This is a genomic window from Nocardia brasiliensis, from assembly GCF_042691675.1.
Lineage (GTDB): Bacteria > Actinomycetota > Actinomycetes > Mycobacteriales > Mycobacteriaceae > Nocardia > Nocardia brasiliensis_D.
On record NZ_CP170507.1, the window covers coordinates 1,536,295 to 1,593,965 of the forward strand.

42 protein-coding genes, 1 tRNA gene and 3 rRNA genes (2 of these 46 only partly in view) are annotated in these 57,671 nt (G+C 65.6%); 33 read left to right on the forward strand and 13 right to left on the reverse strand.

The annotated features are described in order from the left end of the window. From ACFK0J_RS07125 to ACFK0J_RS07140, 4 genes are all read right to left on the reverse strand, one after another. Positions 1 to 1,437 carry the 5' portion of an ABC transporter permease gene (locus ACFK0J_RS07125; RefSeq protein ID WP_378737664.1) on the reverse strand. It extends 117 nt beyond the left edge of the window, so only the first 1,437 of its 1,554 coding nucleotides appear in the window; the start codon lies at positions 1,435 to 1,437; its stop codon lies off the left edge, out of view. 2 nt (positions 1,438 to 1,439) lie between these two features. Further along, positions 1,440 to 2,462 (reverse strand): iron ABC transporter substrate-binding protein, encoded by a 1,023-nt coding sequence (locus tag ACFK0J_RS07130; RefSeq protein WP_378737666.1) that lies wholly within the window; start codon positions 2,460 to 2,462, stop codon positions 1,440 to 1,442. A gap of 124 nt (positions 2,463 to 2,586) precedes the next feature. Further along, a complete protein-coding gene (locus tag ACFK0J_RS07135) occupies positions 2,587 to 4,008 on the reverse strand; it encodes a metallophosphoesterase (protein ID WP_378737668.1) in 1,422 nt (473 codons plus the stop codon). A gap of 31 nt (positions 4,009 to 4,039) precedes the next feature. After that, positions 4,040 to 4,645 carry a hypothetical protein gene (locus tag ACFK0J_RS07140; RefSeq protein WP_378737670.1) on the reverse strand — a complete coding sequence of 202 codons (606 nt, stop codon included), beginning with the start codon at positions 4,643 to 4,645 and terminating at the stop codon, positions 4,040 to 4,042. A 153-nt stretch (positions 4,646 to 4,798) separates the two neighbouring features. Here ACFK0J_RS07140 and ACFK0J_RS07145 point away from each other — a divergent pair, with 153 nt between their 5' ends. Continuing rightward, a complete protein-coding gene (locus ACFK0J_RS07145) occupies positions 4,799 to 5,611 on the forward strand; it encodes a CPBP family intramembrane glutamic endopeptidase (protein ID WP_378737672.1) in 813 nt (270 codons plus the stop codon). Between the two features lie 4 nt (positions 5,612 to 5,615). Here the strand turns inward: ACFK0J_RS07145 and ACFK0J_RS07150 are convergent, their stop codons facing one another. After that, complete coding sequence (locus ACFK0J_RS07150; RefSeq protein WP_378737675.1) at positions 5,616 to 6,167, reverse strand: TIGR03086 family metal-binding protein; 552 nt, start codon at positions 6,165 to 6,167, stop codon at positions 5,616 to 5,618. A gap of 512 nt (positions 6,168 to 6,679) precedes the next feature. Between ACFK0J_RS07150 and ACFK0J_RS07155 the strand changes: the two genes are divergently transcribed. The 3 genes from ACFK0J_RS07155 (at position 6,680) to ACFK0J_RS07165 (ending at position 16,128) form a co-directional block, all read left to right on the forward strand. Next, positions 6,680 to 14,095 carry an SDR family NAD(P)-dependent oxidoreductase gene (locus ACFK0J_RS07155; protein WP_378737677.1) on the forward strand — a complete coding sequence of 2,472 codons (7,416 nt, stop codon included), beginning with the start codon at positions 6,680 to 6,682 and terminating at the stop codon, positions 14,093 to 14,095. Between the two features lie 5 nt (positions 14,096 to 14,100). After that, entirely contained in the window at positions 14,101 to 15,189 is a 1,089-nt protein-coding gene (locus ACFK0J_RS07160; protein WP_378737679.1) for an SDR family oxidoreductase, read from the forward strand. 366 nt (positions 15,190 to 15,555) lie between these two features. Further along, complete coding sequence (locus ACFK0J_RS07165) at positions 15,556 to 16,128, forward strand: hypothetical protein (RefSeq protein ID WP_378737681.1); 573 nt, start codon at positions 15,556 to 15,558, stop codon at positions 16,126 to 16,128. A gap of 66 nt (positions 16,129 to 16,194) precedes the next feature. On the opposite strand, the gene ACFK0J_RS07170 is transcribed toward ACFK0J_RS07165, so the two are convergent. The 8 genes from ACFK0J_RS07170 to ACFK0J_RS07205 form a co-directional block, all read right to left on the reverse strand. After that, positions 16,195 to 17,136 carry a hypothetical protein gene (locus ACFK0J_RS07170; protein ID WP_378737683.1) on the reverse strand — a complete coding sequence of 314 codons (942 nt, stop codon included), beginning with the start codon at positions 17,134 to 17,136 and terminating at the stop codon, positions 16,195 to 16,197. A gap of 2 nt (positions 17,137 to 17,138) precedes the next feature. Continuing rightward, positions 17,139 to 18,185 (reverse strand): 3-oxoacyl-ACP synthase III family protein, encoded by a 1,047-nt coding sequence (locus ACFK0J_RS07175; RefSeq protein WP_378737685.1) that lies wholly within the window; start codon positions 18,183 to 18,185, stop codon positions 17,139 to 17,141. 26 nt (positions 18,186 to 18,211) lie between these two features. Beyond that, positions 18,212 to 19,546 (reverse strand): wax ester/triacylglycerol synthase domain-containing protein, encoded by a 1,335-nt coding sequence (locus tag ACFK0J_RS07180; protein ID WP_378737687.1) that lies wholly within the window; start codon positions 19,544 to 19,546, stop codon positions 18,212 to 18,214. 25 nt (positions 19,547 to 19,571) lie between these two features. Continuing rightward, positions 19,572 to 21,851: an MMPL family transporter gene (locus ACFK0J_RS07185; RefSeq protein ID WP_378737689.1), complete on the reverse strand. Its 2,280-nt coding sequence runs from the start codon at positions 21,849 to 21,851 to the stop codon at positions 19,572 to 19,574. Positions 21,852 to 22,068: 217 nt separating this feature from the next. Further along, positions 22,069 to 22,335, reverse strand: a complete 267-nt coding sequence (locus ACFK0J_RS07190) for a hypothetical protein (RefSeq protein WP_378737691.1) — start codon at positions 22,333 to 22,335, stop codon at positions 22,069 to 22,071. A gap of 160 nt (positions 22,336 to 22,495) precedes the next feature. Next, positions 22,496 to 22,568: transfer RNA gene (locus ACFK0J_RS07195), tRNA-Arg, on the reverse strand. Positions 22,569 to 22,671: 103 nt separating this feature from the next. Then, entirely contained in the window at positions 22,672 to 23,382 is a 711-nt protein-coding gene (locus ACFK0J_RS07200; RefSeq protein ID WP_378737693.1) for a DUF305 domain-containing protein, read from the reverse strand. Continuing rightward, positions 23,382 to 24,335 (reverse strand): DUF3105 domain-containing protein, encoded by a 954-nt coding sequence (locus ACFK0J_RS07205; RefSeq protein WP_378737695.1) that lies wholly within the window; start codon positions 24,333 to 24,335, stop codon positions 23,382 to 23,384. The genes ACFK0J_RS07200 and ACFK0J_RS07205 overlap by 1 nt, the downstream gene beginning before the upstream one ends. A 115-nt stretch (positions 24,336 to 24,450) precedes the next feature. Here ACFK0J_RS07205 and argS point away from each other — a divergent pair, with 115 nt between their 5' ends. The 29 genes from argS to ACFK0J_RS07350 form a co-directional block, all read left to right on the forward strand. After that, a complete protein-coding gene (gene argS / locus ACFK0J_RS07210) occupies positions 24,451 to 26,109 on the forward strand; it encodes an arginine--tRNA ligase (RefSeq protein WP_378737697.1) in 1,659 nt (552 codons plus the stop codon). 128 nt (positions 26,110 to 26,237) lie between these two features. Next, entirely contained in the window at positions 26,238 to 27,656 is a 1,419-nt protein-coding gene (gene lysA / locus ACFK0J_RS07215) for a diaminopimelate decarboxylase (RefSeq protein ID WP_378737699.1), read from the forward strand. Next, the gene (locus ACFK0J_RS07220) at positions 27,653 to 29,062 is read left to right on the forward strand and encodes a homoserine dehydrogenase (protein WP_378737701.1); all 1,410 of its coding nucleotides are present in this window, start codon (positions 27,653 to 27,655) and stop codon (positions 29,060 to 29,062) included. The genes lysA and ACFK0J_RS07220 overlap by 4 nt, the downstream gene beginning before the upstream one ends. Before the next feature lie 41 nt (positions 29,063 to 29,103). Continuing rightward, positions 29,104 to 30,195, forward strand: coding sequence for a threonine synthase (thrC, locus tag ACFK0J_RS07225; RefSeq protein ID WP_378737703.1), 1,092 nt, complete (start codon positions 29,104 to 29,106; stop codon positions 30,193 to 30,195). A 76-nt stretch (positions 30,196 to 30,271) separates the two neighbouring features. Next, complete coding sequence (thrB, locus tag ACFK0J_RS07230) at positions 30,272 to 31,237, forward strand: homoserine kinase (protein ID WP_378742689.1); 966 nt, start codon at positions 30,272 to 30,274, stop codon at positions 31,235 to 31,237. A 287-nt stretch (positions 31,238 to 31,524) separates the two neighbouring features. After that, positions 31,525 to 33,669 (forward strand): transcription termination factor Rho, encoded by a 2,145-nt coding sequence (gene rho, locus ACFK0J_RS07235; RefSeq protein ID WP_378737705.1) that lies wholly within the window; start codon positions 31,525 to 31,527, stop codon positions 33,667 to 33,669. 661 nt (positions 33,670 to 34,330) lie between these two features. After that, positions 34,331 to 34,576, forward strand: a complete 246-nt coding sequence (gene rpmE, locus ACFK0J_RS07240) for a 50S ribosomal protein L31 (protein WP_218474387.1) — start codon at positions 34,331 to 34,333, stop codon at positions 34,574 to 34,576. Positions 34,577 to 34,669: 93 nt separating this feature from the next. After that, positions 34,670 to 35,740, forward strand: coding sequence for a peptide chain release factor 1 (prfA, locus tag ACFK0J_RS07245; RefSeq protein WP_378737707.1), 1,071 nt, complete (start codon positions 34,670 to 34,672; stop codon positions 35,738 to 35,740). A 31-nt stretch (positions 35,741 to 35,771) separates the two neighbouring features. Beyond that, complete coding sequence (gene prmC / locus ACFK0J_RS07250) at positions 35,772 to 36,674, forward strand: peptide chain release factor N(5)-glutamine methyltransferase (protein WP_378742691.1); 903 nt, start codon at positions 35,772 to 35,774, stop codon at positions 36,672 to 36,674. 169 nt (positions 36,675 to 36,843) lie between these two features. Continuing rightward, complete coding sequence (locus ACFK0J_RS07255) at positions 36,844 to 37,509, forward strand: L-threonylcarbamoyladenylate synthase (RefSeq protein ID WP_218474391.1); 666 nt, start codon at positions 36,844 to 36,846, stop codon at positions 37,507 to 37,509. Between the two features lie 16 nt (positions 37,510 to 37,525). After that, the gene (locus ACFK0J_RS07260) at positions 37,526 to 38,683 is read left to right on the forward strand and encodes an MraY family glycosyltransferase (RefSeq protein ID WP_378737709.1); all 1,158 of its coding nucleotides are present in this window, start codon (positions 37,526 to 37,528) and stop codon (positions 38,681 to 38,683) included. An 11-nt stretch (positions 38,684 to 38,694) separates the two neighbouring features. Next, a complete protein-coding gene (locus tag ACFK0J_RS07265) occupies positions 38,695 to 39,153 on the forward strand; it encodes a hypothetical protein (RefSeq protein ID WP_378737711.1) in 459 nt (152 codons plus the stop codon). A gap of 248 nt (positions 39,154 to 39,401) precedes the next feature. After that, positions 39,402 to 40,250, forward strand: a complete 849-nt coding sequence (gene atpB, locus ACFK0J_RS07270; protein ID WP_378737713.1) for a F0F1 ATP synthase subunit A — start codon at positions 39,402 to 39,404, stop codon at positions 40,248 to 40,250. Between the two features lie 78 nt (positions 40,251 to 40,328). After that, positions 40,329 to 40,577 (forward strand): ATP synthase F0 subunit C, encoded by a 249-nt coding sequence (locus ACFK0J_RS07275; protein ID WP_107654446.1) that lies wholly within the window; start codon positions 40,329 to 40,331, stop codon positions 40,575 to 40,577. Between the two features lie 5 nt (positions 40,578 to 40,582). Further along, entirely contained in the window at positions 40,583 to 41,146 is a 564-nt protein-coding gene (locus ACFK0J_RS07280) for a F0F1 ATP synthase subunit B (protein WP_107654447.1), read from the forward strand. Between the two features lie 86 nt (positions 41,147 to 41,232). After that, positions 41,233 to 42,042 carry a F0F1 ATP synthase subunit delta gene (locus tag ACFK0J_RS07285; RefSeq protein ID WP_218474398.1) on the forward strand — a complete coding sequence of 270 codons (810 nt, stop codon included), beginning with the start codon at positions 41,233 to 41,235 and terminating at the stop codon, positions 42,040 to 42,042. Positions 42,043 to 42,087: 45 nt separating this feature from the next. Next, positions 42,088 to 43,725, forward strand: a complete 1,638-nt coding sequence (gene atpA / locus ACFK0J_RS07290) for a F0F1 ATP synthase subunit alpha (RefSeq protein ID WP_378737716.1) — start codon at positions 42,088 to 42,090, stop codon at positions 43,723 to 43,725. Positions 43,726 to 43,832: 107 nt separating this feature from the next. Then, complete coding sequence (locus ACFK0J_RS07295; protein ID WP_378737718.1) at positions 43,833 to 44,804, forward strand: F0F1 ATP synthase subunit gamma; 972 nt, start codon at positions 43,833 to 43,835, stop codon at positions 44,802 to 44,804. A 90-nt stretch (positions 44,805 to 44,894) separates the two neighbouring features. Further along, a complete protein-coding gene (gene atpD / locus ACFK0J_RS07300; protein ID WP_218474403.1) occupies positions 44,895 to 46,343 on the forward strand; it encodes a F0F1 ATP synthase subunit beta in 1,449 nt (482 codons plus the stop codon). Between the two features lie 6 nt (positions 46,344 to 46,349). Further along, positions 46,350 to 46,727 carry a F0F1 ATP synthase subunit epsilon gene (locus ACFK0J_RS07305; RefSeq protein ID WP_218474404.1) on the forward strand — a complete coding sequence of 126 codons (378 nt, stop codon included), beginning with the start codon at positions 46,350 to 46,352 and terminating at the stop codon, positions 46,725 to 46,727. A gap of 193 nt (positions 46,728 to 46,920) precedes the next feature. Further along, positions 46,921 to 47,337, forward strand: coding sequence for a DUF2550 domain-containing protein (locus ACFK0J_RS07310; RefSeq protein ID WP_378737720.1), 417 nt, complete (start codon positions 46,921 to 46,923; stop codon positions 47,335 to 47,337). Positions 47,338 to 47,502: 165 nt separating this feature from the next. After that, entirely contained in the window at positions 47,503 to 48,084 is a 582-nt protein-coding gene (locus tag ACFK0J_RS07315) for a cob(I)yrinic acid a,c-diamide adenosyltransferase (RefSeq protein ID WP_378742693.1), read from the forward strand. A gap of 199 nt (positions 48,085 to 48,283) precedes the next feature. Beyond that, complete coding sequence (murA, locus tag ACFK0J_RS07320) at positions 48,284 to 49,543, forward strand: UDP-N-acetylglucosamine 1-carboxyvinyltransferase (protein ID WP_378737722.1); 1,260 nt, start codon at positions 48,284 to 48,286, stop codon at positions 49,541 to 49,543. Positions 49,544 to 50,018: 475 nt separating this feature from the next. Further along, positions 50,019 to 51,537: ribosomal RNA gene (locus tag ACFK0J_RS07325) — 16S ribosomal RNA — on the forward strand. Between the two features lie 331 nt (positions 51,538 to 51,868). After that, positions 51,869 to 55,005, forward strand: a 23S ribosomal RNA gene (locus ACFK0J_RS07330). 112 nt (positions 55,006 to 55,117) lie between these two features. After that, positions 55,118 to 55,234, forward strand: a 5S ribosomal RNA gene (gene rrf / locus ACFK0J_RS07335). Together the 16S, 23S and 5S rRNA genes form the textbook arrangement of a ribosomal RNA operon. 288 nt (positions 55,235 to 55,522) lie before the next feature. Further along, positions 55,523 to 55,999, forward strand: a complete 477-nt coding sequence (locus ACFK0J_RS07340) for a hypothetical protein (RefSeq protein WP_378737724.1) — start codon at positions 55,523 to 55,525, stop codon at positions 55,997 to 55,999. A gap of 255 nt (positions 56,000 to 56,254) precedes the next feature. After that, on the forward strand, positions 56,255 to 56,893 hold the full coding sequence (locus ACFK0J_RS07345; RefSeq protein ID WP_378737726.1) for a hypothetical protein: 639 nt from the start codon (positions 56,255 to 56,257) through the stop codon (positions 56,891 to 56,893). 95 nt (positions 56,894 to 56,988) lie between these two features. Beyond that, positions 56,989 to 57,671 carry the beginning of an MMPL family transporter gene (locus ACFK0J_RS07350; RefSeq protein WP_378737728.1) on the forward strand. It continues 1,594 nt past the right edge of the window, so 683 of the gene's 2,277 nt are visible here — the first part of the coding sequence; its start codon is at positions 56,989 to 56,991; the stop codon falls past the right edge of the window.

Here is a 57,671-nt window from a genome sequence, read left to right on the forward strand (position 1 = left end):
CGACCAGAACCGCATGGCCAGCGTGCGAGTCCCATTGGGCGCCAACAGCAGTGTCGCGGTCAGTTCGGTCGCGACGGCGACGAACACCAGCGCGGCGGCCGAGGCGGCGGCGGGGGCGGTGAGCCGCAGGGTGACTCGCACGAAGGTGACCGGGCCGGACTTACCGAGCGAGCGCGACACCTCTTCCAGTCCGATCGGCACCTGCGCGAGCCCGGCCCGCACGCTGACCAGCGCGCGGGGCAGAAACAGCAGCACGTAGGCGGCGACCACCATGGTCGCCGTCTGATAGAGCGGCGGCGCCCATCGGATGGTCACCGTCACCATCGCCAGCGCGATGACGATGCCGGGCAGCGAACTGGTGATGTAGTTGGCGCCCTCCACCATTCGGGCGAACACCGAGGTGGACCGGACCGCGATCCAGGCGACCGGGAACGCGCACAGTGTGGTGAGCAACGCCGCCACCGAAGCGAGCCCGACGGTCTGCCCGAGCGCCTCGCCGATCTCGGTGAAATCCCACACCTGCGCGCCGCCGATGCGCAGCCAGCGGCCGATGGTCCACAGCGGAACACCGAGTGCGCCGATGGTCACCACGGCGAGCGCGGCCAGCACCGGAATCGTGCCGGGGCCCAACCGGATCCGCGCGGCGGCGCGCGGCGCACCGCTGCCGATCCTGGCGTAGCGAGCCCGGCCGCGCAGCCCCGCCTCACCCGCGAGCAGCACCAGACAACACAGCACGAGAACACCGGCCAGCATGCTGCCCGCGGGACCGGCGAAACTGGACTGGTACTGCTCGAAGATCGCGGTGGTGAAGGTGTCGAAGCGAACCATCACGAACGCGCCGTACTCGGCGAGCAGGTGCAGCGCGATGAGCAGTCCGCCACCGAGAATGGCCAACCGCAACTGCGGCAACACGATTCGCGCGAACACCGCCACCGGCCCGGACCCGAGAGCCCGCGCGGACTCCTCCACCGCGGGGTCGAGGCGGCGCAGCGTGGCCGCCGCGGGCAGATAGACCAGCGGGAAGTACGACATGCTGGCGATGACCACCCCGGCGGACAGGCCGTGCATGGTCGGGAACGCGCTGACCCAGGCGTAGCTGTTCACGAACGCCGGTACCGCCAGCGGCGCCGCGAATATCGGCCCCCACCAAGCCTTTCCGGGCACATCGCTACGCTCGACTACCCACGCGAGGCCGACCCCGAGCACTATGCAGATCGGCACCGTGCACACCACCAGGCCGACCGTATTGGCCAGCAGCTGACCGACTCTGGGCCGGAACACCAGCTCGGCCGCCTGACTCGGCCCGGTCGAGAAGATCTCGGACACGATGTAGCCCAGCGGCACGAACGTCGCCGCCACCAGCAGCAGGGCGACGGTCGTGACGAGGGGCCCCGGTCGGCCGACCCGGGGCGCGGCGACAACGGTCCGAAGGGCCACGGCTAGAGCAGGCCCGCCTCGGTCATCAGCGCGGTGACCTTCTTCGCGTCCAGCTCGGACGGATCGACAATGGGCGCCTGCAGGTCGGCCAGCGGCGGCAGGGCCGGGTTGGCGGCGACATCACTGGCGACCGGGTACTCCATCGAGTCGCCGTCGCGCAGCACCTGCTGGCCCGCCTTGCCGACGATGAACGCCAGGAACTTCTGCGCCGACTCCTGCTTCTTGCTCGACTTCAGCACGCCGCCGCCGGAGACGCTGACGAACGCGCCGGGATCCTGGTTCTTGAAGTAGTGCAGCGCGGTGTGGCTGCTGCTCTCCTTGGTCTTGGCCTGGTCGCGGTACCAGTAGTAGTGGTAGATCACGCCGCCGTCCGGGTTGCCCGAATCGACCGCCTTCATGGTGGCCACGTTGTTCGGGAAGGCGGTCGCGTTCTCCTTCATGCCCTTCAGCCAGGCGCGGGTGGCGTCCTCGCCCTTCAGCGCGAGCAGGGCGGCCACGATGGCCTGGAAATCGGCGCCCGAGACGCCCGCGCCCCAGCGACCTTTCCACTGCGGCTGCGCGAGGTCGAGCAGTGAGGCGGGCAACTGGTCGGCCGCCACCTTGTCCTTGTTGTAGACGAAAACCGTTGAGCGAGCGGCCACTCCGGTCCACTTGCCGGTGGACGGACGGAACTGCGCGGGCACCTGGTCCAGCGTCTGCTTGGCCACGTCGGCGAATAGACCGGCGTTTTCCACCAGTGCCATGGCGGGGGAATTCTCGGTGAGGAAGACGTCGGCGGGCGATGCGACGCCCTCGGCGACGAGCTGGTTGCCCAGCGCGGTATCGCCGCCCTGCCGCAACGTGACCTTGATGCCGGTCTCCTTGGTGAACGCGGCCACCCACTCCTTGGTGAGCGATTCGTGTTGCGCGTTGTAGACCGTGATGTCTTCAGTGTCGTCGTCGGAGGAATTCGAGCATGCCTGGATGCTCAGCGTCGCTACCGTGACTGCCAGTACTACGGAGATCTTTTTCCAACCGACGGGCATCAGCTCGGTCCTTCCGCGTTGAATTCCCCATACATGTTGATGAGGCTTACCTAAGGAACATACCGCGTCCGACGTGCGCGGATGATATCGGTCCGACAGCGGCGCGGCCGAAATTCCCGTTCGGTTATTCGAGTCCCGAGAAATCGCGTAGCACAACGTGATTGCGGTCGGCGGTGGTGCCCAGGGTGTAATCGGGGAGTAGGCCGAAGTATTCGCCCCTGGTGGTGGCGCTCCAGCGGCGGGCGGCGTCGGTGCGGGTCTTGTAGAAGTTGACCATGTAACCGCCTTCGTACAGGCGGAGCAGGCTGTAGCCGCCCGGGTATTCCTTCACCGCGGCGACTTCCAGGAATTCGACGGCGCACGCGGTGTCGGGGCGGGTGCGGCGATTGCGGTGGGTGTGGCCGCTGTGCTGGAGGAAAACGCCGGGGGAGCGCGCGTACCGGGCTTGGAGTTCGGCGCTGTCTCGGCCGTTCAGCACGAAACCCGGGCCCGCGAGATTGGTGAAGCCGGATTCGATGGTGACCGGGTGGTGGCCGAAGACCAGGGTCGGCCGGTCCGGGTCGCCGCGCAATCGGTCGGTGAGCTGATCGAATTGCGGGCGGTCGATGGTGCCGCCGGAGCCGTCGAGTTCACTGGTGTCCAGGCCGAGCAGGCGCAGCCCGCCGACCTCGTGCTCGATCAACTGCTGGCGCGGGGTGAATGCCTCGGCGAAGCAGTCGTGGTGATCGGCGGGCGCGGGGCGGCAGCCGGCATAGTCCGGGCCGACGTGCGGGCGATCGTGGTTGCCGCGCACGACCAGGTAGTCGCTGCCCATGCTGCCCCAATCGTCGAGTCGCGCTCGGACGCCACGGGCATCCGGCAAGGACGCTTCATCGGTGAGATCACCGGCGATGAGCAGCAACTCGGCGCCACGGTCGGGGCGGCGCAGGTCGTCGAGCATGGCCGCCAACATCACCTTGGGATATGGCGGCACGTCCTGGCGGAAGCCGGGTGGCAGTCCGGCGACGAGCAGGCCGCTGACCTCTTCGCCGTAGTGCACGTCGTTGGCCAGTGCGAGGGTGCGCAGCGGGCGGCCGGGCGGCGGCACCAAGGTGGTGAATTCGCCGGTGGATTCGGGGGTTCCTGGGCTCAGTGTGGTCAAGGAAAGGGCCGGTACCGCGCGCACGCCGTGCGACCACGCCTCGAAACGGTAAGTGCGGCCGGGTTCGAGGCCGTCGATCTCGGCGTAGTGGAAGGGCGTCGGTCGCGGGTCGGCGTGTACCGGAACCGGCGTGCGCGCCGAATCAGCCGGAGCCAGGCGCACTTCCGCGTCGGCATCCACCGGCATGAGCCGTCCGGCGCGGTCGGGTGCCACCGTCGTCCAGGTGAGGATCACCGACCGATCGGTGATCGTGACCACTTCCAGATCGGTCGCGATCAGCGGATGCGGTTGGGCCCGAGCCGAACTCGGTCGCGCCAACGGCAGCAGCGCGGTCAGGCCGAGGACGCCGAGCAAGGTTCGCCGGGACGGCCCGCAACACGTGCTGCCCGTGGGTCGATTGCTCATAGCGCGCTCGTCGCCGCACGGGAGTGCTGTGTCAACGCCGTTCCGAGGGCGCGGAGCAGACCTTCCACTTACCGTCTTCCTTCTTCAGGTGTTCGGTGGTGTCGGTGTCGATATCGGGTGCGTGACCTGGAAGTTCCAAGGCGAGCTTGCCGGTGATGTGCGCGGTCGCGGCGTCACCGGTGATCATGATGCGGTCGATCTTATCGACGTCGACCGCGACTGTCGCCGAGGCGAACTGTTGCTTCTGTTCCTCCGGCAACGCGTCGAACTGGGCCCGATCCGCCGCGCACGCCGTGGCCGCGGCGGCCTCGAATCCCTTCGACTCGAGCGTGTCGTAGAAGTCGTGGATGGCCACTTCGATCCGCCTGGTATCGGAGGCGAACGGACCCTTCCCCTGTGCGGTCAGCACGGCCCCGATCGCCACCGCACCGCCGAGCGCGACCAGTAGCACCGCCACCAGCCCGACGATCAGGCCGACCTTGCTTTTCTTCGACGGTCTTTGCCCGCTCGGTGGTTCCGGCGGCGGATATTCGGCCGGTGGGTAGTCCGTCGGCGGCGGATAACCGGTGGGTTCCGCGGGCTGTCGCGGAAACTGCGGATCCTGGGACGGGGGCTGCCCGTCCGGCGGATAAGTCATCGTCTGGCCCTCCGTCAGCCCCCCTCGGCTCTCCTGAAGGCTACGGCAACCGGGCTCCCGGACGAGCGAAAAGCGGGGCCGATCAGCGCACCCGGCCGGGAGTCACCATTTCGTAGGATGTGGCCGCCGTGGGGTAGCCGATATGGTCGCGACGTGGCGTTATCCGTGAAATCACAGCGTGACCGACCCGCCGTCGCGATCCGGCTGGGGGTGGTTTTCGCGGCTGTGACGGTGTGGTGGCTGGTGCTGTACCACGGCGTCGACGCGGTGGTCGGCGACGAATACACCCGCGGTGGTCATGTGGTGCGTGCGGTCGGCGCGACGCTGTTCACCGTGCCGTTGATCTATGCGGCACGGCGGTTTCTCGACCGGCAGCCCTGGTCCGGGCTCGGCTGGTCATCCGTGGGACGCGGTGGGCGCGCGTTCCTGTTCGGCGCCGCGTGCTGGGGCATTCCCGCCTTGTTGTCCATGGCCTTGATGCTGTGGCTCGGTTGGGCGGATCTCACGCTGCGGACATCGCTGCCGGAGGTTTTCGCGCCGCTTCTGGGACTCGTCGTGCTGGTGCTGCTGTACGAAGCTGTTCCGGAGGAGCTCATTTTCCGCGGCTACTTCTTCACGAATTTGGCCGAACAATGGTCCACCGGAATAACTGTTGTCGCCCAGGCGGCGCTTTTCACGGGGTGGGGAGTGCTGATCGGCGCGGCCGGAGCGATCGACCGCGTCGTGCTGTTCTTCGCGTTCTCCCTGGTGCTCGGCGCGATTCGGGCTACGACCGGAAACCTGTTGGCATGCATGGGTTTCCACGCCATGTTCCAGGTGACTTCCCAGTTTCTCGCCAGCAAGTGGAATTACATCGATCTCGATGATCCCGATATGGCCGTCGTCGGTTTGGCTTTCGTCGTGATCCCGTTTGCCACTACCGCAATCGTGCTGTGGCTGCTGGCCCGGAAGCGGCGACCGGACTGAGCATTCACAACTTCGGCGGGACCGACCGTCCCGCGAACGCGGCGAGCCGGTCGATCGCCGGGGCGGTGTCCTCGATGTGCTGTGCCTCGGCGAATTGGGCGCCCCGCGGCCGGATGGCGAGTTGCTCCTGCAGGAAGGCCAGCGATTGTTCGGCGAGTTCGCCGGGCAGCCGCGCCGGAATCCCGGTGGCCTGCGCCAGATCCCAGCCGTGCGTGACCAGATCGGCGAGCCGAAGCCGCAATTGCTCGGCCAACGGGCCGGAATGGGATCGCTCGCGAATCTCGGGATGGTCGAAGATGGCGAGCAATGATGAGGCGGAGGCCCGGTAGGCCTCGACCGGGTCGTCGCCGAGCAGGTCGGCGCCGCGCTCGGGCAGCGGACTGTCGTTGATCAGCGCCGCGAACGTCAGATTCACCGTCACCAGATGTTCGACCACATCCCGCACATTCCATGCGCTACACGGCGTCGGCGCTGTCCACTGATCGTCCCGCACACCGGCCAATAGGTCGCCGACGGCTTCGGACGCACGCGCGAGATCCTCGACAGAAGCGGTCACACGGCGAGACTACGGCGTGCCGTGCGGCGCCGCCACGGGTTTCGCGGGGGAGCCCCGGAACGCTGGACTGTCGCCCGAGTAAGTCGACCGTTCAACATCGGGCGGCAATTGATTCCCATCCGCGGGTGCCTCGGCAACGAATAATGGTTGCCGGACCTCCGTCGTGTGGGCAATGAAATGTGCTGTCGCACAGCATTTTTCGCGATCGTGGGCTTGCGCTCGATGATTCCGCTTGGTAGGTTCGCGGTCGAATTCTTCATCGGTCCGCCCATCCCGATCTATCCGCGCCGCCCACCGGTGGCCGAATGTGGTGATCTCTTCCGTCGCCCTCGGCGGACTGTCGGTGGCACAGACCAGTCGCGCTGAAGAATTCGGATCAACCCTTGCCGTGGCATCGATCGTCGACGCCACCGTGCCCATGCTTCCGCTGCTCGCCGTGTGTGCCGCTCTGTTTGCCAACGATCGTCGCGATGACCACAGCCCCGACTCGGGGCATCGGACCAGGAGGATGAATGTCGGATTTCGGTGCCGCCCAGCAGAGTACGGACATCGCGATCGTCGGTGTGGCGCTGCGGCTGCCCGGCGGCATCGCGGACCTGGCCGGGTTGTGGACGACGTTGTCCGCCGGGCTCGATGTCGTCACCGAGATACCGAGCGACCGTTTCGATGCGAGCAGGATCGTCGCTCCCGGCGAGCGCCGGCCCGGCAAGAGCTACACCAGCGCGGCGGGCGTGCTGACCGACGTGGATATCGCCGCGTTCGACGCGCCGTTCTTCGGCATCTCGCCGCGGGAAGCGAGCCGGATGGATCCGCAGCAGCGAATGCTGCTGGAACTGGCGATGGAGGCACTCGACGACGCGGGTGCCGATATTCGCGAGCTGTCCGGCTCGGACACCGGAGTGTTCGTCGGTCTTTCCGAGGTCGGATACGCCACCCAGCAATTCGAGTTCCGGAACATCGACGCGTACACCAATTCCGGCGTCGCGCAGTCGATCGCGGCGAACCGGATATCCCACTTCTTCGACTTCCGCGGGCCGAGCATGGCCATCGACACCGCATGTTCCTCCGCCTTGGTGGCCTTGCACCAGGCATGCCAGGCACTTCGGACCGGCGAGAGCCGGGTATCGCTGGCCGGTGGGATAACCATCCTGCTCAACCCGTACACCATGGTCGGCTTCGCGCAGGCGGCGATGCTCTCACCGACCGGCCGGTGCCGGGCGTTTTCGGCCGATGCCGACGGCTATGTCCGTGCCGAGGGCGGCGGCTTCGTGGTGTTGAAGCGGTTGGCCGATGCCGTCGCAGACGGCGATCGCGTGCACGCGGTGATCCGTGGCACCGGGGTCAACTGTGACGGCCGTACTCCCGGGCTCGCACTGCCCAGCGCGGTTGCGCAGGAAGCCTTGTTGCGCAAGGTGTACGCCATGGCGGGGATCGAGCCGGACGAGGTCGGTTATGTCGAAGCGCACGGCACCGGCACGCCGGCGGGTGATCCGGTCGAGTGCGTCGCGCTCGGTCGAGCCCTCGGTGTGCCGCGTGGGTCGGGGCGTTACCTGCCGATCGGTTCGGTCAAGACCAACCTCGGGCATCTGGAGGCGGCCTCGGGCATCGCGGGATTGCTGAAAGCGATTCTCGTGCTGCGCCATCGGATCATCCCGCCCTCGTTGCACGCGACGCCGCTCAATCCGGCGATCGACTTCGACGGATTGCGCCTGGCCCCCGCCATCGAACAGACGGCGATGGATGCCGACCGGCCCGGCGTGGTGGGCGTCAATTCCTTCGGCTTCGGCGGGGCGAACGCGCACGCGATTCTCGCCGAGGCACCGCCGCGGCAGGCGGGCGCCGAGCCGACCCGTCGGCGGCTGCCGCTGGTCGTGTCGGCCCGCTCGGCGGGCGCGCTCACCGAAGCGGCCGGGCGGCTCGGTGCGCAGCTTGCCGATGCGACGCCGGAAAAGTTCTACGACGCCTGCTACACCCTCACGCGCAGGCGCAGCCGCCACTCGGATCGGGTGGCCGTGCTCGTCGATGACGGCCCGGCGGCGGCCCAACGGCTGCGCGCGATCGCCGAGGGCACGGAAGCCATCCACGAGAGGGTGCCGGAGACCGCACGCGGTCAGGTGGCATTCGTGTTCTCCGGCAACGGTTCTCAGTGGGCGGGCATGGCCGCCGACCTGCTCGCCGATTCGGTGTTCGGCGGTGTGATCGCGGCGGTGGACGCGCTGTTGCGGCCTCGCCTCGGTTGGTCGATCGCCGAGGAACTGTCCGCACCGACCGAGTGCTCCCGGATGTCGGCCACCGAGGTGGCCCAGCCTGCCCTGTTCGCGGTGCAGCTCGGCGTGGCCGAAATGTTGCGGGTCCGCGGCGTCACTCCGGCGGCCGTCGTCGGTCACAGCGTGGGCGAGGTCGCGGCCGCATACCTGGCCGGTGCGCTCGATCTGGATGCGGCGTGCCAGGTCATCGCCGAACGCAGCCGCGCTCAAGCGACGACCGCGGGCCGGGGCAAGATGGCCGCGGTCGGACTGCCCGCGGGTGAGATCGCGGAGCTGCTGTCCTCGTGGCCGGGACTGGAGATTGCCGGGATCAACAGCGGCAAGGACGTCACGGTCAGCGGCGACGCCGGCGAACTCGCCGAGCTGGCGGCACGTCTGGCCGACCGCGATGTCTTCTTTCGGGAGCTCGATCTGGATTATCCGTTCCACAGCAAGGCCATGGACGACCTGCGGCCGATGCTGCACACGGGGCTGGCCGGACTCAGTCCTACCGCAACCGAGGTGCCGTTGATTTCCACGGTGACCGGAACCGAAATCGACGGCACCGAACTCGGTGCCGAATACTGGTGGCGCAACGTGCGCGAACCGGTGCTGTTCGCCACTGCCATCGAGCAATTGATCGCTGACGGCTTCGACATCTTCGTAGAGATCGGCCCGCATCCGGTGCTGCGGGGTTATCTGCGGCGGCTGGCCAAGTCGTCGGAGACCCCAGCCGTCGTGGTGCCCACCCTCGTTCGATCGGCCGACGGAGCGCAGGCCGTCGACGCCGCGGTCGAGCGTTTGATCGAGGCGGGCGCGCCGCTCGATTGGACCCGCTACTTCCCCGACCCCGGGCTCGTCACGGACCTGCCACGCTATCCGTGGCAGCGGGAACAGCACTGGAACGGCAACCCGGACTGGAGCTTCCGCGACGGCGGTGATGGCACGATCGATCATCCACTGCTCGGCGAACGTCTCACGGTGCTCGAACCGACCTGGCGCGACGTCATCACCCCGCCGCGGGTGCCGTGGTTGGCCGACCACCGGGTTGCGGGCGCGATCGTCATGCCCGCCACCGGCTTCCTCGAAATGGCCCTCGCCGCGGGTCGCCGGGTCCACGACGCTCCCGTCGAGGTCACCGACCTCCAGATCACGAATGCTCTCGTGCTCGCACCGGACGCGTCCGCCCCCGCGGTCAGCCTTCAGGTGTCGCTGTCCGAAACCAGCGGTGCCGTCCGGATCGCGAGCAAGGCGGACGGGAATCCGGACTGGCAGGCCAACGCGACGGGTCGCGTCCGGCGCCTGTGGCGGCCTCGGCCCGCGTCGGTCGACCTCGCCGAACTCCGCGCCACCCTGATCGAGAAGATAAGCGGGGCAGAGCATTACGTTGCTACCGCCCGCGCCGGGCTCGACTACGGCCCGTCGTTCCAGGTGCTCGAGCAGCTGGAGGTCGGCCACGACGAGGTGCTGGCCGCCTATCGCCTCGACGCTTCGCAAGCCGGATACGAGGTCCATCCGGCACTGCTGGACGGTGCACTGCAAGCAGGCGCGCCATTGCTCGCCGACATCGCCGACGGCCGTGCCTGCTTCCTGCCGCACGCGGTGGGGATCGCGCGCTGCTGGAACCAACCCCCCGCCGACGGGTTCATCCAGGTCCGGTCGCGTGCCCGCCACAACGACTTTGTCCGCTGGGACATCACGGTCACCGATGCCGAGGGCGTCGTCAGCGTGCAGCTCACGGATGTGTGGTTGCGACGATTCCGAGCGGCCACCGGCGAGCCCGTGCAACAGCATGCGTGCGTGCTCAAAGCCGCGCCGCACTACGAGGCGCCGATCACGAGTACACCCGTGCCGTCGGCCCGCGAGCTGGCAGCGGCCGCACGGGTGTGGCTCGAGCACAGTGCCGCGGTGACCCCGCCATCGCCCGATCTCGTGGCCCGGGCAATCGCAACATGCACCCATTACGCCGTCGCCGCGCTGACTCGGCTCCTGCCCGAGTCGCCGACATTCGCCCTCGACGACGCCTTGGCGGCCGGCCTGCTTCCCAAATATTCGAGGCTGGTCGAACTGCTGCTGTCGATGGCGTGCGCGCACGGTTTGGCCGAGCCGGTGGGTGAACGCCAGTGGCGCTGGACCGGTGAGGCCGAACCACAGGCACAGCTGCGCGCCTGGCTGACCGAGTTTCCCGAGGACGTACCCGAGGCGACACTGAGTACCTATACGGCGCGGCGGCTGCCGGAATTCCTGCTCGGGCAGGGGGATCCGCTGCAGGAAATCTTCAATGACGGCGCGTCGCTGCTGGAGCAGACCTACGACGTCGGCCCTATCGCCCAGTACGACAACGAGATGCTGCGCGCGGTGCTGAAGGCGGTAGTAGAGCACTGGCCGAACGATCGGCCGCTGCGGGTGCTCGAGATCGGCGCCGGGACCGGCGGCACCACCGCGGCATTGCTGCCGTTGCTGCCACCGGAGCGGACCCGCTATCTGTTCACCGACGTGAGCGCTGCCTTCTTCGTCAAGGCGCAGAAGCGTTTCGCGGCTTACGAATTCGTCGACTACCACCGGCTCGACCTCGACCAGGACCTCGACGCCCAGGGCTTCCCCGAGCGCGGCTTCGACCTCGTCGTCGCCTCGAACGCGCTGCACACGGCCGCTGACCTCGCCCGCTCGATGACCTCGGTCGGCCGCCTGCTCGCCGAGGGCGGCCTACTGCTGGCCACCGAAGTGCACGAGCCGCATCTGTTGGCGCTGCCGTACGGCGTTCTGGACGGCTTCTGGAGCTTCACCGACAGAGAATCGCGGACCCGATCGCCGCTGCTGTCGCGCGCGCAATGGCCAGATCTGCTGCGCCGCTGCGGCTTCGCCGAGGTGCGGCAGCTGGGCGGTGAGCGGGAGTCCATGGCCGACGCGTCCTCGGTCATCCTCGCCACCAAGGCCGCGGCCGCCGAAATCGTTCCAGTGCTGCCACCGGCTCCGCTGGGAGCTCAATGGATACTGCTCGCCGAGGACGACACGGAACTCGTATTCGCCACGGCACTGGCCGACCGGCTGATCGAGGCAGGCAGTACCGGGACGCACGTCATCACCGCGAGCGAGTACGCCCGTGCGGGATTGCCGATCTCCCCCGATACCGAGTCGGTGCGGCTGGTGTTTCTGCTGTCCGCCGCGCCCTCGGCCGAGCCTGCCGTCGCCATCGAACGGACGGTGCGCCGTGCCGCCGTGCTGCGCGCCGTCGCCGCTGTGCTGCGGGAGCTGCCGTCTACCGTGCAGGTGCGGTCTTGGCTCGTTGCCCGGCCCAGTGGCGCGCTGCCCGCGCCGGAGCGGGCGGAGATGCCAGCGGACGCCGCGCTCTGGGGGGTGGCACGGACGCTGACCAACGAGCAGCCTGCGCTCGGCCTCAAACGAGTCTCCCTCGAACGCGGTCCGGAGCTCACCGCGGCCGCCGACCGGTTGGCGCGCGAGTTGCTCACGCCCACCGACGAGGACGAGGTGGTGCTGACCTGCGAAGGGCGCTTCGTGCCACGAATTACCGACGCTTCGTCGGAGGTGACCGTGGTCGCGCCCGGCGACCCCGAGCCCTACCGGCTCGCACTGCATAATCCCGGACTGTCCTGCGAATTCTCCTGGCAACCCACCTCGCCGAAGGTTCCCGGACCGAAGGAGGTGGTGGTCGCGGTCCGTGCGACGGCGCTGAACTACCGCGATGTGCTGCAAGCGGTCGGAATGCTGCCGCCGGAGGCCATCGACGGCACGTTCGCCGAACAGGGACTCGGTTTCGAGTGCGCCGGGGTGGTCACCGAGATCGGTGCGCAGGTCCGCGACCTCCAGCCGGGGGACCGCGTGTATGGACACGCCCCCGCCGCGCTTGCGTCACACGTCGTTACCGACGCCGAGAATGTCGGCAGGATGCCCGACACCATGTCCTTCGCCCATGCCGCCACGCTTCCTGTCGCGGTGTCCACCGTGCACTACTCCTTGCACACCTTGGCGAAGTTGGCGCCGGGAGAGGTGTTGCTGGTGCATGGCGGAGCAGGCGGCGTCGGCCTGGCCGCCGTCCGATACGCCCAGCAGCTCGGTGCGACGGTCGTCGCGACCGCCGGGTCCGCGATCAAACGCGAGTTCCTGCGTTCGCTGGGGGTCGAGCACGTCTTCGATTCCCGCAGTATGGCTTTCGTGGCCGACGTCGAGGCCGTCACCGAGGGACGTGGGGTGGATGTGGTGCTCAACTCCCTCGCCGGGGAGGCACTGCATCGCAGCCTGGAGCTGTTGCGACCGCACGGCCGGTTCGTCGAATTGGGCAAGCGCGACGTGCTCGAAAACAATCCCCTGCTGCTTCGGGCGTTGAAGAGAAATATCAGCGTGTTCTGCGCCGACCTGAGCACCATGGATGTCGATCACCCGGTGTTCGGCTCGATGCAGTTCCGGAATGTCGCCGGGGAGATCGCATCGCGGGGCTACGCCGCACTGCCACATGTGGTGTATCCCGCCGCACGCATCGAGGAAGCCTTCCGGGTCCTGCAGCATTCCCGGCACATCGGCAAGGTCGTCGTCTCGTTCGACGGTGCGGTGCCCGTCGAGCGCGCGCCCGCACCGGTGCGGCTCGATCCGGCGGCCACCTATCTGGTCACCGGCGGATTAAGTGGGCTCGGCGCCGCAACGGCGCGCTGGCTCGCCGACCGTGGGGCCCGGAACTTGGCGTTGGTCAGCCGCAGCGGGCCGCAGGCGCCGGAAGCGCCGAAGCTCATCGACGAACTGACCCTGCGCGGCGTCGCGGTCACCGCCCACGCCGCCGACGTCACCGACCGGGACGCCATGCTCGAGGTGTTCGCGGCGATCGATGCCACCGGGCACCCGGTCCGCGGCGTGATACATGCCGCGATGGTGCTCGACGACGCGCCGTTCGCCGAACTCGACGACGCCCGGTTCGCTGCCGTGCTGATTCCGAAGATGCAGGGGGCGCTGACCCTGGCCGAACTGGTCGAAGGGCGCGCGCTCGACTTCTTCGTGCTGATCTCGTCCGCCAGTTCGGTAATCGGGCAGATCGGGCAGGCCAATTACGTTGCGGGCAACTTGTTCATGGAGGCATTCGCCAGGCAGCGGGAGCAATCAGGTCTCGTCGCCCAAGTCATCGCCTACGGCGCGATCAGCGACGCCGGACATGTCGCCCGCACCGGTATGGCCGACCAGCTGTCGGGATTCGGGTTGCGAGTCATCTCCGCCGAGGAGGCGCTGGCCGGTCTCGAGCAATTGCTCGGCGCCGAGCGCAACGGCACGTCCGTCGTGCGAATCGACTGGGGTCCGCTGGCCACTATGCTCCCCGGCATCCTGGCGCCACGGTTCGAGCGCGTGCGGCCGCCGGTCATCCACGGCGTGGAGGGCGGCAAGAGCGCGTTTCGCGCTGCCATTGCGGCGGCTGCCCCCGAGGACGCCGAGGAGCTTGTTCAGCAGGCCATGGTCGGGCTGGTCGCGCACGTCATGCAGACCACCCCCGACCGAATCGACTTGCACCGGCGGCTCGACGAGCTGGGGCTGGACTCGCTGATGGCCGCCGAGCTGCTGGCGGCGATTCGTCACCAACTGGGGTGCGAGCTTTCGGTCATGGACGTTGCGCGGGGCGGTTCGCTGGCGCAACTCAGCCGCGTCGTCCTGGCCGCGCTGAAACCGGCGCGAGAGAGGAGCTGAGTACTGTGGCCGAACCGACGGTTGCCATCACCGGTGCCACCGGATTCCTCGGCATCCACCTCGTGCCGGAGCTGCTGCGCAGGCACGCCGGGCTGACCGTGCTGGCCCGCGGCGCACCGAAGTCCGTGCTGGCCAGGCTGATCGGGCTGCTTCGGTTGACCGGCGGCCGCTGCGACGAACTCGCCGAACGAGTCCGTGTGGTGCAGGTGGACCCGGTCCGACCCAGGCTGGGTTTGTCGGAAACGAGGTTCCGTGAGCTAGCCGACGAGTTGCAGGTGATCTGGCATTGCGCGGGCGATACCACGCTGGCCGCTCCGCTCGAACAGTTACGGCAGATCAATGTCACCGGCACCCGCCACGTCCTGGAGCTGGCCGCGGCCGGGACGCAACGGCCGCTGGTCTGCCACACCAGTTCGGTCGGCGTGGCGGGAGCCAGGCGGCACGGAACGATCCCGGAGCAACGGCAAGACGACACATGTGGATTCGAAAACCCTTACGAGCGAAGCAAATACGAGGCCGAAACGGTTGTGCACGAGTGGTTTGCCGAGCACGCCAGGCCGGTGATCGTCTTCCGTCCCAGCGTGCTCATCACCGATCTGCCCCGCCGCCCCGAATTCCCCAAGCACACCCTCAGCTTTGTCGCCGAGGCGATCGAAAGCGGCATGACCGGATTCGGATTGGACCCGCGATCACCCAACACCCCGCGACTCCCGGTGCGGATTCCCGGCGACCCCACCGCGTCGATCAACCTCGTACCGGTGGACCATGCCGCGGCGACGATGGCCCGCCTCGCCGACCGCGCACCGTCCGGCGGCATCGACACCTATCACGTTGTCCACTACCGAAACACGTTGATCGCCGACATGCTGACCGCCTTCCAACGCACCTACCCCGTCGACGCCCACCTGGTACCCAGACCCCCCGACGACCAATCCCCCTTGGAAGGGCTCCTGCGAGAACAAACCGCCTTCCTCGGCTATGCCCGCCACCACCGCCGCTACGACGATTCCCGAGTACGCGCCGCCCTCGGCCCACCCACTCCAGCGTCCGACATCGACTTGAACTACCTCCAGTCCGCCATCCGGCCCGAGTAACGGCAGTGGAGAGTTTGCCATTCGCCGACCGCTCTTGACGGAAGGCGGTGGGAAGCCGATCATTTCGCGTCACCACCCATCTTCTGTCCGCGTCGCAACGAACAACGATCGGGACTTGATTACTACCGGGCGGAACGGTCCGCGCAGAGTGGAATCCGGCTTTTCCATCTTTCCGGATGGTAGCGTCCGACCTGCGATCGAGTTCTTCATCAGCTCTACCCAGGGTTGCGGCTGCGCCGGTGACTGGCTTGTCTGCCTATTCGGTGTTGCCGTCGAACCAATATATGGACGATGGGAAGGATTTCGATGGAACAGCAGCAAGAGGTTACGAGCTCGGCCCGAGGGCACAGGGGAGCTCGGCGTGGGGTGTTTATCGCTGCGGGATTGTTGGGTGCATCGGCGCTGGGATACAGCCTCGTGGGCGCTCCGCAGCCGATCGCGGCGGCCGCGAACGGCACGGCCTATACCTGTGATATCCCCGAGACCGACGTCAGCTTTACGTATCAGGCGGAAGAAGGGGCTGCCGGATACTACGAGTTCGAAGTGCCCGAAATGAAATTGTCCGGCGAAAGCGAGAAGTGTGACAAACTCGACGCGGCGACTCTTACCGTGGAGGACGATCGGGCGAAGTACAACGAGCAGGGTAAAACGTGTGAAATGAAGGTTTCCGGCATCGCCGACCCGGACAATAAGTTCAAGAACGGCACGGGCACGGTCAAGGCTGCTGTCGGTGGGGGTGAGTCGACAGCAACAGCCACGGCCGACACCACGGAAAAGAGCGACCAGGGTGAAGGCTCCGCGAAACTCGACGTGGAGTTCAAGGGCCTGAAGGTGAAAGAGTGCGCGGCCGGCGGGATCGGGGGCGAGGTCGGCGAAAAGGTAACGGTGACGATCACCGGGGGTACCGTCGAGTTCGCCCCGAAGAAGGCGGACTCGTAGCGGGCAGTCGTAGCGCCGCGCCGATATACCATCGGCGCGGCGCTTTTGTTTTCGAATCGCCTTGCTCTACATGCCGATCCGTTCGACGTGCAGGTCGGCAACGAGATCAACCGGTGTGACCGGTTGCGAGCGATAGGCCACAGCAGCCGCGGAGCTGTCGTCGGCGGCAAGGAACACCACCACGCGGGCATTGTCGAGGCGACCGGTGTCGGCCGCGGCCAGGTAGGCGTGCACCGGGGCCGCGGTATAGGGATCACCGACGGCCGGGTCGACGCCGTCGACGGCGGTGGCAGGCACATCCAGCCGTTCGGCGAGCAGCTTGGTGAACCCGGGTATCGGTGCGGGCGCGAGCAGCACCGCCGTGCCGTCGGCGATATCGGTGCGGTCCATGCCTTCCGCCGCCAGGCACTTTCGCGCGACCGCGGCCGCGGCGGTGACCGGATCACCCATTCCGGAACGCACCGATATCACCGAACGACCGCGACTGCCTGCCGCGCCCAGATCCAGCCATCCCGACGGTTCCACCGCTCCGGCTGTTTCGGTGGTGTATGGGCGGCCGAACCCGCCGGCTCCGGGGCAGGACCGCAGTAGGAGCGCGGAACCGGTTGCGGTGTAAGGGAAGTCGGCCACTGTACGTTCGGTCGAGGGGTGCGCGTCACCGGCCAAGATGAGCGCATACTCGAGCGCGCCGGGCGCGAGCAGGCAGTGCGCCGCCGTCAGTGCGTGTAGCACTCCGGTGGCACCACTCATGATGTCGAACGAGAAGGCAGGCACCTGGCCGGATCGATAATCCAGACCGATCTCCAGGCGCTGCTGGATAAGGGCCGCGACCGCGGGCTCGCAGATGTTGCTATCGCGAAAGACACCCGCATTGATCACGATGCCGATCCGGTCGGGTCCAACTCCGGCCCGTGCCAGACAGGCTCGGCCCGCGCGAGTCGCCAGCTCGAGATAGCTACCGGTATCGGCATCGGTGCACACACTGGCCGAAACGATGGCGGTGCTCATGATCAGGCCTCCAGTCGAGAGAGGGTGGCGGCCAGATGGCCGGAGACGGTGCCGGAAGCCTGCGAGACCAGGAGAACCTTGGCACCCTTCGGAATGCGTTGCTGGGCAAGATGTTCGTGCAACACCAGGAAATGTGAGGTGGACGCGGTGTTGCCGAACTCCTCGAACACGTTGAGCGCTTCCGGCATCGGAGTGCCGAAGTGCCGTTCGGACAGCTCGCTCATGTGCTTGATGGCCGGGCCGGAAAACTGGTGGTGGATCCAGTAGTCGTAGTTCTCGCTCGCCCAACTGCGTCCGGTCTCGATCATGAAGTCGGTGGCCCGGGCCATGGCCTGCGAGTAGCGGGATTTGCTGGTCAGCGCGCGACTGTCGGTGTACATGGCGAGGCCGGTGGTCTTGTCGCTCGGCATGCCCATGCAGTGCTGGGCACCGGCGGAGGTCGTCATCAAGTCGATATGGTGGATCTCGTCGTTGTCGTCGCCGCGGTCGTCGACCACCACGGCCACAGCGGCATCCCCGACGGTAAGGGCAGCGAACTGCGGGTCATATGGTTGACTGATCTCGCGAGCGGCGGTGTCGGCGATGGAAGTGATCTGCTCTCCGCTGACCACCAAGCCGTTGCGGACCACCCCGGCCCTGATCATGCGGTCCAGCACCAGCACGCCGGTCACCATCCCCGCACAAGCATTGGAGATGTCGAAATGTAGTGCGCTGGTCGCCCCGATGGCATTGCGGAGCATCAACGCGAATGCCGGTGCGTAGCAGAAGAAGTCAGGCCCGCGGAAGCGTGAGATGGACACCGATATCACCACGTCGAGTTCGTCGGCCCGGTAGTCCGAGTGCCGCAGGCAGTCGTCGATGGCGGCCAGCGCGAGCTCGAACGACGATTCGTACTCATCCGGGTCGGCATTGTGTACGCGCCGGTTCTTGATCCCGGTGATGCGCTCCAGATGCAATGGCAGCGGTACCGAAAGTCCGGCGAGCACTTCCTCGGTAGAGCGGATGGTGCTGGGTGTATACGCGCCGAGTGATTCGAAACGTGTACGCATGGCTCTTTCTCCTGTCGACAGGTGAATCATGGGTGCGCAGGTGTTTTCGCCGTGGCATGACCGCTGATCCGGCTGGTCGGCAGGTCCGACAACTCGGCGAAGGCGCGGATCCAGAGGTCGGCCAGTTCCTGACCATTCGGCGTTGCCTCGTCGGTGACGACGCAAATTCCGATTTGATCGTGACTGTTGACCAGGTAGGCCCCCAGTGGATGTCCGGGGGCGAGAGGTCCGAGGCCGATGGGATCCGACACGATGCGTCCGTTGCAGCTCAGTGGGTGTTCCGGCCCTCGGATATTGCTGGCGACCAAGGAGATTTGCCAAGGGGAGAAAAGGGACAGGGCTACTCCTGCGATAAGCCACGCGGGCAGTGACCGCTGAATAGCGCTGCCGACAGCGATTTGGTCTGCGTTCTCCGCATGATGGGTATGTGCGGCAATCGTGGTGAGCCGGCGCACCGGATCGGGTTCATCGCAAGGCAGTGGCACCCGCAGGCTCGCAACGCTATTGCCTAGGCGAACTCCACCTTCCCGAGGGCGCAGGTCCACCGGCACGAGCGTCCACACACGGCATGGCCGACCGCGCCGCCAGGGGGTGTCGGACCATTCGCGCAATGCGGTAGCGAGCGCGGCGAGGAAGATATCGTTGACGGTGACGCCGTGCTTGCGTGCGGTGTCATGAACTGATTGTCGGTCGACCCAGGTCCACGCGAATAGCCGGTTTCCTTTGCCGATGGACTTCCGGAACGCGGGTCGGGCAAGCGGTAGCAGCCGTCCGACATAACGAGTGACCCCTTTGACAAGAGCCAATCGACCACTCTGCTCGGGCGCTGCGACGGGCGTAGCTCCGGCCGAAACTTTTGCAGGCGCCATGACGGGGCAAAGGAGATGCTGAGCAAGTGCCGCGACTGACGCGCCGTCGAATAATGCGTGATGTGCCTTCAACACGCCGAACCAGCGATCAGCAGAGCCGTCATGGACGAGCCACAGTTCCCACAGCGGTCGATGTCGCGGCAGCGGGGCGGCCATGATGTGTTCGGCAGCTTCCCGTAAACCGGTTCCGGGCGGACACGCGAATTCCCGCACTTGTTCCCCGATGGCTGTGGTTGGCACGGCCACCCAACGCGGTGGCCCGGTATCCGACAGTCTCGTCGCAAGGATCGGCCAGGCCGCCAAGCGAGGCTGCATCTCGTCGCGAAATTCCGCCAATGTCGGCGCAGCGCCGGCGAATCGAAAACCGGCGCCGATTTGCACGTGTTGGGTCCGCCACAACCGGTCGTGCAGCAGGAACGCCCGCTCCAATCCGTTCAGCGGAGTCGCTCCGTCGATCGGGGTCTTCTCGCTGTTTTCGTCCAAGGATCTCATCGACAACCTCCGTTGATTCGGCTTGTTATTGCCGCTGTACCGAACCGCGGCCCAGCGCCGATAGCCGGTCGAGGTCGTCGGTTCGCAGCGATGCGGGCAGTGCGGGGAACCACCAGTTCCAGCGCCCGAGCAGTTGCATAAGCGCCGGAACCAGGACGAGGCGGATCAGCGTCGCATCGACGATCAGCGCTGCGGCGCCAGCGAATCCGACGGCTCGGATGCTGCCGATCGACGACACGAGCAGGCTGCCGAAAGCGACAGCGATGATCACCGCGGCCAGCGAGATCGGCCGAGCGGTGGCTTGCAAACCCACCACGATCGAACCGCGATTGTCACCGGTGGTCAGATATTCCTCCTGGATCCGACGGACCAGGAACAATTCGTAGTCCGTTGTCAACCCGAACAGAATCGCGAACAGCACCAGCGGCACATGTGGCCAGATCAGACCCGAACTGGTCACTCCGCTCACGTCGTCACCGGCGGTTCGCTGGAACAGCAGCACAATGAGTCCGAATGCGGCACCGGTGGCCAGCAGGCTCATCGCGAGCGCTTTGAACGGCAGCAGCACACTGCGCAAGGTGACTGCGAGGACGACGAACATCAGCGTCAACACCATGCCGATTACCCACCACAGCTTGTTTCCGGTCTCGTTGAGGATGTCCACGACGAGCGCGCTGGAGCCGCCGACCAGTGCTGTCGTCCCCGGTGGTGTTGTCGTCGGGAGAATCTCGGCGCGTATTCGTTCCACCAGCCGGGCGGCCAGCGGGGAATGAAGTGGATGCTCGGGTATGACGACGAAGGTGGTGAGGTCCTCGTCGTTGTCGATCACGGTGGCGGCCGCGACTTCCGGGTCCGCCCGGAGGGCGGCCAACAGGGGGCCGGTGTCGGGTTCCGGAGTGTTCGCGGGGCGCGGTAGCAGGATCGTCGTCATACCGGACAAACCCGGTATGTCGGGGTCGCTGAGTATTCGACCCGTGAGGTAGGGGGTGCCGGCCAGTGCTCGGCTCTCGATGTCGATGCCGAGCCGCAATGCGGGGGTCGGTGCCGCGATGAGCAACAGTCCGGCGGTGATTCCGACGACGTACGGCCAGGGATGGCTCGTCACGTGCTCGGCCCAGCGGCCCAGCCTCCTGCGGTCGCGGGCGGCGGACAGCGCCCACTGGGACATCCATCGGGGCCGTCGCTCGAGCCAGTCGGTCAACGACGTCAGCAGGGCCGGGAGCAGGGTGACCGACGCGACGGAGGTCACCGTGATCACCGCGAGGGTGCCGATCGCGAGTTGAGTGAACACATTCCAGCGCACTACGAAAAGGGTCGTGACGCCGAGTAGCAACAGCACACCGGAGTACACGACGGTGCGCCCGGTGGTCGCCGCCGCTGTGCCGATCGCTTGCTCCGGACTTTCCCCGGCCGCCAGCCTTTCGCGATAGCGAATCATGACGAACAGCGCGTAATCGATGCCGATACCCAGTCCGACCGCGTCGACGGCGATCAGCAGCATGCCGTCCACACTGAGGACGTCGGCAAGCAGTGCGAACAGTCCCAGGGTCGTGGCGATCGATGCTCCGGCGACGAGCATCGGCACCAGGGCTGCCACCGGAGCCCACAGACCGACAAGAAGCACGAGCATCGCAAGCGGGACCGCCGCCAGCTCGATACGCGTCACATCGCGAATCTGTGCTTGCTGGGCGGCATTGCTGAATGCGGAGACGCCGACGAGATACGCCTGCGTCGTTCCCGCCGACGCACCGCGGGCCGCCTCGTCGACGACGGTCTGCAGCATCGGCGACTGCTGCTGCCGTTGTCGTTCATCGCCGACGACTCCGACCAGTACATAGGCGGTGTGATCGTCACGGGTCAACGTCCGCAGCGGCTCCAGCTCCGGCCAGGTGGGGACGGAAGCCGGATCGCCGGCCATCGGCAATTGCAGCACGCCGCTCACGCTGCGCTGCTTCGCCAGCGCCTGCCTTCCGGCGACAAGTGCCGATCGGAATTCTTTATCGGTCGTTCGATGGGTGGATGAGTGGAACACCGCGATTACTTGCTCGTCACCGACCGTCGGCAAGCCCGCGCTCAGAATTTCGGCGGCGCGCTGGGATTCGGATCCGGTGACCGCGACCGATGGTGCGACGAGCGAACCGAGCAGATGCGGGAGCCCGAGCAGGCCAGCGGTAGCGGCGAGCAGCCACACCGCGAGCACTCGGCGGCGGTGCCGGGCCATGGTGATCGCGAGCCGTGCGAAAGGATCGCCACTGGGCCCGAAACGGCTTCTGCCCCACGGGGTGCCACCCGTATTCGAGCTCACGCGACCTCCGTTGCTTCGGATCGACAATTTCCACCCACTGGTGGTCCGCCCGAACTCTGAGGTGGCCCGGCGCACGTCGTGCCGACACGGCGATCCAGTCGGCTTCCCCACGTATTCGTTGCCGGTGGCCGCCCGGATCGAAATCACAGCGTTGTCGGTCTCGGTGACCGAAGTCGCTGGCACACAACGTCGCTGCCGTGGCGAAGTCGACGCCGGGTCAGCGCATCAGCCACCCGGCGAAGCAGCGGGTCAGCACGGGCATGATGCCCCACACCATGGCCGCCACCGCGACGGGCAGGATGCAGGCCAGCCGCAGCGGTGTCGGAAGCGGTTCCAGCAGTGGACCCGTGACCGTCACCAGACCGGTGAGCAGCGGGTAGAGACCGACCAGGGTGAGCAACCAGAATTTCCATTTCGCCGGGTGGGCGGCGGTCGGCGCCTGTGCCGCCATCTCGTCCATCCCGATCTCGTTCGTAACAGCCACTTTCCGCTCCTCTACCTCGGCACTCGCGGTAACCCGCGGTTACCGAGGAGACGACACAGACCCCGCACCTGTGACATCCGAGAGCTCGTGTCGGCCAGAAGGTCGTAACACGAAAGAGGCCCCGACCAGCATCTGCTGGTCGGGGCCTGTTTCTGTGCGGTGCCCTCGGCAGGATTCGAACCTGCGGCCTTCTGCTCCGGAGGCAGACGCTCTATCCCCTGAGCTACGAGGGCGGGATAGGACTCGATCGGGGGTTCGACGCCGCCGATCGGGCGGGGAAAGCGTATCGCATCGGGTGCTGTTGGCCAAAAAGGGTGATGGGGCGGGGGGTTGGGGTCAGCTCGGGGGGAGGGGGGTGGCGCCGCGGGCGGTGAGCATGGTGGTGATGAGTTGGGCCTCGCCGCGTTGGGTTTTGTTCATGGTGTCGGCGAGGGTGCGCACGGCGGTGGTTTCGGCGTGTTCGGCGGCGTATTGGATCATCGGGAAGCCGCCTTGGTGGTGGCGCAGCATGAGTTGCAGGAACCGGGTGTCGAGCTCGGGGCCGGTGGCCTGGCGCAATGCGGCGAGGTCGGCGGGGGTGGCCATGCCCGGCATGGTCGGCATCGGGCCGGATGGGGTTTCGGCGGTGCCGGAGTGCCCGTGGCCGCCGGCCTGGGTACTCATCCAGCCCATGTATCCGTCGACGCCCTGCGCGGGTTTGCCCCACAACTGGAGCCAGCCCTGCATGCGGCCGACCTGGTTCTGCTGGGTGGTCATGATGTCGTAGGCGAGGCGGCGCACGTCGGTGTCGGTGGAACGGACCAGCACGACACCCGCCATTTCGACGGCCTGCGCGTGGTGTGCCGACATGTCCTGGGTGAAGCCGATGTCGACGGCACCCGGGTCCGGCTCGGACGAGTTGTTCAGCGGCAGCCGAATCAGCGCGCCGATGGCGACGCCGATCAGGATGGCGCCGATCACGCCGAGGACCAGCAGTGCGGTGCGCTGACGATGGACCTGGGCACCGAGGCCGGACGCCGCGGCATCCGGCTCGACATCGTCGGCCACTAGCGGTCGGTCCCTGGTGCGGGCTGGCCCGGCGCGGGCTGACCTGGCGCGGGCTGGCCGGGCGCAGGCTGACCTGGCGCGGGCTGACCTGGCGCGGGCCGGGGCTGGTTCGGCAGCGGCAGCCCCGGCAGTCCGGGCACACCGGGCACTCCTGGCAGACCGCCGCCGGGCACCTCCGACGGATCCGGCTGCAAGCCCTTCCCGTCCATCGGCACCGCGTCCGGTCCGGGCGGTGTCGGGTCGAACGGCGGCGGGTTGTCGGTGTCGAACGCGATCGTCGAGCAGTCCGCGCCGACCTCGGGGTAGGTGTAGTTGTTCAGGCGCAGTGCCGTGATGAACTGGCCGACGCGCTTGTCGTCGGCGCGGTCCAACTTCAGCTGGTGCCCCCACGATTGCAGCGAAACCGCGGTGTCCAGACCGGGATACGGCGACATCATCGAGTACGGCTTGCCCTGCACCTTGCTCTTCAGCGAGTCCAGGCCCGCGGCATCCACCTTGTCCGGGTTGTATGTGATCCACACCGCGCCGTGCTCGAGCGAGTGGACCGCGTTCTCCATCCGGATCGGCTTGTCGTACACGACGCCGGTGCAGGTCGCCCAGGAACTGTCGTGTGGTCCACCGAACGCGGGGCTCTGGTCATAGGCGACCCGCTGGGTCGGACCGATGTGCAGCCCGGCCGGGTACTCCTTCTTGACCACACCCTCGATCGAGTCGGACGGATCCTTGCGCTCCGCGCTCGGCGTGAACTTCTCCAGTTCGGCCTTCTCCTGGTACTTGGGTACCAGGCTGTAAGCGAGGGCACCGATCAATGCGATGATGACCAGGGCCGCGCCGATGGCCAACCAGGGGATCTGGCGGTTCTTTTTGGACAGTTGACCCCGGCCACCCCCCTTGCGGGAACCCGACAATTTGGCGGCGGCTTTGGCAGATTTGGCGCTGGGACTGCTCGGCATCGCTCGTGGTGCTCTCTCGACGTGATGGATCCGCGGGACGTAACTGGGTTGCGGACGGTTCCGGCGCAGTGCCCACTAGAGGTGTACACCCGCCAAGACCATAGGATAGAGACTCGTGACTCCAGCTGACCTTGCAGATCTCCTTCGCGCCACTGCCGCGAAGGTGCTTGTCGAACGTGGATTGGACCCCGCTGTCCTCCCCGACGAGGTCACTGTTGAGCGCCCTCGCAACCCGGAACACGGTGACTATGCCACGAATGTGGCGATGAAGGTGGCGAAAAAGGCCGGAACGAATCCGCGCGAGCTGGCGACCTGGCTCGCCGAGGCGCTGGATGCGGCCGACGAGGTGTCCGCCGCCGAGGTGGCCGGGCCCGGCTTCCTGAATATCCGGCTGGCCGCGTCCGCGCAGGGCGCCATTCTCGAGCAGGTGCTCGCCGCCGGAACCGCGTACGGCAGCTCGGAGGCGCTGCAGGGCACCCGGATCAACTTGGAGTTCGTGTCGGCCAACCCGACCGGGCCGGTTCATCTCGGCGGTACCCGGTGGGCGGCGGTCGGTGACGCGCTCGGCCGGATTCTGGCCGCGCAGGGCGCCGACGTGGTGCGCGAGTACTACTTCAATGATCACGGCGCGCAGATCGACCGGTTCGCCAGGTCGCTGGTCGCGGCGGCGACCGGAGCGCCGACCCCGGACGACGGCTACGCGGGCGCCTACATCGGCGAGATCGCGAGCACCATCGTGACCGCGCACCCGGACGCGGTGGCGCTGCCGGAGGACGAGCGGCTGGAGCTGTTCCGCGCCGAGGGTGTCGAGCTGATGTTCGCGCAGATCCGGCAGTCGCTGCACGAGTTCGGCACGGACTTCGACGTGTACTTCAACGAGAGCTCGCTGTTCCAGTCCGGCGCGGTGGATGCGGCCGTTGCGAAGCTCAAGAATTCCGGCGACCTCTATGAGAAGGACGGCGCCTGGTGGATCGCGAGCTCCGAATACGGTGACGATCAGGACCGCGTCGTCCTCAAGAGCGACGGCAAACCGGCCTACGTCGCCGGTGATATCGCCTATTACCAGGACAAGCGGGCGCGCGGTTTCGACCTGTGTATCTACATGCTCGGCGCCGACCATCACGGCTACATCGGCCGGTTGAAGGCCATCGCGTCCGTCTCCGGTGACGATCCGGCCACTGTCGAGGTGTTGATCGGGCAGATGGTGAATCTGCTCAAAGATGGTGTCGCCGTGAAGATGAGCAAGCGGGCGGGCACCGTGGTGACCCTCGACGACTTGGTCGAGGCCATCGGCGTGGACGCGTCGCGGTATTCCTTGGTGCGTTCGTCGGTGAATTCGAGCATCGATATCGATCTGAGCATCTGGACCAGCCAAAGTAACGAGAATCCCGTTTACTACGTGCAATACGCGCACGCCAGGACCGCGTCGATCGCCCGCAATGCCGCCGAATTCGAATACGACAAGGTAGCCCCGGATCTCGCGCTGCTCGCTTCCGACGAAGAGGGCGAACTCATTCGCACCCTCGGCGAGTATCCCCGGGTGGTGAGCAGCGCCGCGGTCCTGCGTGAGCCGCATCGGGTGGCCCGCTACCTGGAGGAACTGGCCGGCGCCTACCACCGCTTCCAGACCAACAAGAACCTGCGCGTGCTTCCGCTCGGGGACGAGCCCGTCAGCCCGACCAACGCCGCACGCCTGGTGCTGGTCAACGCGACCCGTCAGGTCCTCGCGAACGGCCTCGCCCTGCTCGGCGTCAGTGCGCCGGAGCGCATGTGAACGGGCACAAGGACTTTCAGACGAGCGCCAGGAAGGAACGATTGATACATGAGTGAGCGCAGCGAGCGAATCGAAGGCGGAGGCGCCCGGGCGCGCACGACGGAGCCGAGCGTCAGCGAGGTGGAGTCGTGAGTGCCCATCCGGCCGGACCTCGGCATGCCGAGATTCCGCACGCCCCGAGCCTGGCGGAGCGCCCGCGTGAGGCGCGGCAGATGATCGATCTGCCCGAAAATGTGTGGCCGCGCAACGCCTCCCGCGACGCCGACGGCGTGGTGCGGTTGGCCGGCGTGCCGGTGCACGAGCTGGCCGCCGAATTCGGCACCCCGCTGTTCGTGGTCGATGAGGACGACTTCCGTTCGCGCTGCCGCGATATGGTGCGCGCGTTCGGCCCGAACGCCCGAGTTCACTACGCCTCCAAGGCTTTCCTGTGCGGCGAGATCGCGCGCTGGATCCGCGACGAGGGGCTTTCGCTCGACGTGTGTTCCGGCGGCGAACTCGCGGTCGCCCTGCACGCGGGCTTCCCGGCGGAGCGAATCGCCTTGCACGGCAACAATAAATCCGCGACCGAGCTGGAATCAGCGGTCACCGCCGGTGTCGGCCACGTGGTCGTCGACTCGTTGATCGAGATCGAACGGCTGGAGGCCATCGCGGGCCGCGCCGGTGTGGTGCAGGACGTGCTGGTGCGGGTCACGGTCGGCGTGGAAGCCCATACCCACGAATACATTTCGACCGCGCACGAGGACCAGAAGTTCGGCTTCTCGATCGCCGGTGGCGACGCCATGGAGGCGCTCGCCCGCGTCTTCGACGCCGACAACCTGCGCCTGGTCGGCCTGCACAGCCACATCGGCTCGCAGATCTTCGAGATCGACGGCTTCGAGATCGCCGCGCGCCGCATGCTCCGGCTGCTGCACGACGCCATCGAGAAGTTCGGCGTCGAACGCACCGCGCAGATCTCGACGCTCGATCTCGGTGGCGGACTTGGTATTTCGTATCTGCCGAGCGACGACCCGCCGCCGCTGGACGACTTCGCTGCGAAGGTGTGCGACCTGGTCGCCGCCGAGGCGGCGAGTATCGGCCTGCCGCAGCCGAAGATCGCGGTGGAGCCGGGCCGGGCCATCGCCGGGCCGGGCACCGTCACCCTGTACGAGGTCGGCACCACCAAGGACGTCTCGCTCGACGGCGGTCTGCGCAGGCGCTACATCAGCGTGGACGGCGGCATGAGCGACAACATCCGGCCGGCGCTGTACCAGGCGGACTACGACTGCCGTCTGGTCTCCCGATCGTCCGAGGCCGCGCCGGTGGTCGCGCGGGTCGTCGGAAAGCATTGCGAGAGTGGCGATATCGTCATCCGCGACACCTGGATGCCCGCTGATGTCGGACCCGGCGATCTTGTCGCTGTCGCCGCGACCGGCGCGTACTGCTACTCGATGTCCAGCCGATACAACCAGCTGACCCGCCCTGCGGTGGTCGCGGTGCGTGACGGACAACCGCGACTCATTCTGCGCCGAGAAACGGTGGCGGACTTGCTCAGCTTGGAGGTGAAATGAATTCTGTATCGCACAGCGATTCGATCAGGGGTGGCGGTCGTGCGACGGGTGAGTCCGATCCCGCGAAGAATGGTACTTGGGGGAGGGATCAGCCTATTGGCGTCGCGGTCCTCGGCATGGGCAATGTCGGCACGGAGGTCGTGCGGATTCTGCGCGAGCACACCGAAGACCTGCGGTCCCGCGTCGGCGCGCCGGTGGTGCTGCGCGGTGTCGCCGTCCGCAATCTGAACAACGACCGGGGACTTCCGGCGCACCTGCTGACCACCGACGCCGACGCCCTGGTCGCCCGGGATGACGTCGATATCGTGGTCGAGGTGATCGGCGGCATCGACCCGCCGCGCCGGCTGATCCTGGCCGCACTGAACGCGGGCAAATCCGTGGTGACCGCGAACAAGGCGCTGCTCGCCGATTACACCGGCGAACTCGCCGCGGCCGCCGAACGCAACCGCGCCGACCTTTACTTCGAGGCCGCGGTCGCGGGCGCCATCCCGGTGGTCCGCCCGCTCATCCAGTCGCTGGCCGGTGACCGGGTCAACCGGGTGGTCGGCATCGTCAACGGCACCACCAACTTCATCCTCTCCGCGATGGACGAGACCGGCGCCGATTACGAGGTCACGCTGAAGGAGGCCACCCGCCTCGGCTACGCGGAGGCCGACCCGACCGCCGACGTAGAGGGCTACGACGCCGCCGCCAAGGCCGCCATCCTGGCCTCGCTCGCGTTCCACACCCGGGTGACCGCCGCTGACGTCTACCGCGAGGGCATCTCCAAGATCAGCTCCGAGGACCTGGAGACCGCGTCCGCGCTGAACTGCACGGTCAAGCTGCTCGCCATCTGTGAGCGGGTGGCCGCGGGCCCGGGCGAGCCGGGCCCCGACGAAGGCGGCAAGGAGCGCGTCTCCGTGCGCGTCTACCCGGCCCTGGTGCCGCGCAAGCACCCGTTGGCCGCGGTGAGTGGCGCGTTCAACGCCGTCGTCGTCGAGGCGGAGAACGCCGGACGGCTGATGTTCTACGGACAGGGTGCGGGCGGTGCGCCGACCGCCTCCGCGGTGCTCGGCGATCTGGTGATGGCCGCGCGCAACAAGTTCTACGGTGGCCGCGCTCCCGGGGAATCGGTTTATGCTGAGCTACCGATCGCGCCGATCGGCGATACACCCACCCGCTATCACGTGAACCTGCAGGTGGCAGACCGTCCCGGGGTCCTGGCCGCGGTGGCGGGCGAATTCGCCAAGCACGGGGTGAGCATTTCGACCGTCCGCCAAGAGGGGCACGGCACGGGTGCTCGCTTGGTCGTGGTTACCCACCACGCTGTGGAGTCGGCGCTCGCGGACACCGTCGCCGCCCTGGCGGAAATGGAATCCGTCACATCTATCACCAGCGTTCTGAGATTGGAAGGCACCGAAGAATGAACACGTCCCGGGGACGGCAGACGGCGGAGCCGGCGGGGTGGGTGAGCACTGGGGTGGCACCGCAGGCGGGAGTGCACTCCCGCTGGCCAGGTCTGATCGCGGCCTACCGCGATCGGATCGCGGGCGCGGCCGATTGGGAGCCGGTCACCCTGTTCGAGGGTGGTACGCCGCTGGTGCCCGCCCCGCACCTGTCCGAGCTGACCGGGTGTGAGGTATATCTCAAGGTCGAGGGTCTCAACCCGACCGGGTCGTTCAAGGACCGCGGCATGACCGTCGCGATCACCGACGCCAAGTACCAGGGTCAGCAGGCGGTGCTGTGTGCCTCGACCGGCAACACCTCGGCATCCGCCGCGGCCTACGCCACCCGCGCGGGGATGACCTGTGCCGTGCTGATCCCGCAGGGCAAGATCGCGATGGGCAAGCTGGCCCAGGCGGTCATGCTGGGCGCCAAGATCATTCAGGTGGACGGCAACTTCGACGACTGTCTGGAGCTGGCGCGCAAGGTCACCTCGGACTTTCCCAGCATCGGCCTGGTGAACTCGGTGAACCCGGCCCGCATCGAGGGGCAGAAGACCGCGTCGTTCGAGATCTGCGACGTGCTCGGCAAGGCTCCCGACGTGCACGCGCTGCCGGTGGGTAACGCGGGCAACATCACCGCGTACTGGCGCGGCTACCGCGAGTACTACGCCGACGGCGTCACCACCCAGTTGCCCCGCATGCTCGGTGTGCAGGCCGCGGGTGCCGCGCCGCTGGTCAACGGCGCTCCGGTGAGCAACCCGGAGACCATCGCGACGGCCATCCGGATCGGCGCGCCCGCGTCCTGGAACGCCGCGGTGGCGGCCAAGGAGGAGTCCGGTGGTGCGTTCCGCGCCGCCACCGACGACGAGATCCTGGAGGCATATCGCCTGGTCGCGGCGCGGGAAGGCGTGTTCGTCGAGCCCGCGTCGGCGGCCAGCGTCGCCGGCTTGCTCGCCGCGCGCAAGGAGGGCTGGCTCGATTCCGGCCTCACCGTCGTGTGCACCGTCACCGGTAACGGCCTCAAGGATCCCGACACCGCCTTGCTGGGAATGCCGCAGGTGCAGGCCATTCCGGTCGACCCGGTCGCGGTCGCCGCCGAACTAGAGCTGGCCTGAGTTGAATTCGCGCGAAGGCCAGTTATATGCCGGGGCGCAGCCACTCGGGGCGGCGGAGCGTCCCCGCGGCGCCAAGCTGAGTCGCACGTTGCCCGCGGGTCTTTCGGTGACCGCGCGGGTGCCCGCGTCCAGCGCGAATCTCGGCCCCGGCTTCGATTCGCTCGGTATGGCGCTGGGCATCTACGACGAGATCGACGTGCGCACTACCGATTCCGGACTCAGCATCCGGGTCGAAGGTGAGGGCGCGGACGATGTCCCATGGGGCCCTTCGCATCTCGTGGTGCGCGCGATCGAGCGCGGACTGGAGTCGGCGGGCGTCTGGGCCGATGGCCTCGAAGTGGTGTGCCGCAACGTGATTCCGCATTCGCGCGGACTCGGCTCCTCGGCCTCGGCGGTGGTCGGCGGGCTCGCGGCCGGCTGTGCCCTCGCCGCCGAATTCGATCCGGCACTGGCCACATCCACCGACCAATTAGTGCAGCTCGCAGCCGAATTCGAGGGCCATCCGGACAACGCGGCGGCCAGCGTGCTCGGCGGCATCGTGGTGTCCTGGACCGAGACCGACCGGGCCGCCGACATCGGCCAGGACGGGGTTCCGGTGGCCGAGCATCACGGCCGGGTCTACCGGGCCGTCCGGCTGGCGGCGCATCCGTCACTGCGGCCGGTGGTGCTCATCCCGGATGAACGCTCGTCCACCGCGCACACCAGGGGTTTGTTACCCGAGGTCGTGCCGCACGGCGATGCCGCGTTCAACGTCAGCCGGGCCGCGCTGGCGGTGGTGGCGCTGACCCAGCGTCCCGACCTGCTGATGCCCGCGACGGCCGACCGGCTGCACCAGGCGCAGCGCGCGCCCGCGCTACCGCTGACCACCACCTGGATTTCCCGGCTGCGAGCGGCGGGTATCGCGGCCACCGTCTCTGGGGCGGGCCCGACCGTGCTCGCCCTCGGTACCTGCGAATTTCCCGCAGAATTACGTGAACTCGCGGCGTTGGACGGCTTGCGGGTAGTCGAACCAGGGTTGGCCGATGGAGTCCTGATCGACTGACGGCGCGTCTGGCTTGCCGAGATTCACAATGGGCAGCTATCCTGAGCGAGTCCGTACATCGTGCGCATCAGACGCCGGTGCTTCATCAGGGCAATCGCTCCAGCAGGCTCCAGGCTCGAGCCTCCAGGCCATGGGGGTGCTGCGTAGCTGCGCAACTGGAATGATCTCTCCCACCTCACACCACCGGTGGCGAAGCGGACGGACGCATCCGAGTCCGGCAGAATGCCCGGACTGCGGGACGAACCCTCGAAACAGCACACGGCAATCGGGGGAAGGAAAGGATTTCCGTGACAGATACGGACCTGCTCGCCACACCCGGGGTGGAATCCAACCCAACATCTCCGGGCGACAGCGAAAGTGACTCCGGACAGATTTCGAAGATGAGCGAACAAACCGACGTCGCACGATCGGGGCTGACTGGAATGTTGTTGCCGCAGTTGCGCGCGCTCGCGGGGGAGCTCGGTATCCGAGGCACCTCCGGAATGCGCAAAGGCGATTTGATCGCCGCAATCAAGGAAAATCAGGCCGGTAAACCGGCCAAGGGTGAAAAGCCCGAAGGGGGACAGGCCAAGTCCGCGGTTTCCGCCAAGGCCGACACACCCGCTAATGCGGAAGCGCAGGCCACCGCGTCGGCGCCCGCTCGGGCAGAGCAGGGGACCCTCGATGTAGCTCCCGCCCCGGCGAAGGAAACTCCGGTTGCCGAAGCCACGGCTCCGGCGAAGGAATCCGCTCCGGTGAACTCGGCCCCGGCCGAGGCCGCACCGTCCACCGCGCCCGAATCCACCGAGGATTCCGGCCGGGAGAGCGGTCAGCGTGGGCGTGGTCGGCAGCGGCGCGGCCGTGACCAGGCGCGATCCGGCGGCGGCGAGACCGCGTCGGCCGATGCGCGTGGTGACGAGCCGAAGCAGGACACCGAGCAGGGCGAGCGCCGCCGCGAGCGCAATCAGTCGGGCGAGCGGAATCAGTCCGAGCGCAATCAGACGAACGAGCGCACGCAGACCGGTGAGCGCACTCAGGGCGAGCGCACGCAGACCGGTGAGCGTGGCCAGTCGGGTGAGCGTCAGTCGAGTGACCGTGGTCAGTCGGGTGAGCGCAACAACCAGAACGGCAACGGCGGCGGAAACGCCGGCGGTGGCCGCAACGACCGCAACAACACTCGCGGTGACGACGACGAAGAAGGCGGTCGCGGTCGGCGGGGACGCCGATTCCGTGAGCGTCGTCGTGGTCGCGACCGTGAGCCGGGTAGCGGTGGCGGCGAGGCACGCGAGCTGGAGATCCGCGAAGACGACGTGCTTCAGCCGGTCGCGGGCATCCTCGACGTGCTGGACAACTACGCCTTCGTCCGGACCTCGGGTTACCTCGCCGGACCGAACGACGTCTACGTCTCGATGAACCTGGTGCGCAAGAACGGCCTGCGCCGCGGTGACGCGATCACCGGTGCGGTGCGTGCCCCGCGCGACGGCGAGCAGAGCAACCAGCGGCAGAAGTTCGATCCGCTGGTGCGTCTCGACACGGTCAACGGCGGTGAGGTCGAGGCGGCCAAGCGGCGACCCGAGTTCAGCAAGCTCACCCCGCTGTACCCGAATCAGCGCCTGCGCCTGGAGACTCAGCCCAACAAGCTGACGACCCGCGTCATCGACCTGATCATGCCGATCGGCAAGGGCCAGCGCGCCCTGATCGTCTCGCCGCCGAAGGCCGGTAAGACGACGATCATGCAGGACATCGCCAACGCCATCGCCATCAACAACCCCGAGGTCTACCTCATGGTTGTGCTGGTCGACGAGCGGCCGGAAGAGGTCACCGACATGCAGCGTTCGGTGAAGGGTGAGGTCATCGCCTCGACCTTCGACCGTCCGCCGTCAGACCACACCTCGGTCGCCGAACTCGCCATCGAGCGGGCCAAGCGGCTGGTGGAAATGGGCAAAGACGTTGTGGTGCTGCTCGACTCGATCACTCGACTGGGTCGCGCGTACAACAACTCCTCGCCCGCTTCGGGTCGAATCCTGTCCGGTGGTGTCGATTCCACCGCGCTGTACCCGCCCAAGCGGTTCCTCGGCGCGGCGCGCAATATCGAAAACGGTGGCTCGCTCACCATCATCGCCACCGCCATGGTGGAGACCGGTTCGACCGGTGACACGGTGATCTTCGAGGAATTCAAGGGCACCGGTAACGCGGAGCTCAAGCTGGACCGCAAGATCGCGGAACGGCGCGTGTTCCCCGCGGTGGACGTCAACCCGTCCGGCACTCGTAAGGACGAGCTACTGCTCAACCCCGACGAGGCGGCGGTGCTGCACAAGCTGCGCCGCGTACTGTCCGGCCTGGACTCGCACCAGGCGATCGATCTGCTGATCGACCGGCTGAAGAAGTCCAAGAACAACCTCGAGTTCCTGATGCAGGTGAGCAAGACCGCGCCTGGCGCACTGGACGAGTAAGTTCGCAAACTGTTCCGCCGAAAGGGCCTCGCGTTCGCGGGGCCCTCTCGGCGTCCGCGGGCTGAAGAACATCAGCCCGATGATGGCCGCGCCGCCGATCAGGAAACTCAGAATGATCGCCGCACTCGTCACCGCACTCCCCTCCGGAGCGGTGCTCGAGGCCTCGAAGAACCCGGTGGTCTCCGGGGCGGCCGTGGTCGTGGTGTCCGGCAGGGCGCACCAGCCACCCACGACAGCGAGAATCAGCAGACCGAAGACCGCGGAAGCGATTCGGGTGCTCATAACTTCTCCTCTCTCTGTCACGGGCACGCCACTGTGCACTGGTCCCCAACTCTATGAACGAAGCTGTTCGCATTCCTGAGTAGCGCACTACCCGACTTCAGGGTTCCTGAGACAGCGGGGATGTGCGTGCCCGGACTTCCTGGGGCGGTGCCGATAGGGGGAGTACCTGGGGTGGGAACAAACTGCGCGCAGGGGGCGTTTTGGGAGCGTAAGGACTGTTCTGGCATACTGAACGGTCGTTGCGTCTGCTCTTCTCGAGCAGACCTCCCGCAGAGAGCGCTTGCGAGAGCGAATGCTCGAGGCCGCCTAAGTCGGTTCCGGTTCACGTTCCCGCGATTCCCGCGCGAGCGACCCGGCGACCAATATCGAGAGGACACCCATGAAGGCAGGAATCCACCCGACGTATGTCGACACCACGGTCGTCTGTGGTTGCGGCAATACGTTCCAGACTCGCAGCACCAAGGAGTCGGGACACATCAACGTCGAGGTCTGCTCGCAGTGCCACCCGTTCTACACCGGCAAGCAGAAGATCCTCGACACCGGCGGCCGCGTGGCCCGCTTCGAGGCCCGCTACGGCAAGCGTGCCGGCAAGAAGGCGGACGCGGACGAAACCGCAGCCAAGTAGCTTCCTCGCCGACGCCCGGTCCTGCTCAGCAGGCCGGGCGTCGGTGTTTTCTATGGGGTCCTTTCGACAGGAAAAACAGGAAGAGGAAGCACCGTGACGCAACCGTCCGCGATCGACGACATTCTGGCCGAGCACGCGGGCCTGGAGACGCAGCTGTCGGATCCGGCGCTGCACAACGATCCGGGCGCCGCGCGCCGGGTCGGCAAGCGGTTCGCCGAACTCGCGCCGATCATGGCCACCTACACCAAACTGAAGTCCGCCCGCGACGACCTCGCCGCCGCGCGGGAACTCGCCGCCGACGACGCGGCCTTCGCCGCCGAGGTTCCCGAACTGGAACGCCAGGTCGCCGAGTTGGAGCAGACCCTCGCGGACCTGCTCGCCCCGCGCGACCCGCACGACGGCGACGACGTGGTGCTCGAGGTGAAATCCGGTGAGGGCGGCGAAGAATCGGCGCTGTTCGCCGCCGACCTCGCGCGGATGTACGTTCGCTACGCCGAACGGCACGGCTGGAAGGTCGAGATCCTCGACGTCACCATGTCCGATCTGGGTGGGTACAAGGAAGCGACGCTGTCGATCAAGAGCCGCGATGCCGCGCGTGACGGCGTGTGGTCGCGATTCAAATTCGAAGGCGGCGTGCACCGCGTGCAGCGGGTGCCGGTCACCGAGTCGCAGGGCCGCATCCACACCTCGGCCGCCGGTGTGCTCATCTACCCGGAACCCGACGAGGTCGAGGCGGTGCAGATCGACGAAACCGACCTGCGCATCGACGTCTACCGTTCCTCCGGCAAGGGCGGGCAGGGCGTCAACACCACCGACTCCGCCGTCCGCATCACCCACCTGCCCTCCGGCATCGTGGTGACCTGCCAGAACGAGCGCTCGCAGCTGCAGAACAAGGCTCGCGCCATGCAGGTGCTCGCCGCCCGGCTGCAAGCGCTCGCCGAGGAACAGGCCGACCAGGAAGCGGCGGCGGGCCGGGCCAGTCAGATCCGCACCGTCGACCGATCCGAACGCATCCGCACCTACAACTTCCCGGAGAACCGGATCGCCGACCACCGCATCGGCTTCAAGGCGCACAACCTGGACGCGGTCCTGGACGGCGACATGGACGCGCTGCTGGACGCCCTCGGCAAGGCGGACCGCGAAGCGCGAATGGCCGCGGAATAAGCGACTGTCCGGCAGAGTCGAGGCCATGTCCATGACCCGCGTAGCGCTACGCCCCGCCATCAATGACGCCGTCGAGACGTTACGGGCGGCGGGGGTGCACAGTCCGCAGGCCGATGCCGAGCACCTGGCCGCGCATGTGCTCGGTGTCGAGCGCACCCGGCTGGCGCTGACCCCGCTCGTCGCGCCGGGCACGCTGACCGAGTATCGCGCGTTGGTCGATCGGCGCGCGCAGCGAATTCCGTTGCAGCACTTGACCGGAACCGCGGCGATGGGCGATATCGACCTCGCGGTCGGGCCCGGTGTCTTCGTGCCGCGGCCGGAAACGGAGTTGCTGTTCGCTTGGGCTTTGGCGCAACTCGAAGCGCTGCCGCACGATCACACCCCGATCGTCGTCGACCTGTGCACCGGCTCGGGTGCGCTGGCTCTGGCCATCGCGCACGCGCGACCCGACGCCGACGTCCATGCTGTCGACATCGATTCCGCGGCACTGCGATGGGCCCGCCGCAACGCCGACCGGTGCGCCGCCGACGGCGACACCCCCATCACCCTGCACGCCGCCGACGTCACCGATCCGAACCTGCTGGCCGAGCTCACCGGCCGCGTCGACCTGGTGGTCTCCAACCCGCCCTACGTCCCCGAGGACGCGAAGCTGGATCCCGAAGTCGCCGAACACGACCCGCACATCGCCCTGTTCGGTGGCGCCGACGGCCTGGACGTGATCCGCGGCATGATCCCCACCATCACCCGCCTGCTCCGCACCGGCGGCGGCACCGCCATCGAACACGACGACGCCAACGGCTCGGACCTCGCCGCTCTGCTGGGTAAACAAGGCGATTTCGCCGACATCGTCGAACACCCCGACCTCGCGGGGAAACCCCGCTTCGTCGCCGCCATCCGATCTCGAGCCGTGCTGGACCCAGCTAGCTCGAGGTGACAACTGATTTCGTGCGTACATGGGTAACTCGCCGGGCACCGGCCAACTCACCTGCGATTTCGCCGCCGACCGCCGCCGCCACCGTCGCGGCACCCAGTCTGGCCTGAAGTCGCGGAGCGGCGGGGGAGCGATGATGGTCTCGGCGGACGCCCGTGACAGGATGGTGCCCGTGAGTACCGTCTACGACTGCGCGGATCCCGACACGCGCGCCGCCGGACTGACCGCAGCCACCAGCGCCCTGAAATCCGGGCGGCTCGTCGTGCTGCCCACCGACACGCTGTACGGCCTGGCCGCCGACGCCTTCGATTCCACCGCGGTGGGCTTGCTGCTGGCCGCCAAGCGCCGTGGTCGCGACATGCCGGTGCCGGTCCTGGTCGGTTCCTGGCACACCATCGACGGCCTGGTCTTCTCGGTGCGCCCGCAGGCCCGCGAGCTGATTCGGGCGTTCTGGCCCGGCGGCCTGAGTCTCGTTGTGCAGCAAGCGCCGTCGCTCGCCTGGGACCTCGGCGACACGCGCGGCACGGTGATGCTCCGGATGCCGCTGCACCCGGTCGCGCTGGAACTGCTGCGCGAGGTCGGCCCGCTGGCGGTCTCCAGCGCCAACATCTCCGGTCAACCGCCTGCCAAGATCGCCGCCGAAGCCCGCGACCAACTGGGCGAGCTCGTCGACGTCTACCTGGACGGCGGCCCCGCCGCACAGGCCGTCGCCTCCACCATCGTCGACCTGACCGCCGACCAGCCGCGCATCCTGCGCGAGGGTGCGGTGCCCATCGGCGATATCGCCGATGTCCTGGGAATGTCGCCGGAGGCGCTGAGCAGCGCCTCCACCCGATGATCGCTGGGTGCCGCGGATGACCGGTTCGGGCGCAGTCGTCCCCCTACGGGAACTACTGCTCGTCCTGCTCATTTCCGCGGTCGTGACGTTCCTGGCCACCGGTGGAATCCGGGTGCTCGCCATCGGATTCGGCGCCGTTGCGGTGCCGCGCGAGCGTGATGTGCACGTCAAGCCGATTCCCCGGATGGGCGGCGTCGGCATCTATATCGGCGTGGTGGCGGCGATGCTGTTCGCGCACCAACTTCCCGCGCTGCGCCGTGGCTTCGACTACAGCCCGAATATTCCGGCCGCGGTGCTGGTGGCCAGCACGATCATTGTGCTGGTCGGCATCGTCGACGACCGCTGGGGACTCGACGCTCTGACGAAATTCGCCGGCCAGGTGACGGCGGCGGGCGTGATGGCCGTGATGGGTTTGAGCTGGTACAGCATTTACAACCCGTTCAACAACACCACGGTATTTCTGGACGCGCTGCAAGGTGGTCTGATCACGGTGGCGGTCACCGTAACCCTGGTCAACGCGATGAATTTCGTCGATGGGCTCGATGGGCTCGCGGCCGGGTTGGGTTTGATCGCGGCGATCGCGGTATTCGTGTTCGCGCTCGGATTGATGAACGAACAGGGCGGCTCGGTCGACACCTATCCGCCCGCATTGCTTGCCGCCGCGTTGGCCGGTGCCTGTCTCGGTTTTCTTCCGCACAACTTTCAGCCCGCGCGAATATTCATGGGCGATTCCGGCTCGATGTTGATCGGCCTGGTCCTCGCCGCGGTATCCACCAGTGCGTCCGGGCGTATCCCGCTGCAGGGTTTCGGGCCGCGCGACATCGTCGGCCTGCTGTCGCCGCTGTTGCTGGTGGGTGCGGTGATGTTCATTCCGGTGCTCGACTTGGTGCTGGCGATCCTGCGGCGGGTACGTGCCGGTGTGAGCTTCTCCACTCCGGACAAGATGCACCTGCACCACCGGTTGCTGCAGATCGGGCATTCGCATCGGCGCGTGGTGCTGCTCATCTACTTGTGGGTCGGAATCCTCGCGTTCGGGGCGGTCGGCAGCGCGCTGATGGACCGCACGCTGGTCGTCCTGCTGATGGCGGGCGGGCTGGTCTTCGCGCTCGTCGTGACGGCCGTTCCGGGGCTGCGCCGCGGGGAGGCGGCGGAGGACCGGCCGACGTCCGGGTAAGGTTCGCAGACGTGAGCTTTACTCCCACCCCGGTCCCCGGTCCCGACGCCCCGCTCAAGGCGGCGCTGCGCTACGGCCTGATCGGACTCGGCGTGCTGGTGGTGCTGTCCGTCGCGATCGGCGCCATCGCGGCGGGTATGCCCGGCGTGTGGGGCGCGCTGATCGGCTCGGCCATCGGCGGTGGTTTCATCCTGACCACCGCGGCCATGGTGCTGTTCGGCGCGAAGTTGCCGCCGTCCACCGCGGGGATGGTCATGCTGGCCAGCTGGGTGGGCAAAATGCTGGTGGCGCTTTTGGTCATAGCGATACTGAATCAATTCGACTTTTATGACCGAATGGTCCTTTTCCTTACCGTGATCGGCGCCCTGGTCATCGTGCTCGGGGCGGAGACGTACGGCGTTGTCCGGCAGAAGGTTCCGTACGTGACGGTGCCCGATGCGGGTCCGGAATCCCCCGCTCGGGAAGATTGATCCCACCCACCTACACGCTGTCGTAGATAACTTGGTAAAGTGTTGGTAAGCAAGCAACCAAGCGAGGGGGGATCGCCAAGATCCCTCCGAGTGCCGCTATGCTTACTGCCGTGCCGGGCTCTGAGGGTTCCGGTTCTGCATGTCGACGATGTCGCCGACACACGTACAGACGCCAGGTGGAATCAAAACCCGCCGCACAGCTGCTGACGAACTTCGAGCCGACCTGAGTCGACCCAAATTGATCGTCAATGTCCGATCGAACCGCGGGATCAACCGAACCCACGGCCCGAACACGGGAGAGAACGCTGAGCGTCACCACTTTGGCGGGCGAGTTCCACGCGCCATCGCTGTCCGACTTCTTCCCTCCAGCGCTGCTGTTCGAGGGTACGCCGTTCGAAATCGATCGTTTGATGGGTATCCGGCTCTTGATGACGGCGGTTCTGGTCATCGTGATGCTCCTCGCATTTCGGAATCCCCGCCTCGTCCCGCGCGGCCTGCAGAACGTCGCCGAAACCGGTCTCGTCTTCGTCAAGGAACAGATTTCCGACGAAGTATTGGGTAAGGAATCCGGCCGCAAGTTCTTCCCGCTCATCGCGACGGTCTTCTTCACGGTCCTCTTTCTGAACTTCTCCGGCATCATTCCCGGGTTGAACATCTCGTCGAACGCCCGAATCGGCATGCCACTCGTGCTGGCCGCTGTGGCGTACATCGCCTTCAACTACGTGGGTATCAAGAAGTACGGATTCCTCAAGTACATGCGCAGCAGCATCGTGGTGCCGAATGTGCCGCCCGCGCTGCATCTGTTGCTGATTCCCATCGAGTTCCTCTCGACGTTCATCCTGCGTCCGTTCACGCTGATGGTCCGACTCATGGCGAACATGCTGGCCGGACATATCATGTTGGTGTTGTTCTTCAGCGCTACCTGGTTCTTCCTGTTCGACGCCGCAGCATGGATGAAGGTGTTCTCGCCGTTCTCGTTGGCGGCAGGCCTCGGGTTCACCCTCTTCGAGATGTTGGTCATCTTCCTGCAGGCCTATGTGTTTGCGCTGCTGACCGCCGTTTACATCGGACTCGCGCAAAACGCGGATTCACACTGACCTGCCTGATTACCTACCGGAAAACCTGCTACACCTCGCCGACCGGCGGGTGTGCAACAGAAAGGGAATGGAAGACTCATGAGCCTCGCGTACCTGGCCCAGGAAGCCGCAACCACCTCTGAGAAGGTCAAGGGATACGGCGCCATCGGCTTCGGTCTGGCGGCTATCGGCCCCGGCATCGGCGTCGGCATCGTCGTCGGCAAGGCCATCGAAGGCATCGCCCGTCAGCCTGAGCTGCAGGGCCAGATCCGGACCACCATGTTCCTCGGCATCGCGTTCACTGAGGCGCTTGCCCTGATCGGCCTCGTCGCCGGCTTCATCTTCTGATTCCGATGAACGAGTTCTCTGTTCTCGCAGCGGAAAGCGGAGAGGATGTGAATCCTCTTATCCCCGAGACGTACGACATCGTTTGGTCGATTGTCTGCGTCGCGATCATCGCGGTCCTCTTCTACAAGTACGTGATCCCGCGTCTGATGAAGACGCTCGACGAGCGCACCGACAAGATCGAAGGCGGCATCAAGCGCGCCGAGATCGCCCAGGAAGAGGCCCAGCTCACGCTGCAGCAGTACCAGCAGCAGCTGGCCGAGGCCCGGCTCGAGGCCGCACGCATCCGTGAGGAAGCGCGCACCCAGGGCCAGCAGATCCTCGCGCAGATGCGGGCGGACGCGCAGGCCGAAAGTGACCGCATCGTCGCCGCGGGCCACAGTCAGCTGGAAGCACAGCGCCAGCAGATCCTGACCGAACTGCGCACCGAACTCGGCCACACCGCCGTAGATTTGGCCGAAAAGATTATCGGGCAGTCGGTTTCGGACGAAGCTAAGCAGGCGGCGTCGATCGAGCGGTTCCTGACCGAGCTCGACGACGAGTCGAAAGCCGGCATCGGGGTCGGAAGGTAGCCATGCCTGATCGAGTCAGCGGCCGGAGGCGGCAGCACGCAGGCCGCCTCGGGCAGGCAGAATCGAGCTGAGTGAAAGTGAGAAGCATGTACGCAGCGAGCCGCGAGGCCTGCGCCCGGTCTCGGGAGGCGCTCAGGGCCGCTCTGACCGGAAGCGACAGTGTCGCGGCCACGACGGGGTCCGAACTGTTCGCCGTTGTCGCCGTGCTGGACGACCAGCGTTCGCTGCGTGTTGCGCTCGCGGACGTGTCGGTGCCCGGTTCGGTACGGGCCGAGCTCAGCGAGCGGGTCTTCGGCGGCAAGGTCAGCCCGGCCACGCAGGCCGTGCTGACCACCGCGGTGGCCCAGGACTGGTCCCGGACCGCCGACCTGGTCGACACCCTGGTGTTGCTCGGGCAGGAAGCGTTGCTGGAGTCGGCGGCCGATAGTGGCCGCCTCGACGCGGTCGAGGACGAGCTCTTCCGGCTCGGTCGGATCATCAGCGACAACCCCGAGCTGGAGCAGGCCCTTTCCGATCGGACGAAGCCGGCCGAGGCCAAGCGGGAACTGATCGAGCGCCTGCTCACCGGCAAGACCGAATCCATCACACTCACCCTGGCTGAGCAGGTGGTGACCAGGCAGAAGACGGCAGTCGGGGTGGCATTCGACGAACTGTCCGACCTGGCCGCGGCCCGTCGCGACCAGATCGTGGCGCACGTGCGCGCGGCGATCGAACTGTCGGCGCAGCAGCGCGAGCGGCTCGCCGCCTCGTTGCATCGCATCTACGGCAAACCGGTCCAGGTGCACGTGCAGGTCGACCCGAGTCTGCTGAGCGGGCTCGTCGTACACGTCGGCGACGACGTGATCGACGGCAGCGCCATCGGCCGACTGGAACGGCTGCGTCGGTCGCTGACCTGACGCCCCCAACCCCCCGACATTCGACACAGCGAGAGCAGGAAGAACATGGCGGAGCTGACGATCTCCTCCGACGAGATCCGTAGCGCGATCGAGAGCTACACGCAGAGCTACACCCCGGAAACCTCCATCGAGGAAGTCGGTGTTGTCACCGACACCAGCGACGGCATCGCGCATGTCAGCGGTCTGCCGTCGGCGATGGCCAACGAATTGCTCGAGTTCCCCGGTGGCGTGCTCGGCGTGGCGCTGAACCTCGAGGACCGCTCGATCGGTGCGGTCATCCTCGGTGAGTACGCCGAACTCGAAGAGGGCCAGCAGGTCCGTCGGACCGGCGACGTGCTCTCGGTTCCGGTCGGCGACAACTTCCTCGGCCGCGTGGTCGACCCGCTCGGTCACCCGATCGACGGTCTCGGCGAGATCGAGTCCGACGAGCGCCGCGTGCTGGAGCTGCAGGCCGCGTCCGTGCTGGAGCGGCAGCCGGTCGAGGAGCCGCTGGCCACCGGCATCACCGCCATCGACGCGCTCACCGCGATCGGCCGTGGCCAGCGTCAGCTGATCATCGGCGACCGCAAGACCGGCAAGACCGCGGTCTGCATCGACGCGATCCTGGCGCAGAAGGCGAACTGGGACTCGGGCGACCCGGCCAAGCAGGTGCGCTGCATCTACGTGGCCATCGGTCAGAAGGGTTCCACCATCGCGGGCGTCAAGTCCGCGCTGGAGGCCCGCGGTGCGCTGGAGTACACCACCATCGTCGCCGCCCCCGCGTCGGACTCCGCCGGCTTCAAATGGCTTGCGCCGTACACCGGTTCGGCCATCGGTCAGCACTGGATGTACCAGGGCAAGCACGTCCTCATCGTGTTCGACGACCTGACCAAGCAGGCCGAGGCCTACCGCGCCATCTCGCTGCTGCTGCGCCGCCCGCCGGGCCGCGAGGCCTACCCGGGTGACGTCTTCTACCTGCACTCGCGGCTGCTGGAGCGTTGCGCCAAGCTGTCCGACGAGATGGGCGCCGGCTCGATGACCGGTCTGCCGATCATCGAGACCAAGGCGAACGACATCTCGGCGTTCATCCCGACCAACGTCATCTCGATCACCGACGGCCAGGTCTTCCTCGAGTCCGACCTGTTCAACAAGGGTGTCCGCCCGGCGATCAACGTCGGTACCTCGGTCTCCCGTGTCGGTGGCGCCGCCCAGACCAAGGGCATGAAGAAGGTCGCCGGTTCGCTGCGTCTGGAAATGGCGCAGTTCCGCGAGCTGGAGGCGTTCTCCGCCTTCGCGTCCGACCTCGATGCCGCGTCGCTGGCGCAGCTCGAGCGTGGCGCCCGCTGGGTCGAGCTGCTCAAGCAGGACCAGTACTCGCCGGTCCCGGTCGAGGACCAGATCGTCTCGATCTACCTGGTCGACGCCGGTTACTTCGACTCGGTTCCGGTGGGCGACATCCGTCGCTTCACCAAGGAGCTGCTGGAAGACCTGCACCGTTCCGCGGCCGACGCCTTCAAGTCGATCGAGGGCGGCAAGGTGCTCAAGGACGAGGCGGCCGATCAGATCAAGGCGGCCACCGACAAGTTCAAGCAGGGCTTCCTCGCCTCCGACGGCAGCCGTGTGGTGAACGAGGCCGAGGCGGCCGATCTCGAGCACGAAGAGGTCGAGACGCTGTCGGTCACCCGCAAGCACGTCGAGAAGTGACCCAGGTTCGGGACTGATGCGAGCTATTCGTTCAATGCATCGCGGCATGAGCGTCAGGCACGTGAATGCCGCCATCCGACACAACATGAAGGGAGTGTGAACCGCTGATGGCAAGTTTGCGTGAATTGCGCTCCCGCATTCGTGGTGTGAATTCGATCAAGAAGATCACCAAGGCCCAGGAGCTGATCGCGACCTCGCGCATCTCCAAGGCGCAGGCCAGGGTCGCGGCCGCCAAGCCGTACGCCGAGGAGATCACCAAGGTCCTCGGCGAGTTGGCGAGCGCGTCGCAGAACCTGACCCATCCGCTGCTGACCGAGCGCGCCGACCCGCGCCGGGCAGCGGTGCTGGTGATCACCAGTGACAGCGGCATGGCCGGTGGCTACAACTCGAACGTGCTCAAGCGCGCCGAAGAGTTGATGCACACGCTGCGTGGCGAGGGCAAAGAGCCGGTGATCTACGTGATGGGCAGCAAGGGCATCACGTACTACACCTTCCGCAACCGCCCGCTGGTCGCCGCGTGGTCCGGGTTCTCGCAGCAGCCGAAGTACAGCGATGCCTCGGAAGCCTGCCACCACCTGGTGGACGCCTTCATGGCAGGCGCCGACGGCGAGGTGCCCGCTCCGGACGGATCGGGCAACATCGCCGGCGTCGACGAGCTGCACATCGTGTACACGCGATTCGTGTCGATGTTGACGCAGACCCCGGAGGTGCGCCGGTTGGCGCCGATCCAGGTGAGCTACGTCGACGAGAACTTCGACATGGGTGAGGACTTCGTGACCGATTCGCCGACGGCGGATGTGCACGCGCAGTACGAGTTCGAGCCCGATGCCGATGTGCTGCTGGCGGCCCTGCTGCCGAAGTACATCAACACGCGTATCTACTCATCGTTGCTCGAGGCAGCGGCATCCGAGTCCGCGGCTCGGCGCACCGCAATGAAGGCAGCCACCGACAATGCCAACGACCTGGCGAATGTTCTCTCCAGGCAGGCGAACTCGGTGCGGCAGGCCCAGATCACGCAGGAAATCAGTGAGATTGTCGGCGGCGTAAACGCCCTGGCTTCGAGCTCGGACCGCGACTAAGCGCGGCGGCATGAGAATCAGGCCCGGAGGAGGCAGCTTGCGTAACCACGGAGGGCCCTTCGAATGCCGCCAATCAACCCGGAGAGAAAAATGACCGCAGCAGTCACGCAAGACAACACGAGTCGGACCGGCGCAGACTCAGGTCGCGTCGTCCGAGTCATCGGCCCCGTCGTCGACGTCGAGTTCCCGCGGGGCTCGATCCCAGAGCTGTTCAACGCTCTGCATGCCGAGATCGAGCTCACCTCGGTGGCCAAGACCCTGACCCTCGAGGTCGCCCAGCACCTCGGCGACGGCATCGTGCGTTGCATCTCGATGCAGCCCACCGACGGCCTGGTCCGTAGCGCTCCCGTCACCGACACCGGCAAGCCGATCTCGGTGCCGGTCGGCGACGTCGTCAAGGGCCACGTCTTCAACGCCCTCGGCGACTGCCTGGACAGCCCGGGTCTGGGCCGCGACGGCGAGCAGTGGGGCATCCACCGCAAGCCCCCGTCATTCGACCAGCTCGAGGGTAAGACCGAGATCCTGGAGACGGGCATCAAGGTCATCGACCTGCTCACCCCGTACGTGAAGGGTGGCAAGATCGGCCTGTTCGGTGGCGCCGGTGTCGGCAAGACCGTGCTCATCCAGGAGATGATCACCCGTATCGCGCGGGAGTTCTCCGGTACCTCCGTGTTCGCCGGCGTCGGCGAGCGCACCCGTGAGGGCACCGACCTCCGCCTGGAAATGGAAGAGATGGGCGTCCTCCCGGACACCGCCCTCGTCTTCGGCCAGATGGACGAGCCGCCGGGCACCCGTATGCGCGTCGCCCTCTCGGCCCTCACCATGGCCGAGTACTTCCGCGACGTGCAGCACCAGGACGTGCTGCTGTTCATCGACAACATCTTCCGGTTCACCCAGGCCGGTTCCGAGGTGTCGACGCTGCTCGGCCGGATGCCCTCTGCCGTTGGTTACCAGCCGACCCTCGCGGACGAGATGGGTGAGCTCCAGGAGCGCATCACCTCGACCCGTGGTCGGTCGATCACCTCGCTGCAGGCCATCTACGTGCCCGCCGACGACTACACCGACCCGGCCCCGGCGACCACCTTCGCCCACCTCGATGCGACGACCGAGCTTTCCCGCCCGATCTCGCAGAAGGGCATCTACCCGGCCGTCGACCCGCTGACCTCGACCTCCCGCATCCTGGAGGCCTCGATCGTCGGCGACCGGCACTTCGCTGTGGCCAACGAGGTGAAGCGAATCCTGCAGAAGTACAAGGAACTGCAGGACATCATCGCCATCCTCGGCATGGACGAGCTCTCCGAAGAGGACAAGGTCCTCGTCGGCCGCGCCCGTCGCCTGGAGAAGTTCCTCGGCCAGAACTTCATCGTGGCCGAGAAGTTCACCGGCCAGGTCGGTTCGGTGGTTCCGCTGGAGCAGACCATCGACGACTTCGACCGGGTCTGCAAGGGCGAGTTCGACCACTTCCCGGAGCAGGCGTTCAACAGCTGCGGCGGTCTCGACGATGTCGAGGCGGCCGCGAAGAAGATCGCCGGAAAGTAGTCAGCGATGTCGGAAATGTCAGTTGACCTGGTCGCCGTCGAACGACGGCTCTGGGCCGGGCAGGCGACGTTCGTCAGCGCGCAGACCACCGAGGGGCAGATCGGCATCATGCCGGGCCACGAGCCGCTGCTCGGCCAGCTGGTCGAGGGCGGCACGGTGGCCATCGTCTCCACCGACGGCGAGCGCATCGTCGCGGCGGTGCACGGCGGCTTCTTCTCGGTGACCGCGACGACGGTCCGGATCCTGGCCGAGTCCGCGGAATTCGCCGACGAGGTGGATGTCGAGGCGGCACGTCGCGTGCTGGCCGACTCGGCGGCCAGCGAAGAGGACCAGCTTGCGGCGCAAGCCCAGGTCCGCGCGGTGGAGCAGATCGCGAACGCGTAAGCGACAACCGGATAGAGCGCACGACACTGTCGGCGGCGAAGGGATCTTCGCCGCCGACAGGCGTCTTAAAACGGTTGACGGTCGTCTTAATACACGGCCCCCCAGTTTGTAAACTTGGCGCCGTGGTTGAATGACCGCGGGGTGTCGACGACACGGCGACAGAGCGAAGGGACGAACTGCATTGCAGACCGGGATGGTTCTCCTGATCATTCTGGTGCTCACGCTCGTGTTCTTGGCCCTTGCCTCGACCTATCGCCTGATCATGTTGCGGCGCGGCGGAACTGCCGCCCTGTTGCGCGTACTGCCCGCCCGCGGCGGTCAGGGCTGGCGGCACGGACTCATCCGCTATGACGAGGACCGAATGGTCTTTTTCAAGCTGACCAGTCTGAAACTGGGGCCCGACTGCACAATTCAGCGGCAAGGCATCGAGATCGGCGACCGTCGCGGCCCGGTCGGCGACGAATACGACATCATGAGTGACGACATCGCGGTGATCGCGGTTTCCGATCGGGACGGCAGTTTTGAGCTGGCCCTGGATCGTGCCTCGCGGACCGCCTTTCTGTCCTGGGTCGAATCCCGCCCGTCGGACCGCACCCGCAGAATGCGCTAGCGCGGGGCTTGTCCGCCTCTCCGCGTATTCAGGCCAGATTCAGGGGCGTGGGGACGGTGGTGTGCGGCTGCCGGTCGCGCTGTTGCCGGGTTTGCCGGTGCCCGAGGAGTTACCCATGTACTCGCGAAATCAGGTGTTGCTCGAGCAGCGGATATGGTGGGGGCTGTGAGTGTTCATCTGACGCGGATCTATACGCGTACCGGCGATGATGGGACGACGGGTCTCAGTGACTTTTCGCGGGTGGCGAAGACTGATCCGCGCTTGGTCGCCTATGCCGACTGCGATGAGACGAACGCTGCCATTGGGGTGGCGATCGCGCTCGGGCAGCCGGAGGAGAACCTGCGTGCGGTCCTGCTTCAGATACAGAACGATCTGTTCGATGCGGGTGCTGACTTGTCTACCCCTGTTGTCGCGGAGCCGAAGTATCCGCCGCTGCGGATCACTCAGCCCTACATTGATCGGCTCGAGGGCTGGTGTGACGAGTTCAATGCCGAACTGCCCGCGCTGAATTCGTTCATTCTGCCGGGTGGGACACCGCTGGCGGCGCTGCTGCACACAGCGCGTACCGTTGCCCGCCGTGCGGAACGCTCCGCTTGGGCGGCGATCGAGACACACCCGGACGATACGAACGTGTTGCCTGCCAAATACCTCAACCGGCTGTCGGACCTGCTGTTCATCCTGAGCCGGGTCGCCAATCCGGGCGGCGATATCCTGTGGAAGCCCGGCGGAACCAGGTCGAGCACCTGATAATGCTCGAGACACGAGGACACCCGTCCTGAGTACCTGGGTTGCACCCGGGTACGTCCAGAACTGAGCACGGCACCCAACCGCCGGCCCGCAACCGAACTACCGTGGCACCCACTGGTGCGCTGAATACCCGGAGTGGCGGAACAGTGCCGCAACTATCCTTGCACCCAACAGTGCGCCGAATACGCGGAGAGGCGGCATGGAACGGTTTTTGGTTACCGGCGGGAATCGACTCGTCGGTGAAGTCGCGGTGGGGGGCGCGAAGAACAGCGTCCTCAAGCTGATGGCCGCTGCCTTGCTGGCCGAGGGCACCACCACGATCACGAACTGCCCGGACATTCTCGACGTGCCGCTGATGGCCGATGTGCTGCGCGGCCTCGGCTGCGATGTCGCGATCGATGCCGGGGTCGTCACCATCAACACCCCCGCCGAACCGAAATACCATGCGGACTTTCCCGCGGTGACGCAGTTCCGTGCGTCGGTATGTGTCCTCGGGCCGCTGATGGCGCGCTGCAAGCGGGCCGTCGTGGCGCTGCCCGGCGGTGATGCGATCGGCTCCCGTCCCCTGGACATGCACCAGGCCGGGCTGCGGCTGCTCGGTGCGACCAGCGAGATCGAGCACGGCTGTGTTGTCGCGCGGGCGGACGAACTGCAGGGCGCCAAGATTCGGCTCGACTTCCCGTCGGTCGGTGCGACCGAGAACATCCTGATGGCGGCCGTGCTCGCCGAGGGCGAGACGGTGATCGACAACGCCGCGCGCGAACCCGACATCGTCGACCTGTGCAACATGCTGGTGCAGATGGGTGCTCGGATCACCGGCGCGGGTACCTCCGTGCTGACCGTCCAGGGCGTCAAACGGTTGTCCCCGACGACGCACCGGGTGATCGGCGACCGCATCGTCGCGGCGACGTGGGGCATCGCGGCGGCGATGACGATGGGCGATGTGCGGGTGACCGGCGTCAATCCCAAGCATCTGTCGCTGGTGCTGGACAAGTTGCGTTCGGCGGGCGCGCGGATCTCGTTCGAGCAGGACGGCTTCCGCGTGGTGCAGGCCGAGCGGCCGCGTGCGGTGAACTTCTCGACGCTGCCGTTCCCCGGCTTCCCGACCGATCTGCAGCCGATGGCGATCGGGCTCGCCGCGATCGCCGACGGCACGTCGATGATTACCGAGAATGTCTTCGAGGCGCGCTTCCGCTTTGTGGAGGAGATGATCCGGCTCGGCGCCGACGCGCGAACCGATGGGCATCACGCAGTGGTGCGCGGTATTCCGCGGTTGTCGAGCGCGCCGGTGTGGTCGTCCGATATTCGGGCAGGCGCCGGATTGGTACTCGCCGGTCTGGTTGCCGATGGAACGACCGAAGTGCACGACGTCTTCCACATCGACCGTGGCTACCCGAATTTCGTCGAGCAGCTACAGGCTTTGGGCGGTGACGTGAAGCGTGTCGGCGCTGCCGAATGAGGCGCTAACGCCGAAAACGCTTCCTGACCAGGCGATTTGACATGATGCACGCAGACACGTAACTTTATTCAAGTCAGAGCGACACGGACACCGACCCGGAGCCGAGAAGCTCAGCGAGATGCTGAGCGGATGGACCGGGACACGAGGTAGTACGAGGAGCGCCTGACGCTCACACTGGCTTGATCGAGACCCCGATTTGGATCTGGGGGAGCGGCTGAGCTAAGCTGGATAAGTTGCCTCACGGACGAACCGGTTAGCGCCGGGGGTGAAGTGTGTGCGTGTGTTCTTTGAGAACTCAATAGTGTGTCGATGAATGTCAGTGCCAATTGTTTAATTGGTTCCGGCCTCTCATACCCCCCGGTTGATGAGGTCGGACATTTAGTCAGCAAATTATTTTTGCTGGCGTTTTGTTTTGCTAGGTTTTCGGACTCTAGTTTAGATCTGATTGCACCCTTCGGGGTGTGGTTGTGAGTCTTCAACGGAGAGTTTGATCCTGGCTCAGGACGAACGCTGGCGGCGTGCTTAACACATGCAAGTCGAGCGGTAAGGCCCTTCGGGGTACACGAGCGGCGAACGGGTGAGTAACACGTGGGTGATCTGCCTCGCACTTCGGGATAAGCCTGGGAAACTGGGTCTAATACCGGATATGACCTTCCAGTGCATGCTGGTTGGTGGAAAGATTTATCGGTGCGAGATGGGCCCGCGGCCTATCAGCTTGTTGGCGGGGTAACGGCCCACCAAGGCGACGACGGGTAGCCGACCTGAGAGGGTGACCGGCCACACTGGGACTGAGACACGGCCCAGACTCCTACGGGAGGCAGCAGTGGGGAATATTGCACAATGGGCGAAAGCCTGATGCAGCGACGCCGCGTGAGGGATGACGGCCTTCGGGTTGTAAACCTCTTTCGACAGGGACGAAGCGAAAGTGACGGTACCTGTAGAAGAAGCACCGGCCAACTACGTGCCAGCAGCCGCGGTAATACGTAGGGTGCGAGCGTTGTCCGGAATTACTGGGCGTAAAGAGCTTGTAGGCGGTCTGTCGCGTCTTCTGTGAAAACTTGGGGCTCAACCTTAAGCTTGCAGGCGATACGGGCAGACTAGAGTACTTCAGGGGAGACTGGAATTCCTGGTGTAGCGGTGAAATGCGCAGATATCAGGAGGAACACCGGTGGCGAAGGCGGGTCTCTGGGAAGTAACTGACGCTGAGAAGCGAAAGCGTGGGTAGCGAACAGGATTAGATACCCTGGTAGTCCACGCCGTAAACGGTGGGTACTAGGTGTGGGTTTCCTTCCACGGGATCCGTGCCGTAGCTAACGCATTAAGTACCCCGCCTGGGGAGTACGGCCGCAAGGCTAAAACTCAAAGGAATTGACGGGGGCCCGCACAAGCGGCGGAGCATGTGGATTAATTCGATGCAACGCGAAGAACCTTACCTGGGTTTGACATACACCGGAAACCTGCAGAGATGTAGGCCCCCTTGTGGTCGGTGTACAGGTGGTGCATGGCTGTCGTCAGCTCGTGTCGTGAGATGTTGGGTTAAGTCCCGCAACGAGCGCAACCCTTGTCCTGTGTTGCCAGCGCGTAATGGCGGGGACTCGCAGGAGACTGCCGGGGTCAACTCGGAGGAAGGTGGGGACGACGTCAAGTCATCATGCCCCTTATGTCCAGGGCTTCACACATGCTACAATGGCCGGTACAGAGGGCTGCGATACCGTGAGGTGGAGCGAATCCCTTAAAGCCGGTCTCAGTTCGGATCGGGGTCTGCAACTCGACCCCGTGAAGTTGGAGTCGCTAGTAATCGCAGATCAGCAACGCTGCGGTGAATACGTTCCCGGGCCTTGTACACACCGCCCGTCACGTCATGAAAGTCGGTAACACCCGAAGCCGGTGGCCTAACCCCTTGTGGGAGGGAGCCGTCGAAGGTGGGATTGGCGATTGGGACGAAGTCGTAACAAGGTAGCCGTACCGGAAGGTGCGGCTGGATCACCTCCTTTCTAAGGAGCACTTCTCCGGACATGCCCACACAGGTGGGAGTGTTGTTCTGGCAGAGACCGTTTCGGATGCATACGTCATCCGGCGGACGCTCATGGGTGGAACACTGACAAGCTTCATCGCAGTGGTCGGGGCTCAATGCTTCGGTCGCGGTGGATTTATCGGCACACTGTTGGGTCCTGAGAGAACACGCGAGTGTTTGTCTCTAGGGATAGATAACGACAAGATCGAATCTTCGGTCATACCGCGGGGCGTGAGTTCTGGCTGGTGCCGAGTGTGGGTTTGGTTTTGTGTGTTGTTTGAGAACTGCACAGTGGACGCGAGCATCTTTGTTAGTAAGTGTTTAAGAGCGTACGGTGGATGCCTTGGCACCAGGAGCCGATGAAGGACGTAGGAGGCTGCGATAAGCCTCGGGGAGCTGTCAACCGAGCTGAGATCCGAGGATTTCCGAATGGGGAAACCCAGCACGAGTGATGTCGTGTTACCCGCATCTGAATATATAGGGTGTGTGGAGGGAACGTGGGGAAGTGAAACATCTCAGTACCCACAGGAAGAGAAAACAATTGTGATTCCGTGAGTAGTGGCGAGCGAAAGCGGATGAGGCTAAACCATGTACATGTGATACCCGGCAGGGGTTGTGTATGTGGGGTAGTGGGGCTCATTTTCTTGGTTCTGCCGAGCCAAGCGGGAGTCAGAAACCGTTGGGTTAGTCGAAGTGGTCTGGAACGGCCTGTCGTAGAGGGTGAGAATCCCGTAGACGAAAACTCAGCGGCTCTTGTAGTGAGTACCCGAGTAGCAGCGGGCCCGTGAAATCTGCTGTGAATCTGCCGGGACCACCCGGTAAGCCTGAATACTCCCTGGTGACCGATAGCGGACTAGTACCGTGAGGGAAAGGTGAAAAGTACCCCGGGAGGGGAGTGAAATAGTACCTGAAACCGTGCGCTTACAATCCGTCAGAGCCTGCGAGTCGTTTGGTCGGCTGTGGGTGATGGCGTGCCTTTTGAAGAATGAGCCTGCGAGTTAGTGGCATGTGGCGAGGTTAACCCGTGTGGGGTAGCCGTAGCGAAAGCGAGTCCGAATAGGGCGTTTCGAGTCGCATGTTCTAGACCCGAAGCGGAGTGATCTACCCATGGCCAGGGTGAAGCGACGGTAAGACGTCGTGGAGGCCCGAACCCACTTAGGTTGAAAACTGAGGGGATGAGCTGTGGGTAGGGGTGAAAGGCCAATCAAACTCCGTGATAGCTGGTTCTCCCCGAAATGCATTTAGGTGCAGCGTCACGTGTTTCACGCCGGAGGTAGAGCTACTGGATGGTCTAGGGGGCCTACAAGCTTACCGAAATCAGCCAAACTCCGAATGCCGGTGTGTGAGAGCGTGGCAGTGAGACTGCGGGGGATAAGCTTCGTAGTCGAGAGGGAAACAGCCCAGATCGCCGGCTAAGGCCCCTAAGCGTGTACTAAGTGGAAAAGGATGTGAAGTCGCGAAGACAACCAGGAGGTTGGCTTAGAAGCAGCCACCCTTGAAAGAGTGCGTAATAGCTCACTGGTCAAGTGATTTTGCGCCGACAATGTAGCGGGGCTCAAGTACACCGCCGAAGCCGCGGCACTCCAACATTACATCCGCCACAGACTACGGTTTGTGGTGCAGTGGTTGGGGTGGGTAGGGGAGCGTCCTATAGCCATGGAAGCAGCAGGGTGACCTAGTTGTGGAGGCTATGGGAGTGAGAATGCAGGCATGAGTAGCGAAAGACGAGTGAGAAACTCGTCCGCCGAATGACCAAGGGTTCCTGGGCCAGGTTAATCCGCCCAGGGTGAGTCGGGACCTAAGGCGAGGCCGACAGGCGTAGTCGATGGACAACGGGTTGATATTCCCGTACCCGTGTATCCGCGCCCATGATGAATCAGTTGTGCTAAGTGTCCAAAAGCGGATGGACTCCCTTCGGGGAGCCGGATGTGGCTGCACACGACCCCGGCTGGTAGTAGTCAAGCGATGGGGTGACGCAGGAAGGTAGCTGGGCCAGTCAGTGGTTGTACTGGTGTAAGCCTGTAGGGCGAACGGTAGGCAAATCCGCCGTTCATACAGCCTGAGAGGTGATGCGTAGCCGATTGAGGCGAATTCAGTGATCCTATGCTGCCGAGAAAAGCCTCTAGTGAGTTGGTACACGGCCCGTACCCCAAACCGACACAGGTGGTCAGGTAGAGAATACTAAGGCGATCGAGAGAACTGTGGTTAAGGAACTCGGCAAAATGCCCCCGTAACTTCGGGAGAAGGGGGACCACAACCGGTGACGGGACTTGCTTCCTGAGCTGGGGGTGGTCGCAGAGACCAGAGAGAAGCGACTGTTTACTAAAAACACAGGTCCGTGCGAAGTCGTAAGACGATGTATACGGACTGACGCCTGCCCGGTGCCGGAAGGTTAAGAGGACCGGTTAGCCACTTCGGTGGCGAAGCTGAGAATTTAAGCCCCGGTAAACGGCGGTGGTAACTATAACCATCCTAAGGTAGCGAAATTCCTTGTCGGGTAAGTTCCGACCTGCACGAATGGCGTAACGACTTCTCTGCTGTCTCAACCACAGACTCGGCGAAATTGCATTACGAGTAAAGATGCTCGTTACGCGCGGCAGGACGAAAAGACCCCGGGACCTTCACTATAGCTTGGTATTGGTGTTCGGTACGGTTTGTGTAGGATAGGTGGGAGACTGTGAAGCGGGCACGCCAGTGTTCGTGGAGTCATCGTTGAAATACCACTCTGATCGTATTGGACTTCTAACCTCGGACCATGATCTGGTTCAGGGACAGTGCCTGGTGGGTAGTTTAACTGGGGCGGTTGCCTCCTAAAATGTAACGGAGGCGCCCAAAGGTTCCCTCAGCCTGGTTGGCAATCAGGTGTCGAGTGCAAGTGCACAAGGGAGCTTGACTGTGAGAGCGACAGCTCGAGCAGGGACGAAAGTCGGGACTAGTGATCCGGCACCGGCAAGTGGAAGCGGTGTCGCTCAACGGATAAAAGGTACCCCGGGGATAACAGGCTGATCTTCCCCAAGAGTCCATATCGACGGGATGGTTTGGCACCTCGATGTCGGCTCGTCGCATCCTGGGGCTGGAGTAGGTCCCAAGGGTTGGGCTGTTCGCCCATTAAAGCGGCACGCGAGCTGGGTTTAGAACGTCGTGAGACAGTTCGGTCTCTATCCGCCGCGCGCGTCAGAAACTTGAGGAAGGCTGTCCCTAGTACGAGAGGACCGGGACGGACGAACCTCTGGTGTGCCAGTTGTTCCGCCAGGAGCACCGCTGGTTAGCTACGTTCGGAAGGGATAACCGCTGAAAGCATCTAAGCGGGAAGCCTGTTCCAAGATGAGGTTTCTCACCACCTTCGAGTGGTTAAGGCCCCCCACAGACCATGGGGTTGATAGGCCAGAACTGGAAGCCCGGTAACGGGTGTAGGTGACTGGTACTAATCGGCCGAGGACTTACCAACAAAGAAGCTACGCGTCCACTGTGCAGTATCTGAAACAACACACACCGTTTCAGAGACTCCGGCCCCCGCCAATCAGGGGTTGTTGTCTCCGGAGTGGATAGTTTCATAGAGTTACGGCGGCCATAGCGGCAGGGAAACGCCCGGTCCCATTCCGAACCCGGAAGCTAAGCCTGCCAGCGCCGATGGTACTGCACTCGACAGGGTGTGGGAGAGTAGGACACCGCCGGAACATCCTTCACGAAAGCCCCCCAGCACCGCTGGGGGGCTTTCGTCGTCTCTACCGCCGGACCCCCGACACAGGCACACCCACAAAGCCTCCATCTGCCTCACAAAGCCAACACTCTCTGTGAAACGCGCGCACACCCTGTGACACCCGTTCACGCTGTGCCGCAGGCAGAATCGCTACCCCGTGACCCGCGGGACAAGCGGTGGCATCGGCAGCCGCGGCGATGCTGGCCTCGTTCGGAACCAATACGCAACTGATTCCATCCAGACGCGATCCGGCAGCGAATGCTACATGACCTCTCCGTTCTTCACCGGCCTCGCGGCAGGTCCGCGACAGCCACGGAGCGGGGCGGTACCCGCAGAGATCGCGTGCGATTACGACTTGTTCTTGGTATGCCGCATCCAGGAGGAATACCAGGCCACCGGAGACAACCGCGGCTCGGTCGCGATCGGCCTGCAGCGCACGGCCCTGATCATCGACGCCACGCTGATCCGGCTCGTCCTGGTGCCCGCGCTGATGCAGATCATGGGCCGCTGGAACTGGTGGCTCCCCTGGATTCGACCGAGAAGTGCTGCGGTATCCGGTATTTCGCTGCCGAGTATGCGGCTCGGCCACAGCGCCCGCGAGCGGCGCCCGCGGCTCGGCTGGCGTGGATCGGTCGCTCACCCGGCGCACGCAGCTCGCGACAGCGTCATCGAGAAACCGGGGACGCCGCCTGTGGTCACGGAGGTGAGTGCCGTTTGCCCCGGGGACAGCGAAACGTATTGACACCCGGGCCACCTCGCGTCGGCTCGTCCTGGTGCAGATCGAGGGCTGGCGGAAATGGTGGGTCTCCTCCTGATGAACCGGTCCCATCCGGATGCGCAGCGGCACCGAATGCTAGGTGACCATTCCGGATGGTAGGTTCTGCCCGCAGTCCATTCTTCACCAGGCTTTGAGCAGGATCGTGACAACCTTCGCCTCGGGATACATGTGCACAGAGGCGTTGTTCGAATGACCACATAGTCGATGGGAAGGTTTGCGATGGCAAATGAACGGACAGAAGAACACGGCTCGGAAAACCCGTTGTGCGGTCCTCGCAAAGGATCGCGGGGCTTCGCTCTGCTCGCCGCCGGTCTCATGGCCGTGTCGGCCGTCGGTTACACCGTAGTCAATGCTCCTGGCTCATTTGCCCAGGGGGAGGAGGGTTCAGAGCCAGCGGCTGAGGAGAAATGCGGGGGAGGCGAGGGCACCTTTACGATCACCGGAAGTCCTGAAAAGGGCTTCACCGCGAAAGGTAAAGGAACTCTGGCGAAAGGCTGCGAAGGTGATGTCGAGGGAACCGCGAAAAACCTCAGCGCCAAAAAAGACGGCGAAAAGTGTGTGATCGAGAGCAAGGAAGTGTCGGGCCGAGTCGTGGACGCGAAAGACGACGACAAGAACGGCAAGAAGGACGAGGACGTCCTCGAAAAAGGGAAAGTCCGCATGACCGCTCCGCTGGACGGCTCAGCGGCCACCGTCGAGTTGCTTCAGGGGGAACTCACCCCGGAAAGCACCGACTCGAACGACATAGTGACCGGCAAGGGGACCGTGGAGGGTCACGGCATCACGGAGTGCAATGAGGTGCCGACGGGCAAGTTCACGGTGAAGGTCGTATCGGCCGAGACCAAGGACGAGGCCTGAGTGGGCTCGTAAGAATTGAAACTCCGGTTCACCGCGCCGCGCCGATTCCCAAGGCGCGGCGCGTATTCCGTGTACCGCTCGAGGGAGGCTGTGCCATGTCCAGGGGCCGGACAGATCCATTAGCGCGGTTGGCGGTCTGGATGGTGCGGCATCGTCGGCGGGTATTCGCTGGATGGCTGCTTGCGGTGCTGGTCGGCATTATAGGGCTGCCCTACCTGTTGAATTCCGTGAGTTCGCCGCCGATCGAGGTGGCCGGTGCCGAATCCCAGCGCGCGGGTGAGATTTTGAGTGCCGGCGTGCCGTCCTTCGGCGATGTTCAAGTGCTCGCGGTGTTCCACTCATCGACATTGCGTACGACAGACCGGCTTTTTCGTGAAGCCACCGATGCCGCACTGGTGGTGATCGGAGACGACGACAATATCGCTGGAGCGGTGGCGTTGCCCAAGGCGGGAGACCCGGCCAAGGCGCCCACACTCACAGACACCCTGGAACCGTTGCGTCCCCTCCTGCACGACGAGCACACCGCTTACATGTTGATCGGGGTTACCGGAACGGACCGGGAACGCCAAGACCGGATACCCGACCAGCAGCGGATGATCGACGAGGCGGCACAAGCCGCGTCCGGAGGCACGGTGCGGGCATATCTGCTCGGCGGTGTGGTGTTCGGCCAGGCAGTGCAGGAAGCCGAAGTCTCCGACCTGATGCGTATCGAGTTGGTCGCGGTTCCCGCTGCCATCCTGGTGTTGCTGGTGGGTCTGCGCGCGCCGGTGGCAGCGTT

What these genes read in the sequence shown, in the direction of transcription:
- ACFK0J_RS07180 (WP_378737687.1), bottom strand. Translation starts at nt 19,546, where the DNA reads ATGAGATCCTTGGACGAAAACAGCGAGAAGACCCCGATCGACGGAGCG.
- ACFK0J_RS07280 (WP_107654447.1), top strand. Translation starts at nt 40,583, where the DNA reads ATGAACGAGTTCTCTGTTCTCGCAGCGGAAAGCGGAGAGGATGTGAAT.
- ACFK0J_RS07135 (WP_378737668.1), bottom strand. Translation starts at nt 4,008, where the DNA reads ATGAGCAATCGACCCACGGGCAGCACGTGTTGCGGGCCGTCCCGGCGA.
- murA (WP_378737722.1), top strand. Translation starts at nt 48,284, where the DNA reads ATGGAACGGTTTTTGGTTACCGGCGGGAATCGACTCGTCGGTGAAGTC.
- ACFK0J_RS07295 (WP_378737718.1), top strand. Translation starts at nt 43,833, where the DNA reads ATGGCAAGTTTGCGTGAATTGCGCTCCCGCATTCGTGGTGTGAATTCG.
- ACFK0J_RS07340 (WP_378737724.1), top strand. Translation starts at nt 55,523, where the DNA reads ATGACCTCTCCGTTCTTCACCGGCCTCGCGGCAGGTCCGCGACAGCCA.
- ACFK0J_RS07140 (WP_378737670.1), bottom strand. Translation starts at nt 4,645, where the DNA reads ATGACTTATCCGCCGGACGGGCAGCCCCCGTCCCAGGATCCGCAGTTT.
- ACFK0J_RS07130 (WP_378737666.1), bottom strand. Translation starts at nt 2,462, where the DNA reads ATGCCCGTCGGTTGGAAAAAGATCTCCGTAGTACTGGCAGTCACGGTA.
- ACFK0J_RS07275 (WP_107654446.1), top strand. Translation starts at nt 40,329, where the DNA reads ATGAGCCTCGCGTACCTGGCCCAGGAAGCCGCAACCACCTCTGAGAAG.
- ACFK0J_RS07285 (WP_218474398.1), top strand. Translation starts at nt 41,233, where the DNA reads ATGTACGCAGCGAGCCGCGAGGCCTGCGCCCGGTCTCGGGAGGCGCTC.
- prmC (WP_378742691.1), top strand. Translation starts at nt 35,772, where the DNA reads ATGACCCGCGTAGCGCTACGCCCCGCCATCAATGACGCCGTCGAGACG.
- ACFK0J_RS07175 (WP_378737685.1), bottom strand. Translation starts at nt 18,185, where the DNA reads ATGCGTACACGTTTCGAATCACTCGGCGCGTATACACCCAGCACCATC.
- ACFK0J_RS07170 (WP_378737683.1), bottom strand. Translation starts at nt 17,136, where the DNA reads ATGAGCACCGCCATCGTTTCGGCCAGTGTGTGCACCGATGCCGATACC.
- atpD (WP_218474403.1), top strand. Translation starts at nt 44,895, where the DNA reads ATGACCGCAGCAGTCACGCAAGACAACACGAGTCGGACCGGCGCAGAC.
- rpmE (WP_218474387.1), top strand. Translation starts at nt 34,331, where the DNA reads ATGAAGGCAGGAATCCACCCGACGTATGTCGACACCACGGTCGTCTGT.
- ACFK0J_RS07205 (WP_378737695.1), bottom strand. Translation starts at nt 24,335, where the DNA reads ATGCCGAGCAGTCCCAGCGCCAAATCTGCCAAAGCCGCCGCCAAATTG.
- ACFK0J_RS07305 (WP_218474404.1), top strand. Translation starts at nt 46,350, where the DNA reads ATGTCGGAAATGTCAGTTGACCTGGTCGCCGTCGAACGACGGCTCTGG.
- atpA (WP_378737716.1), top strand. Translation starts at nt 42,088, where the DNA reads ATGGCGGAGCTGACGATCTCCTCCGACGAGATCCGTAGCGCGATCGAG.
- ACFK0J_RS07155 (WP_378737677.1), top strand. Translation starts at nt 6,680, where the DNA reads ATGTCGGATTTCGGTGCCGCCCAGCAGAGTACGGACATCGCGATCGTC.
- ACFK0J_RS07345 (WP_378737726.1), top strand. Translation starts at nt 56,255, where the DNA reads ATGGCAAATGAACGGACAGAAGAACACGGCTCGGAAAACCCGTTGTGC.
- ACFK0J_RS07220 (WP_378737701.1), top strand. Translation starts at nt 27,653, where the DNA reads ATGAATTCTGTATCGCACAGCGATTCGATCAGGGGTGGCGGTCGTGCG.
- ACFK0J_RS07310 (WP_378737720.1), top strand. Translation starts at nt 46,921, where the DNA reads ATGGTTCTCCTGATCATTCTGGTGCTCACGCTCGTGTTCTTGGCCCTT.
- atpB (WP_378737713.1), top strand. Translation starts at nt 39,402, where the DNA reads ATGTCCGATCGAACCGCGGGATCAACCGAACCCACGGCCCGAACACGG.
- ACFK0J_RS07260 (WP_378737709.1), top strand. Translation starts at nt 37,526, where the DNA reads ATGACCGGTTCGGGCGCAGTCGTCCCCCTACGGGAACTACTGCTCGTC.